At 36.6% G+C, this 40,963-nt stretch carries 35 protein-coding genes (1 of these 35 only partly in view); 3 read left to right on the forward strand and 32 right to left on the reverse strand.

Going from position 1 to position 40,963, the window contains the following annotated elements; all coding sequences use genetic code 11:
* The 4 genes from GCWU000282_RS06080 to GCWU000282_RS06095 form a co-directional block, all read right to left on the reverse strand.
* Positions 1-2,322, reverse strand: the 5' end (the start) of a protein-coding gene (locus tag GCWU000282_RS06080; protein ID WP_035039658.1) for a S8 family serine peptidase. The gene continues 2,391 nt to the left of window position 1, outside the view; the window shows 2,322 of its 4,713 coding nt (coding positions 1-2,322); the start codon lies at positions 2,320-2,322; its stop codon lies off the left edge, out of view.
* 198 nt (positions 2,323-2,520) lie between these two features.
* Positions 2,521-3,738, reverse strand: a complete 1,218-nt coding sequence (locus GCWU000282_RS06085; RefSeq protein ID WP_023354165.1) for a DUF819 family protein — start codon at positions 3,736-3,738, stop codon at positions 2,521-2,523.
* A gap of 262 nt (positions 3,739-4,000) precedes the next feature.
* The gene (locus GCWU000282_RS06090; protein WP_023354166.1) at positions 4,001-5,164 is read right to left on the reverse strand and encodes a class I SAM-dependent methyltransferase; all 1,164 of its coding nucleotides are present in this window, start codon (positions 5,162-5,164) and stop codon (positions 4,001-4,003) included.
* Between the two features lie 56 nt (positions 5,165-5,220).
* Complete coding sequence (locus tag GCWU000282_RS06095) at positions 5,221-5,688, reverse strand: suppressor of fused domain protein (RefSeq protein WP_035039659.1); 468 nt, start codon at positions 5,686-5,688, stop codon at positions 5,221-5,223.
* A 111-nt stretch (positions 5,689-5,799) separates the two neighbouring features.
* On the opposite strand from GCWU000282_RS06095, the gene GCWU000282_RS06100 reads away from it, so the two are divergent.
* Positions 5,800-6,495 (forward strand): class A sortase, encoded by a 696-nt coding sequence (locus GCWU000282_RS06100; protein ID WP_035039660.1) that lies wholly within the window; start codon positions 5,800-5,802, stop codon positions 6,493-6,495.
* Between the two features lie 127 nt (positions 6,496-6,622).
* The gene (locus GCWU000282_RS06105; protein ID WP_035039661.1) at positions 6,623-8,374 is read left to right on the forward strand and encodes a Na/Pi cotransporter family protein; all 1,752 of its coding nucleotides are present in this window, start codon (positions 6,623-6,625) and stop codon (positions 8,372-8,374) included.
* A 61-nt stretch (positions 8,375-8,435) separates the two neighbouring features.
* Here the strand turns inward: GCWU000282_RS06105 and GCWU000282_RS06110 are convergent, their stop codons facing one another.
* Together GCWU000282_RS06110 and GCWU000282_RS06115 are read right to left on the reverse strand one after the other, a co-directional pair.
* Entirely contained in the window at positions 8,436-11,864 is a 3,429-nt protein-coding gene (locus tag GCWU000282_RS06110) for an ABC transporter permease (RefSeq protein ID WP_023354170.1), read from the reverse strand.
* Between the two features lie 15 nt (positions 11,865-11,879).
* A complete protein-coding gene (locus GCWU000282_RS06115) occupies positions 11,880-12,584 on the reverse strand; it encodes an ABC transporter ATP-binding protein (RefSeq protein ID WP_035039848.1) in 705 nt (234 codons plus the stop codon).
* Between the two features lie 295 nt (positions 12,585-12,879).
* Between GCWU000282_RS06115 and GCWU000282_RS06120 the strand changes: the two genes are divergently transcribed.
* Positions 12,880-13,659 (forward strand): GTP pyrophosphokinase, encoded by a 780-nt coding sequence (locus GCWU000282_RS06120; RefSeq protein WP_023354172.1) that lies wholly within the window; start codon positions 12,880-12,882, stop codon positions 13,657-13,659.
* A gap of 209 nt (positions 13,660-13,868) precedes the next feature.
* Here GCWU000282_RS06120 and GCWU000282_RS06125 read toward each other — a convergent pair whose 3' ends face one another.
* The 26 genes from GCWU000282_RS06125 to GCWU000282_RS17510 all read right to left on the reverse strand — a co-directional run.
* Positions 13,869-15,053 carry an ABC transporter permease gene (locus GCWU000282_RS06125; protein WP_023354173.1) on the reverse strand — a complete coding sequence of 395 codons (1,185 nt, stop codon included), beginning with the start codon at positions 15,051-15,053 and terminating at the stop codon, positions 13,869-13,871.
* The gene (locus tag GCWU000282_RS06130; RefSeq protein ID WP_023354174.1) at positions 15,043-15,819 is read right to left on the reverse strand and encodes an ABC transporter ATP-binding protein; all 777 of its coding nucleotides are present in this window, start codon (positions 15,817-15,819) and stop codon (positions 15,043-15,045) included. The genes GCWU000282_RS06125 and GCWU000282_RS06130 overlap by 11 nt, the downstream gene beginning before the upstream one ends.
* A 60-nt stretch (positions 15,820-15,879) precedes the next feature.
* On the reverse strand, positions 15,880-17,682 hold the full coding sequence (locus GCWU000282_RS06135; RefSeq protein ID WP_023354175.1) for an ABC transporter ATP-binding protein: 1,803 nt from the start codon (positions 17,680-17,682) through the stop codon (positions 15,880-15,882).
* Positions 17,682-19,424: an ABC transporter ATP-binding protein gene (locus GCWU000282_RS06140; RefSeq protein WP_023354176.1), complete on the reverse strand. Its 1,743-nt coding sequence runs from the start codon at positions 19,422-19,424 to the stop codon at positions 17,682-17,684. Before GCWU000282_RS06140 ends, GCWU000282_RS06135 begins: the two co-directional genes overlap by 1 nt.
* 398 nt (positions 19,425-19,822) lie before the next feature.
* Entirely contained in the window at positions 19,823-21,103 is a 1,281-nt protein-coding gene (locus GCWU000282_RS06145; RefSeq protein WP_023354177.1) for an anti sigma factor C-terminal domain-containing protein, read from the reverse strand.
* On the reverse strand, positions 21,093-21,605 hold the full coding sequence (locus GCWU000282_RS06150) for an RNA polymerase sigma factor (RefSeq protein ID WP_035039662.1): 513 nt from the start codon (positions 21,603-21,605) through the stop codon (positions 21,093-21,095). Before GCWU000282_RS06150 ends, GCWU000282_RS06145 begins: the two co-directional genes overlap by 11 nt.
* Before the next feature lie 246 nt (positions 21,606-21,851).
* Positions 21,852-22,154 carry a type II toxin-antitoxin system RelE/ParE family toxin gene (locus GCWU000282_RS06155; RefSeq protein ID WP_023354179.1) on the reverse strand — a complete coding sequence of 101 codons (303 nt, stop codon included), beginning with the start codon at positions 22,152-22,154 and terminating at the stop codon, positions 21,852-21,854.
* Complete coding sequence (locus GCWU000282_RS06160) at positions 22,147-22,410, reverse strand: type II toxin-antitoxin system Phd/YefM family antitoxin (protein ID WP_023354180.1); 264 nt, start codon at positions 22,408-22,410, stop codon at positions 22,147-22,149. The genes GCWU000282_RS06155 and GCWU000282_RS06160 overlap by 8 nt, the downstream gene beginning before the upstream one ends.
* Before the next feature lie 81 nt (positions 22,411-22,491).
* A complete protein-coding gene (locus tag GCWU000282_RS06165; protein WP_023354181.1) occupies positions 22,492-23,337 on the reverse strand; it encodes a formate/nitrite transporter family protein in 846 nt (281 codons plus the stop codon).
* Positions 23,338-23,638: 301 nt separating this feature from the next.
* A complete protein-coding gene (locus tag GCWU000282_RS06170) occupies positions 23,639-24,820 on the reverse strand; it encodes a MalY/PatB family protein (protein ID WP_035039664.1) in 1,182 nt (393 codons plus the stop codon).
* Between the two features lies 1 nt (position 24,821).
* Positions 24,822-25,742 (reverse strand): DUF3737 family protein, encoded by a 921-nt coding sequence (locus tag GCWU000282_RS06175; protein ID WP_023354183.1) that lies wholly within the window; start codon positions 25,740-25,742, stop codon positions 24,822-24,824.
* A 266-nt stretch (positions 25,743-26,008) separates the two neighbouring features.
* Positions 26,009-26,914, reverse strand: a complete 906-nt coding sequence (locus GCWU000282_RS06180; protein WP_023354184.1) for a hypothetical protein — start codon at positions 26,912-26,914, stop codon at positions 26,009-26,011.
* Between the two features lie 101 nt (positions 26,915-27,015).
* Positions 27,016-27,966 carry a DUF5050 domain-containing protein gene (locus tag GCWU000282_RS06185; RefSeq protein ID WP_035039666.1) on the reverse strand — a complete coding sequence of 317 codons (951 nt, stop codon included), beginning with the start codon at positions 27,964-27,966 and terminating at the stop codon, positions 27,016-27,018.
* A gap of 210 nt (positions 27,967-28,176) precedes the next feature.
* Positions 28,177-29,292, reverse strand: coding sequence for a TolB-like translocation protein (locus tag GCWU000282_RS06190; protein ID WP_035039667.1), 1,116 nt, complete (start codon positions 29,290-29,292; stop codon positions 28,177-28,179).
* Between the two features lie 244 nt (positions 29,293-29,536).
* Positions 29,537-30,580 (reverse strand): hypothetical protein, encoded by a 1,044-nt coding sequence (locus tag GCWU000282_RS06195; RefSeq protein ID WP_023354187.1) that lies wholly within the window; start codon positions 30,578-30,580, stop codon positions 29,537-29,539.
* 376 nt (positions 30,581-30,956) lie between these two features.
* Complete coding sequence (locus GCWU000282_RS06205; RefSeq protein ID WP_023354190.1) at positions 30,957-31,841, reverse strand: D-psicose 3-epimerase; 885 nt, start codon at positions 31,839-31,841, stop codon at positions 30,957-30,959.
* A gap of 12 nt (positions 31,842-31,853) precedes the next feature.
* Complete coding sequence (locus GCWU000282_RS06210) at positions 31,854-32,852, reverse strand: ABC transporter permease (protein WP_023354191.1); 999 nt, start codon at positions 32,850-32,852, stop codon at positions 31,854-31,856.
* Positions 32,853-32,854: 2 nt separating this feature from the next.
* On the reverse strand, positions 32,855-33,865 hold the full coding sequence (locus GCWU000282_RS06215) for an ABC transporter permease (protein ID WP_023354192.1): 1,011 nt from the start codon (positions 33,863-33,865) through the stop codon (positions 32,855-32,857).
* Between the two features lie 10 nt (positions 33,866-33,875).
* Complete coding sequence (locus tag GCWU000282_RS06220) at positions 33,876-35,363, reverse strand: sugar ABC transporter ATP-binding protein (RefSeq protein WP_035039668.1); 1,488 nt, start codon at positions 35,361-35,363, stop codon at positions 33,876-33,878.
* Positions 35,364-35,529: 166 nt separating this feature from the next.
* A complete protein-coding gene (locus GCWU000282_RS06225; RefSeq protein WP_051384137.1) occupies positions 35,530-36,627 on the reverse strand; it encodes an autoinducer 2 ABC transporter substrate-binding protein in 1,098 nt (365 codons plus the stop codon).
* A 29-nt stretch (positions 36,628-36,656) separates the two neighbouring features.
* Positions 36,657-37,229: a 6-phospho-3-hexuloisomerase gene (gene hxlB, locus GCWU000282_RS06230; RefSeq protein WP_023354195.1), complete on the reverse strand. Its 573-nt coding sequence runs from the start codon at positions 37,227-37,229 to the stop codon at positions 36,657-36,659.
* Positions 37,230-37,242: 13 nt separating this feature from the next.
* Positions 37,243-37,704, reverse strand: coding sequence for an RpiB/LacA/LacB family sugar-phosphate isomerase (locus GCWU000282_RS06235; protein WP_051384138.1), 462 nt, complete (start codon positions 37,702-37,704; stop codon positions 37,243-37,245).
* A gap of 103 nt (positions 37,705-37,807) precedes the next feature.
* The gene (locus GCWU000282_RS06240) at positions 37,808-38,821 is read right to left on the reverse strand and encodes a LacI family DNA-binding transcriptional regulator (RefSeq protein ID WP_023354197.1); all 1,014 of its coding nucleotides are present in this window, start codon (positions 38,819-38,821) and stop codon (positions 37,808-37,810) included.
* A gap of 430 nt (positions 38,822-39,251) precedes the next feature.
* The gene (locus GCWU000282_RS06245; RefSeq protein ID WP_156913122.1) at positions 39,252-39,611 is read right to left on the reverse strand and encodes a hypothetical protein; all 360 of its coding nucleotides are present in this window, start codon (positions 39,609-39,611) and stop codon (positions 39,252-39,254) included.
* Positions 39,612-39,709: 98 nt separating this feature from the next.
* On the reverse strand, positions 39,710-40,567 hold the full coding sequence (locus GCWU000282_RS06250) for a LysR family transcriptional regulator (protein ID WP_023354199.1): 858 nt from the start codon (positions 40,565-40,567) through the stop codon (positions 39,710-39,712).
* Positions 40,568-40,803: 236 nt separating this feature from the next.
* Positions 40,804-40,963 (reverse strand): IS3 family transposase (locus GCWU000282_RS17510; protein ID WP_023354200.1); only part of this gene is annotated, 160 nt, incomplete at its 5' end.

The raw sequence follows: 40,963 nt of genomic DNA on the forward strand, positions 1-40,963 counted from the left end.
ACTTACTTTATTAAATTTAATCCTTACTTTTCCGGTTCCCGCAAAATTTTCTGCGCTAAGTCCTTCACTAGGAGGCAGGGGAACATCATTTGATAAGGCTTCAATTTTAAAATCGTCAATATAGTAACCTGCAGCGGCTCTCTCACTGTAGCCCGCCCACCTAAGCGCAAACATTACAACAATTTTTTTATTTTTGTATGGGGATAGGTCTATATAATGTTCCTTCCATTCGCGTTTACTGTATTTATTGATAAGTACAGGTGTTTTACCATATTTGATTTTATTAATAGAAGAATCGGTACTGTCAATTTCACCAATCCAAACCTCAGCACTATCTTCAAAACCACCCATATAATTGTCCAACTCAGACCAGTCTTTAAAACGCAAAACAGCATCTCTTGTCTCAGAACTAAGGTCAATTGGAGGACTGATTAATAAAGAATCTATCAGACCATTGTAGTTTCCGTTCAGTCTTGTACCAACTAATTTTGTTCCGCTTGCTGCTTTAGCAGGACCTACAGTCGGAGTACCTACTTCCCACATCGGAGTCTTTCCTCCAAATACAAAACCGTCTGCTCCGTTTTCAAAATCATTTGTATATCCGAGCTTAATACCTGATTCTACAGTTGCACTGATTGTATCTGTCTGATATTTATTACCTGAATAATCAACCGCCTCAATGTAGTAATTTGTATTGCCTACAGGCAAATCAGCAGGATGAAGGGTGACAGAATAAGTTCCGTTCTTTTTGTTTCCTGTATAAAGTTCCAATTCTTTAGTCTTAAATGGCTCTGAATCACTATTTTTATAATAAAGAGTTACACTTTTAACACCTACATTATCTGAAACTTTAGCTTCAAGTTCAAAATCATAGGCATTATAAAGCTTTTTGGGAGTAGTCGCTTCAATAACAGGAAGTTCATTATCAGTACCGGAAACCAATGTACGCCCCGTAAAAGTCGCAAACGAATTAACATCCTTTCCAAGTGCGGCTTCTACTGCCTTAAATACATTCAGCTTACCATAGCCGTAGCCCATATTCGGAGAGGAGATATAATTATCATCAGTAAGCGGAGTTGCCGTTGTTTTTAATATTTCTTCCACTTTATCTACCGATAAACTCTTATTTGCATCTAACATCAGAGCCACAGCTCCAGTCACATGTGGTGCCGCCATAGAAGTTCCGGTTTTTAAAACATAGCCCCCTTTAAAATCAGCAGAAAGAATGTTTACACCGGGTGCGGAAATTTCCGGTTTAATATTGCCTGTTAGTTTTGATGGTCCTCTCAGAGAAAATTTTGCTATCTTATCTTCCTTTGTTAAGGCTCCGACTGAAAAAGAATCCGGAAGGGAAGCAGGGCTTCCTATTGAGCCTTCACCTCCGGCATTAAAAGCACCTGTATTTCCTGCCGAAAAAACAGGAACTATCCCCGCTGCCTTCCATTTTTTAACAATATCTTCATAGAAGTTATCACCTTTGTTTCCGCCCCAGGAATTATTAACAACCTGAGGTCTTTTCTCCAAAATCCACTGCCCCGCCGCAAGCAATCCTTCATCACTTGCTTCTCCGGATTCGTTGAATACTCTCGCAACAATAAATTTTGCTTCTCTTGCAATTCCGATAGTTCTTCCTAAAATAGTTCCGGCAACATGAGTTCCATGCCCGGTGGAGTCCTTAGGCTCTGTATTTGAAGCCTCAACAAAGTCCTTGAAGCCATTATCAAGCATAGCACCTTGGAGTTCAGGGTGATTTGGATTGACGCCGGAGTCAATAATACCTACTACAATATCTTTGCCTGTCTTTGTTACACGGTCAGCCTGAATAGATTCAATATTCCATGGAATATGGTCAGAAGCTTCCAAAAGGCGGTTTTTTAGCTTCACCTTTTCTTCTTTATCTGAAACTATTGTATGATTGGAACGAATGCTGTAAACATCGCTGCGCCTTGCAATTTTATCAATAAGTTCCGCTTTTCCTTTAATATAAATACTATTAATAATGAAGAAAGAATTATACTCGGTAATTTCTCCTTCCTTCACTTTTCTTTCAATAAATGAAATAAGCTTTTCCTGGCTTTTTTCACTTGTATCCTTCAATGTATCTGCAACATCTTCAGGATTTACCCTGCTTAAATCTGCTTCCGCTTTTAAGGTTACAATGAATTCCACCTCTTTTGAAGCCGATACAGCTTTTAGAGTATTTTCTATTTTATCCATATAAGAAGAATCTGTTTTTGCAAAAAGATTCATAGGAAAAATAGAAATTACCATGAATAAAACAAGTAATAATGATAATGATTTGGCAATTTTTCTGTTTTTCATTTTGTCGCCTTCCTTTCTTCTCGTTAAAAACGCAAAAAACAGTCTAGCAAAATAAAATAATAATTGCAATATAATAGTTAGAAATATCTAACTTATTGATAAAAAAAGTCAATATTACTAAAATAGCGCCTGTATCAAATATACAAGCGCTAAATAAGTCAAATTGCTATTATAACCAAATTAACTCTATTCTTACTCTTAGTGCAGAGCAATTCCCGAAAGAATTCCCAGATAATTTCCAAGCACATATCCTAAGGTACCTACCAAAAGTCCCGGTACGATAAGTGCTCCCCAGCCTTTTGAAACAGCCATAGCTGCAGCTGTGGTAGGTCCGCCGATATTCGCATTGGAAGCTATAATAATCTCTTCAATAGAGAAATTGAATATCTTACCAAATATAAGTGATACAATCATATTAACTGCAACTATAATAAGTGCAAATACAAGAAGAAGAGGAGACTCCTTAATTATCATAGGTACGGAAGCAGGTGCTCCTATAACCGCAAAGAAAATGTAAATCAAGAAAGTTCCTATTTCCTGCGCGCCCTTTACAGATGACATCTGTTTAGGGAAAACAGTTGCAATTATCATTGTAAATGTAGTAATAAGCAGATATTTATTTCCAAAGAAACCACCGATAAACTTGCTTACAAAGTCAGCTCCGGAAAATGTCTCACTTATTTTACCTGCAAGCTTGGTTGATACTGTAACAACAATAAATGCTATAGCTATTGCAAATGCAATGTCCTTAAGGGAGATTTCCTTTGCTCCCCAATACTTAGCTGCCATAGTTTTATTTTTATCTTTGTCTGCCTCTGTCTGAGCCTTAAGAGCCTCTTCATAAGGCTGTCTGTAAAGCTTCTTGATAATAGCCATTGCAGGCAGAGAAATAAGTACGAATACATAAAGTACCATAAGAAGATTGTCAGCTACAAGCGCTGCTGATACAGTCTTAGCCGGTACTGTATACTGCTCTGACATCGCAATAAAGTTTACTGAACCTCCCGTGTAAGTACCTACGAACATAGGAACAATGTCATTGAGTGCGGGAATAGCTCCTTTAAGTGCAAAATAAGCTGTAAATCCACCGGCTAAAGTGCCCACACTGCTTAAAAGATAAATTATAAACATTCTTCCGGATTCTTTCCATATCTTTTTAATATTAGCATTAAAAAGAAGAAGTGGAACTGCAAGTGGAACAACATACCCCCAAACAGCATCATAAACCGGTGCATCTGTAGGTATTATGCTTAAATTTGCAAGTACAAGTGTAAAAGCAGTTGCAAGAATACACCCCGTTATCTTGCTTGCCCACGCATATTTCTGTTCCAGATAGATTGCAAGCGCAGCACTTGCCGCCAAGACTGTCCATAGCACCCAAGTATCATCTGCCGCAATCAAAGTTGATGTTGCCATAAAAATACCCTCCTTAAATAAATCTGTATTTTTTATACAAAAAAATTATATAACCAAGGTATTAATATGTCAATATTATATAATACATGTTACCCATCTTTAGAAAGTATTGGCAAAACACCCTGTGTTCTGATCGCGATTATTCGTTTTTTTCATACTTTTTATAGTCTGCTACTTTAAACTTTTAAATTAAACTTTGTGAATTTTATATAAATATTTTATTAATTTTTGTTTAAGATTAACAAAGGTTAAACCTAACTTATTATACAATCATCCTATAAAGTGCCTGACTAAGTCCATACTCCTCCATCATCCTGCAAACCTCATCCATTGCTTTCTCCTTTACTTCCTTCGCCTTATTAGGGTTCTTTACGGCTCTGATAAGTATATTCTTAGGTGTATGACTGAGGTCTACAAATTCAAGCAGATTTACATTGTAGCCCATATATTCTAGCAGATTCCCCCTTATTGCATCTGTTACAAGGGCCGAGAACCTCTCTTTTATAATTCCGTATCTGGTCATAAGTGAAAATTTTTCACTTTTCATCTGAGAATTTAACTCATGCTGACAGCAGGGTACTGAAAATATATAGTTTGCACCCCAGTTAACAGCATTGTATAGAGCAAAATCCGTAGCCATATCGCAGGCATGCAGGGTAATTACCATATCTACCTTAAATGGTGCATTATAGCCGTTTATATCACCAAGTTCAAAAGACAGATTTTCATATCCGTATTTTTCTGCTGCCTTATTACATTTTTTTATCACATCTTCCTTGAGGTCAAGCCCTATCATATTTACCTTTATCTTTTTGATTGCGGTAAGATAATAATACACTATGAAAGTAAGGTAGGACTTGCCGCAGCCGAAGTCGATTATATTCAAATGAGTTATGATTCTCTTTTTCAGCTCATCATCTATAATCTCTATAAAACGGTTTATCTGTTTGTACTTATCATACATTGAATTGACAATCTTACCCTCTTTGGTAAATATACCCATATCCACAAGTGGCTCGATTACACTTCCTTCTGCAAGTATGTAATTTTTCTTCCTGTTATTTGTCTTTACTTCTTCTGCCATCTTCATATTGTCAGCCTTTTTTACGTCAAACAATACTTTTCTTTTCCTGGTAAGCTTTATCTGAGCTTCACTTGATATCATCCAGGCATTTAACTGAAGAAAATTCTCATTAAGACAGGCTATGCAGACTCTTTCAAGTTCTTTTTCATCCACGTTTTTATGAAATACCTGTTTCTCTGTAAACTCAGCTATCTGATAGTATTTTTCCTTCTTTTCTATCTGAATTTTCTTTATTTCCTGTGTCTTGGTTACGGCATTGCTGATTATAATTTTAACGGGAGAAAGTCCCATCAGTTCTTTAACCGCCTCTTCTATGGTCATTTCTTTGTTTTTCATCATCATTTCCTCTCTGCTTTTATTTATCAGTCTTAGGTGCAGGCTGCACCTTAAATTTATTATCAGAAACTGTTTCTTCTGCCATCTATATCTGTGATTATATTGTACCTGTCTGTAGAAATAAGGTTCAGCTCTTCAGGAGTAAGATATTTAAACATATTTCTAAGCCTTCTCCAGCCCAGTCTTCTTGCAAAGCTTATTTCTTCTTTATAAAGCGGGATTAATTGCAGACTGTCTTTGTCCGAACCTTGCAACACCGGTTTAAATAAAATAAATCCCGTTAATTTTGTATCATAAGATAACGTTTCTCCACCTTCTTTTTCAAAAATTCCACCTTCTTCTGCTGTAATTTTCCCCAACTTAATGAACTCCTGAATTTCTTCAAGAAGTTTTACAGGCCAGTTCCACTCACTGCTTTTCAAAGAAGTTTCATCAAGCTTCCAATCAAGCGGCAGATTAATGACAAATTTCATCCCTTCAAATTTTTCTACCATTGTAGAATAACGCTCATGTTTTTCTATTTTAATCATAATTCCTGCTTTCATTTATCTAACTGACAAAACAAAAAATATATGCTATACTTTGTAGATGGGATAAATCCCTTCTTATAGAATTATAACATGTTAAAGGATAAAACCAATATGAAAATTTTAAGAAAAATCATTTTTCTGCTCCTTGTAATTTCGGGTGTAATACTGATTCTTCTTCCTACATACAGTAAAATTAAACTTAGGGACGAAGTACAGACTGCCGTAAAGGTAATCGAGGAAGTTACTCCGGAGGAGATCAAAGAAAATGAAGCGAAGGAACAGCCTGAGGAAATTTTTAATTTTGAACAGGTAGAGGAAATTTCTCCCACTGCTACCTTTTTAGACAACAGACCTATAGATAAATCCCTTCTCATAGGACAGCTGGTGATTCCTTCTCTTGAAATTAACCTCTGTATCTTCAAGGGTACAACAAACTATAATCTGCTCAGAGGTATCGGCACAATGAAGGCAGATGATAAAATGGGTGAAGGAAACTATACTCTTGCAGGACATAATAACGGAGATAAGAAACTTCTTTTCGGTTCGCTTATGGATATAAAGAAGGGGGCAATAGTCCGTATTACTGACAAAACCGATATTTATGAATATAAGATATATGATACCAAAGTAGTTGAGAGCACAGCTTTGGATCTGCTTGAAAATGCTGAGGCAGATAAGGTCGGAAAGCCTATTATTTCTCTTATGACTTGCGACAAGGGCACTTGGACAAGCAACCGTTTTTTTGCACTCGGAAAATATGTAAAAAAATACAAATATGATAAGGAAACTATGGAATCCAAAGAATAAATCATTAAGGCCGCCTATTGGTAAATATAAACGATTTTCCGATCAGGTGGTTTTTTTTATCTTTTCTAAACAGCTTGATTATGCTATAATTGAGGTGTTGCGTACAAATAATACCAAGGAGAGATTTATGAATATCTACTCAATAATTACGCTGTGCGGCGGGCTTGCTTTCTTCCTTTTCGGAATGCATGTTATGTCGGGAAGCCTTGAAAAAGTCGCAGGCGGCAAGTTAGAGGACATACTTAAGACACTTACCTCAAATCCGGGTAAAAGTCTGATGCTTGGCGCAGTAATCACCATTGCCATCCAGTCCTCCTCAGCACTTACCGTAATGCTCGTAGGTCTTGTTAACTCAGGAATCATGAGCCTTTCACAGACCGTAGGTGTAATCATGGGTTCCAATGTAGGAACTACCCTTACTGCCTGGATTTTAGGCTTAAATGGTCTTAAGACCGATAATATTTTCCTATCCATGTTAAAACCTGAAAATTTCTCCCCTATCATAGCCCTTATAGGCGTAATTATGATAATGGGCGCAAAGAGTGCCAAAAAAAGAGATGTCGGCACCATCATGGTAGGCTTTGCCATACTTATGTTCGGCATGGAGCTTATGAGTGACTCTGTTGCTCCACTTGCAGATATGCCTGAATTTACCAATATACTTACCGCATTTAAGAATCCCCTTCTCGGCGTACTTATCGGTACGGTATTTACCGGAATTATCCAGTCCTCAGCGGCTTCTGTGGGTGTGCTTCAGGCACTTTCGCTTACAGGCTCCATCACCTATGGAATGGCTATTCCTATTATAATGGGACAAAATATCGGTACCTGTGTGACTGCACTTTTATCTTCCATAGGGGTAAATAAAAACGCAAAAAAGGTATCTGTTATACATATCAGCTTCAATCTTATCGGAACCATCATCGGTCTCATAGTTTATTTTATAGCTAAAGACCTGATTAGATTTGACGGATTTGATAATTCTATCAGCTCATTTGCGGTAGCAGGTTTCCACTCGGTATTTAACATAGCTACAACTATTATCCTCATTCCTTTCTCGAAAAAGCTTGTTGACCTTGCAAACCTTGTCATTAAGGAAACAGGCAGTGAAGAAAAGACAGTACTGTTAGATGAAAGACTTCTTATCTCTCCAAGTATAGCCTTAGGTCAGTGTAAGATTAAAACCGTATATATGGCAGAGCAGGCAAGCAAGGCCTTTATCGACTCTATCAGCGATTTTGATAAATATGATGATGATAAAAAAGATAAAATAAAGACTGTAGAAAATGAGCTGGATGACCTTGAGGATGAACTTAATGCTTATCTGGTAAGAATATCCGGAACAGACGTAAGCGATGTTGACGGTAAGAAAATCAACGGTATGCTCCACAGCATAGTCGATATCGAGAGAATCAGTGATTATGCAATGAATATGATAATCCTTGCGGAAAATATGCATAAGATGAAAATTAACTTCTCCGATGCAGCAAAAAAAGAGATTGAAGTCCTTAACAGGGCAGTTTCAGAAATACTTGTAAATACCATTGACTGCTACACAGAGGAAAACATCGGGCTTGCGGCTACAGTGGAACCTCTTAAAAGCATTATAGATAAGCTGATACTTAAAATGAGAGACAGACACGTAGCAAGACTTCGCACCGGAGAATGTTCAGGCGAACTTGGTGTCGTTCTTACCGACTACATAAACTACTGCGACAGGGTTGCGGGACATTGCTCCAATATAGCCATCAATGTAATCCAGTCCGGCAATATGATATTCAGTGAGCATGATTATTTTAAAGAACTTTCTGAAAAAGAAAAAGACGAATACGAAAAGAACAGAAATATTTATAAAGAAAGATTCGCTCTCCCTGAGTAGTATACTATTTAACAGCAAACTGCCGTAAGCCTAAAGCTCAGACTTACAGCAGTTTTTATATTTATTCCACACTCTTAAGCGATGTAGTCATATCTATTTTTTTAAGCATAAAGTACATAGCCCAGTTTACTAGCACCGAGAAACCTACGGTTATCAAACTGCTCATAATGTAGCTTGTAAGGCTTATAGTTCTTCCAAACATCATAAGGTCTACCTCTACAGTAACAATTACATACTGATGAAGGATGGTTCCGAACACAAGACCCGCTATTATTCCAAAAAGTGTAAGCAGGATATTTTCCCTGTATACATACTGTGCTACCTCATTATCATAAAAGCCAAGCACCTTGAGGGTTGCAATCTCACGTTTCCGCTCCAATATATTGATACTGTTAAGGTTGTAAAGCACTACAAAGGCAAGTAGTCCTGCTGCCAATATAAGTACTAAAGTGACCAGATCCAGAACCTTTAACATCCTGTCTATATTCTCTTCAAGCTCATCTACAAACATCACTCCGGAACAGCCTGCATAAGACAAAAGTTTACTGCCCAAATCCTGCTCAGCCACCTTTTCTCTGTTAAACTTAAGGTATAGAGTGTTATATTCAGGCTCCTCTCCATATAGTTTCTTATAAAGCTCGGGTGAGAGAAAAAGGTAGTGCAATACATAGTTTTCTACTATCTTATCTATTTTAACAGATACCTGCTTCTTTCCGTCCCCGGTAATATTTACACTGTCTCCTTCTTTTACATCCAACATTTTCGCTGTCTTTTCCGAAATATAAGCCCCATCACCTGCCGGAAAAGCATACTCTGCTCCTGTAGTCCTTTTTTTAAGAGTCAGAAAATCTTTTATTTTCTTTGTATCCTCCGGTATGAAAAGATTGGTACTTCTTATATTCTCTCCATGAGTCAAATCAACTGCAAGGGATTTTATCCTGATAGTTTCATCCACTCCGGTGTAGTTTGCGGCAGCCTTTAATACTTCTTCTTTTTCAGTTTCATTTGATTTAGAATTAAGCGTCATACTTGCGTCATATGTAAATATCTTGATATACTGCTTTTTTGCTATCTCATTTATAGAGTCATTCAGGCCGAAACCCACAAGCAAAAGCCCCATGCAACCGCCTATGCCCACTACTGTCATTATCAGCCTTTTCTTGTATCTGGCAAGGTTTCTGACAGTAGCCTTCCCTGTAAAATTAAGTCTCTTCCAAATAAAGCCTGCCCTCTCTAAAAGCACTCTTCTGCCTGAGCTTGGCGGAAGAGGACGCATAAGTGAAGCCGGATTTTCAAGAAGCTGTGAAAGTGCTGAAAACAGAGTCGCCGCAACTGTACTTGCAGTCGCCGCCAGCAAGGCTAAGAAGGCCTGCTCATAATTTATAGGAGTCATACAGTAAGGCACTCCCGTAAATAGGGTACCATAGGATTTGATTATAAGCAGCGGTAAGAACCTCTCACCTATGGCTATTCCTATGATTCCTCCGCTAACCGTAGCAAGCAGTGCATAAGCCAGATACTTTCCGGAAATAGCAGAACTCCTGTATCCCAGTGCCTTAAGTATGCCCATGCTCATTCTGTTCTCATCTACCATCCTGGTCATTGCAGTAAGGCTTACAAGGGCTGCAACCAGGAAAAAGATTACAGGGAATACATTGCCCAGGCTGTCCATACGCTCTGCATTCTGCTTAAAGCTTACATATCCTTCCATCATATTTCTGTCAAGCACATAGAAATCCGGCTCTTTAATATCTGCTACATCTCTTTTTGCCTTGGTCAGTTTCTTTCTGCCTTTTTCAAGCTTCTTATTCGCCTTTGGAAGCTCTTTTTCGTATTTATTCTCAGCCTTTTCTAACTTTTCTTTGTTCTTTTCAAGTTTTTCTTTTGCTTTGGCAAGCTCAGCCTTACCATCTGAAAGTTCCTTTTCAGACTTTGTTAATTTATTCTCATTCTCCCATATTTCTTTTCTTCCGGATTCAAGTTCAGCCTTCTTGTCTTTAACTGTGACCTTGCCCTTTTCAAGTTCTTTCCTGCCACTTTCAAGTTTTTCCTTAGCTGCCTCAAGTTCTTTTTCATTCTTGGCAATCTCTGCCTTGCCCTCTTCAAGTTTAGCTTTACTCGCCTCAAGAGTTTTTTCAGTCTCACTGAGGGTGGTTTTTGCCTCATCAAGTTTAAGTTTGGCTGCATCAAGTGCGGCTTTTTCTCCCTCCAGCCTAGCCTTAGCCTCAGGCGGAGCCATCCCTGCCTGTTCTGCCAAATCAAGCTTAGCCTTGGCCTCAGTATAGCTGTTTAAGCCTTCTTCATAAGCTTCGAGATTTTTTTCGTACTCAGCCAAACCTTCATTGTACTTAGAAAGACCTGTTTTGTATTTATTTTCACCCTCATCCAGCTTGTTCTTTGCTTTGTTTAATTTGGCAAGTCCCGAATTATACTGTTTTTCTCCCTCTTTAAGTTCTTTTTCTTTATCCTTTAAGAGGTTTTCGGAAGATTCAAGCTTTTTCTCTCCGTCTTTTAACTTGCTTTTTGCCTTTATGAGCTCATTTCTACCGTCAGCCAGTTTGCTCTCTCCGTCTTTTATTTTCTTTTCTTCCTTGGCAAGCTTTTTTTCACCTGTCTTTATCTTTTTCTTTGAATTATCTATCTTTTTTTTAGCATCGCTTAGCTTTTTCTCACCATCTTCGAGTTTCGTTTCAGCTTCTTTAAGCTTCTTCTCCGCCTCAGCTTTTACTTCTTCATATCGTCTGCTGTTTACCTTGGCTTCAAGACCTTTGATATCATCCTTTACTACCTTAATCTTATCTTCATAAGCTTTAGAATAAGTAATCAAGCCTCTCACATCTTTTGCCGTAACATAAGCTTCCGTATAAATATCTGACTTAAAGTTCTCCTTTGGTATCATTAAAAATGCATCAACAGAGCCGTCTCCCACTGAACTTGTACCTCTAACCTTTTCCTGGTAGTAAGGCAGATGACAAAATCCGGTTATAGTATAGGTGACATTTTTAAGGTCAGAAGAAAGGTCAGAATCATCATCTGAGGAAACGGTTATCTTATCTCCTATTTTATAGTCCTCAAACCAAAATATCTGAGTATCCACCAGACATTCATCATTTTTTTCGGGCAGCCTTCCTTCTGTAATATAAGGCTTATTTATCTTCTCTGAAAAGCCTATGAGTTTAATTACTGCCTCAGCTTTTTGGGTACTCAGAACCACATCTTTAGTCTGTCCTCCCTCAACAAGCTCCACACCTTTTATTTTTCTTATGTCTGCCAAATCTTCATCGGTAAGCCCAAGTGTACTGAATATCTTAAAATCCATAAGACCGGTATCATCATAGAACTTATCTGCCGATATTCTCATATCACTGCCCGAAGAGCGAAGTCCTGCAAAAAACGCTGTTCCAAGCATTATGATAAAGAAAATGGAAATAAACCTCCCAAAATTACGTGCTATTTCTCTGAAAAAATCCACTGCCAGTTTGTTTTTCATATTATCACCACTATCTTACCACTCTATATCGCTTACTGACATAGGGTTCTCATTGATTTCTGCAGAACTTACCTTTCCGTTTTTAATATGAATTACCTTGTCTGCCATGGGAGTAAGGGCTGTATTGTGGGTAATTACAACTACCGTCATTCCCCTTTCCCTGCACATATCCTGTAAAAGCTTGAGTATCTCTTTGCCGGTAACATAATCAAGCGCCCCTGTCGGCTCATCACAAAGCAAAAGCTTCGGATTCTTGGCAAGTGCCCTTGCTATGGCTACTCTCTGTTGCTCTCCGCCTGAAAGTTCTGCAGGAAAGTTATTCATTCTATGTGCAAGCCCTACTTCTTCAAGCACGGTTTTGGCATCCATAGGTTCTTTACAAATTTGGAGCGCCAGCTCTACATTTTCAAGTGCGGTCAGATTTGCCATCAGATTATAGAACTGGAATACAAAGCCCACATCTTCACGTCTGTAAGAAATAAGTGCCTTAGGGCGAAGTTTGCTTATGTCAGTGTTGTCAACAACCACAGAGCCTGATGTAAGGGTGTCCATACCACCGAGTATGTTTAATACAGTGGTCTTTCCCGCTCCCGAAGGCCCGACTATAATCACAAACTGCCCCTTATCTATATCTAAGCTCACTCCGTCACAGGCATTTATAGAATTGTCTCCTACCTTATAAGTCTTTACCACATCTTTTAGCGAAATATAGCCGGGCATAATATCTCCTTTCTTACCGTTGCACTTTAATTTCTCTTCACTTAACTTTTCCCTTTGCATTATTTTCTCATTTAGCTTTTAAATAATATACTATTTTTTATATGTATAATGCAAGTGTCAAAATATGAACTTGACTATAAACTTTCATTCTTAAGTAATTCTTCTGTTATTAGTCACTAATTGTTCACTTTTTTTGTGTATAATAAACTTGTAATGTTTGATTATGTGCAGAATTATATATCATTTATTATAAACTGTTCCTTAACAAATAATTATCGGATTTGGAGATTGTTTTATGTTTAACGATTTAGAAATAGCTGAAAATAATGAACTTATGAATGTATTCAATAATCATGAAAAAGAAAAAATAGCAAAAGCAATCAACGGTCTCAGTACCCTTGATTTAAACAATATACCGAATGAAACCAAAGAAAAAATTATAGAACTGTTCAAAGAAAATACTCTTCCTATTGAGAGGCTTTTTGCCAATTACCGCTGTGCCATTATGGAGGTTGAAACCAAGTTTAAAGTGCTTAACGAGGAATTTTCCCTTATATATGACGGTAATCCTATAGAAAGCATAAAATCCCGTATTAAAAGCAATGAAAGTATTTTAAAAAAAATAATACGTAAAGATCTTCCTTTGGATTTGGAATCAATTGAAGAAAATCTTGAGGATATAGCCGGAGTAAGGGTTATCTGCTCATTTATTGATGATATTTACAAGCTTGCTGATTGCTTTTTACGTCAGGATGATGTTACCCTTATTAAAATGAAGGACTATATCAAGAATCCTAAACCTTCGGGCTACAGGAGTCTTCACCTTATAGTTGCCGTCCCTATCTTCCTTGAGAACGAGAAAAAGCTTATAAAGGTAGAGGTACAGTTTAGAACCATTGCTATGGACTTCTGGGCTTCTTTGGAGCATAAATTAAGATATAATAAAAAGATTCCGCCCGAAATGATGAATGCTCTTTCCAGAGAGCTGAATGAATGTGCCACCGAAAGTGCTGAACTTGATTACAGGATGCAGAATGTGAAAAATACCTTCCTTGGAAAAGGGAAAGATATTTAATTTTCATAGTTTCTTTCTCATAAAAACTTCTTTTCCGGTTATCGCTTACGGAAAGTAATTCACAGTAGTGAAACCGGGGGCTGCCGCAATAAGCAAAAGTATAACAAGATACAGTAAATTTATCATCAAATTATCAATGTATTTTGTGTATCTCATTCTTAATGCGACAGCCCCATGATTTCGCCAATTTCTACTTACTTATATATTACCTACTTAGAAAACATAACCTTCTCTGAGTCAAACATCCTGGTAAGTATCAGTACCAGAATTCCGGTAAATACAATATTTACTACAACTGAAATAAGCACATTCATACTTGAATAAGAAAACTTAAATATCTCATTCATACAAATTACACTGTTGTATAATGGTATGAAAAACATTGAAACAGGTGTTTCCACATTTCCCTTGCTAAACATAGGTAATAAACTGACTACCATAATTACTATCATAAGCGGAGAGATGATGGTAGCAGATTCCTTTACGCTTTTTGCAAAGGCTGAAAGTACCGATATAAGTGCAACCATAAGAATAGTGGTTGATATAATTATTACAAATAAAAGCCCAAAATCTTTGCCGCTGTAGAAGGCTGTATTTATATTACCACTACTCATTCCCTGATACATGGCAGGGAGCGACGCGAAGGTGCCGACAGAGCTTGATACGCCTGAAAGAAAGGCGATTATGCTAAGTGCAAATATCTTGCCGAGTGCAAGTGCCTGCCTGCTCATAGGGGTTACAAGAAGGGTTGCAATGGTTCCTCTTTCCTTTTCTCCCGCTATCGACTCCGGTGCAACCGCAACACAACCCGACCAGATAAATATCATAAGGAGCATAGGAAGCATACTTCCAAACATTTTACCTGTCATATCCTCCTTACCAGCAAGGTCATAGCTTATTTTTTCATCAGCATTTACATCAAATTTATTGCTTAGTTCAGTCTCATAATTACTAAGAACTTCGGTAAACATTGTATAAGCGGCACTTGATTCCGTTTTTCCCGAATTATAAAAAATTTCAACCTGAGGTGCCTTGCCTTCACCGGTCTTATATTCCTCTACCTCTTTATCAAAATTCTCAGGAAAATTAACCGCAAGGTCAATCTCTTTTTCAGAAACGAGTTTTTTCTCAGCTTCCAAATCACCATCCACAGGCTTTATCTCAAGCTTTTTCTTGTCAAGCTTTCCGGCTACGGATTCAGGCAGATTTTTCACATATACCTTTGCCACATAATCCTCTGCCACAGTAAACTGCAACTTCATCATATTTCCCATAAAGGTATACATGACAAATATCATAATACCCGGAAGCAGGAGGGTTGTAATCACAAGCCTTTTATCCTTAAAGAATCTTGCCATTTCTTTTCTGAATATAGTATAAATATTATTCTTCATTCCCTGCCACCTCCGAATAAATATCAAAGAACCTGTCCTCTAAGCTCTTTCCGGCTTTTATTTCATCCACAGCACCGTAAGCTGCTAACTTTCCTTCTATAATTATTGCTGCTCTGTCACAGATTTTTTCTATCAGGCTGAAAATATGTGAGGAAATAACTATAGTTTTTCCTTCCTCTTTTAATTCTATAAGGAAGTCCACAACTGTCTTTGCGGTAATTACATCAAGTCCGTTGGTCGGCTCATCAAAGATGATTATTTCAGGATTGTGAGCTATTGAAATAACAAGTGAAACCTTCTGCTTCATACCGGTTGAAAGGTCGCCCACTTTTACCTCTGCAAACTTGTCTATACCAAATTTTGCAAAAAGCCTGTTTTTGCGTTCTTCTCTTACCTTATCATCAACTCCATGTAAATCCGAGAAAAAATCAAAGAGGTAATTAGGTGTAAAGAAATCCTCCAGTTTAAGTTCACTTGTAAGAAAGCCTATAGTACCTCTTACTCCGAAAGGATTCTTCACTATGCTTTCACCGTTTAACACCGCATCTCCCGAATCAGGCTTTATGAGGGTTGCAAGCATCCTGAGCGTGGTGGTCTTACCGGCTCCGTTAGGTCCTAAAAGTCCGAATATCTCACCTTTTTGTACAGCAAAGGAAATATCGTTTACTGCTACCTTCACCTTTTCTTTTGTCTTTTCAATCTTTTGTTGTTTCGCTGACAACTTAAATGTCTTTTTAAGGTTTATTATCTTGATAATCTCTTCCATATATTCTCCTTTCTGATAACGTCAAATTTTACCACATAATCTCACACAATTTCAAGTCTTTTAATTCTCAAACTGGCTATTGTAAAGTTCAGCATAGAAACCGCCTTTTTCCATAAGTTCGCTGTGGCTTCCGCTCTCTATAATATCTCCGTCCTTCATTACAAGGATTAAATCCGCGTTTTTAATGGTTGAAAGCCTGTGCGCTATAATAAAGGAAGTTCTGCCTGCCATAAGCTTATCCATTGCCCTTTGTATTTCTTCCTCAGTTCTGGTATCTACAGAGCTTGTAGCCTCGTCAAGTATTAGCATAGGTGCATTTTCAACCATAGCTCTGGCTATCGTTAAGAGCTGCTTCTGACCGGCTGAAAGATTGGCATTTTCATTCAGTATGGTATCGTAGCCTTCAGGCAGAGTCTTTACATAATGATGAAGTCCCACAGCTTTGGCAGCCTTCTTTACCTCCTCATCAGTCGCCTCTGTCTTGGAATATTTAATATTATCTTTAATGCTTCCCTCAAAAATCCAGGTGTCCTGAAGTACCATACAGAAAAGTTCGTGTACTCCCGACCTCTTAAGTTCACTTATAGGTGTCCCGTCTATTATAATCTGACCTTCATTAAGCTCATAAAACTTCATAAGAAGATTGATAAGGGTTGTCTTACCTGCTCCTGTCGGACCTACTACGGCTATTTTCTCACCCGACTTCACATCAGCAGAAAAATTCTTTATTATTATTTTATCCGGATTGTAGCCAAATTTTACATTCTTAAAGCTTACATTTCCCTTTATATTTTCTATATGCTCTTTCTTGCCTTCTTCACCCTCCATCTCAGTCTCAGAGAGGAAGCCGAATACTCTCTCACTTGCTGCAGCCGTGGATTGAAGACTTGTGCCTGCCTGTGCAAACTGGGAAAGTGGCTGGGTAAAAAGTCTTATATACAGCATAAATGCTACTATATCTCCTATCTCTGCCATGTCTTTCATAGTTAGTACCGCACCTGCAACGCAGACTGCCACATAGCCAAGATTCCCCACAAAGCCCATCAGGGGCATCATCATACCTGATAAAAACTGACTCTTCCAGGCAGAGGTAAAAAGCTTTTCATTCATAAGGTCAAATTCCTGCTTAGTTTTAGCTTCATTATTAAATGCCTTAACTATCAGGTGTCCTGTGTAGGTTTCCTCAACATAACCATTGATTACACCCAGCTCATCCTGCTGCATAGCAAAGTATTTCTGGGATTTCCCCATAATTACCATCATAAAGACAAAACCTATAATAGTTGACAAGATGCCTACTACAGTCATAATCCAGTTAGTAATAAACATCATAAAAAGACTTCCGAAGAACATGGTTATTGCCCCCACAAGGCTTGCCATACTCTGGTTCATGGTCTGCCCTATCGAGTCAACATCATTGGTAATTCTTGAAAGAATATCTCCTATGCTGGTTTTATCAAAATAAGACAGTGGGAGTCTGTTTATCTTCCTTGAAATATCTGTTCTAAGGCTTTTGGAGGTCTTTTGAGTAACATCTGCCATTATTACTCCCTGTAAAAGATTCAGCACCGCTCCGGCTCCATACATTATCACAAGTGTAATCGCAATCTTTAAAACAGCCTCTTTATCTATCCCCGTCATTGCCCCTTCTGCTATAAGGGTAGTTATTTTCTTCATTTTGTCAGGACCGATTACATTTAGTACCGTACCTGCTGCCGAAAATACTGTTGCTGTTATTATTGCAGGCAGATAACCTCTGATATAAGCAAACAAGTTCTTAATTGCTCCCCCAAAATCCTTAGCCTTCTCACCTTTAGCCATTCCCGGGCCGGGTCCCGGACCTCTGTGTCTTCTCTCTGCCATTACAGTTCCTCCTCTGAAAGCTGTGACATAGCTATTTCCTTATATACAGGGCAGGTCTTAAGCAGTTCTTTATGTTTACCCTGTCCGACTATCTTTCCTTCCTCTAAAACTATAATTCTGTCAGCTTCCATTATTGTACCTATTCTCTGTGCAACTATAAGGCTGGTACTGCCCTTTACTCTTTCTTTTAACTCTCTTCTAAGTATCTTGTCTGTACGATAGTCAAGAGCCGAGAATGAGTCATCAAATATCAGTATTTCAGGCTTGTTGTAAATACTTCTGGCTATGGAAAGTCTTTGTTTCTGACCCCCCGAAACATTTACCGCTCCCTGTGAAATGGCTGATTTCTCCTTATTTTCAAGTTTCTCAACAAACTCCTTCGCCTGTGAGATTTCAAGGGCTTCGTTAAGTTTTTCACTATCGGAGTTATCTGAGCCGTAAGCAACATTTGATTCTACACTTCCGCTAAAAAGCAGAGCCTTTTGAGGTGCATAACCTATCTTCTTTCTGAGTTCAGAGAGCTTATACTCTTTAACATTTATACCGTCTACAAGTACTTCGCCTCCCGTAGCATCATAAAAACGCGGAATGAGGTTAATAAGAGTAGTCTTACCGCTTCCTGTAGCTCCGATAAAGGCAACCATTTCACCCTTATTCGCCTTAAAATTTATACCTGTTATCATATCATCTGCCGCATCAGGGTAGTGAAAGGATACATTCTTAAATTCTACTGTTCCGGTTTCTACAGGCTTTTTACTGCCTGCTCCATCTGTAATCCTATTCTCAGTATTTAAAACTTCATTTATTCTTTTACTTGAAACTATTGCCCTCGGAAGCAGGATGAATGTAAATGTCAGTATTATAAATGACATAATAACCTGCATTGCATAGGACGAAAATACTATCATATCGGAGAATAAGGAGATTTTCTCCTGAAGTGCAGCCTTGTCTATAAGATACACACCTATCCAATAGATTGACAATGTGAGTCCTGAGCTTATAAGTGTCATTGACGGTGACATTATCGCCATGACTTTCTGGGTAAAAAGGTTTACTGAGGTAAGTTCTTCATTTGCCTGCTCAAATTTGGCTTCCTGATAGCCTTCTGCATTATAGGCACGTACTACTCTTACACCGCTAAGGTTTTCTCTTGCTACCCTGTTTATATTGTCTGTAAGAGTCTGCATTTTCTGAAAGCCCGGTACTACAAGCACAAAGACTATTGCTATTAATACAAGCAGAAATGCTATAGCCACTCCCGTAGCTGCAGACCAGATAAGATTTTTATTTAGAATCTTGGTTATTGCCCATATAGCCAAAATAGGTGCTTTTACGCTTGCCTGCAAACCGATGGCGATTACCATCTGCACCTGGGATATATCATTGATTGAGCGTGTAATGAGGCTGGCAGTGGAGAATTTGCCCATTTCTTCCATTGAAAATGAGATTACCTTATCATAGACAGCATCTCTGAGCCTTTTTGAAAGGCCTGCTGCCACCCTTGCCACAAAATATCCTACTATAAATGCCGCTGCCATACTAAAAAGCGCGCAGGCAAGCATCTTTCCTCCGGCTATAACTACTTCGCTAAAAGCACTGTCCGGTGTCTGAATCAGCCTTGTAATCTCAGACATATAATCCGGAAGCCTTAAATCAAGCCACACCTGACAGACAATGAAACAAAGGCTTATAAAAATATACAACCGGTCTTTTTTCCTTAAATACCTGAATAATTTAATCATCTTGTCTCCTTTAGGTTGTGATTTTAATATTCATTCTGTTTTATAGATATTTTATTATTATACACCTTTGGGAAAATATGTCACGATTATTTTTCTTAATTGTTATGCTAAATCTTCATAGATTTTATCAATTTTTTACCTAGATTTTCTACAAATTAATTGACTATTATTGCTTCATATACAGTGACAACAATAGCCTATAAGCACGAAAAGCCCCTAAGGTCTGCCAACCTTAGGGGTTCTTTTGGTGCAAGCATTTATCAGAGTTTTTATACCATTATTCTACACTATTCTAAGCTTTTTTTCAAGTTATAAAATTAACCGTTTCAATTTATAAGTAATTCTTATAAGTTAGCCAAATTATTCACGAAACATCTTATAAAATACTGTAATATAAATTAATTTTCCTCTATACCGATTCCAAATACTCTTTCATCTTCTATAAGTTTTAGTAAGTCTTTCTTCTCTGCTTTTACAGCCATTCCATATACTTTTAAGCCATGTTCATTCACATAAGCTAAAGCCCTGTCAAGTTTCGTCTTTCTGTCCATATAACTGTCCATATAACTGTCCATCATATCTGTAAACGAGCTGTTATCTTTAAGATAATTAAGCAAACTTATATAGTGTTTCTTTGCATTTTCTTCGTTCTTAAGCTCTTTAAATGTTATTCCCTCACCTGTTCCTTCATATCCGAAAATATATGGATACTTAGCAGGGCTTTTTCCTCTTGTAGCTCCTATCCCTGTGTTCATTCCCATAATATCATTATTGCCGTCTCTGTCATTCACTATACCTACCCAACTATGTCCCAATTCATATTTTGCTTCAAAGTCTATTGCCTCTTTATAAGTAAGTATGTTATCAAAGGTGATATAAGCCCTATAAAGTCTTCCATCTGAAAGCCCTTTTATACTCTCTTTAGTGTCATCCCTGTCACCGCCAAAACTTGAGGCAAACCTAAGCTCACCTCCTTCTTCCTCAATACCCCGCCCTTCTGTTTTTAGATATTCTGTTTTAAGTCTTTCAAGCTGTTTGGTAAGGCTCTCATTGTAATTATTGCTGCCTGTCTGCCATTCAAACATATTGTCTGCTGTACGTTCTAAAGCCAGTGGATCATAAAATGTTATCCTGCCTTTTCTGATATTACCGGCATATTTTTTCCTGTTTTCCCCATACATCCGCATACTTGGATAGGTGTTAAAGCTATAGTTACCATAACCTTCTGAAACTACATCTACCGAATCAAGATAGTTAAACGGTGCAACCAATTCAGTATACACACTTAAATCCAATCCAAATCTTTCTCTGTATCCTCCTACTCCTTCCGGCTCACTATAATTCCCTGCCGCACTTGGATTATAGTAAAATAAATCTATAGCCTTAGGCATTATTGTCATCATAAGTACTATTACCACAAGCACCGCTGCCGTAACAGCCACTCCCATTTTAATAAATGCTTTTCTGATAGACTTTCTTATCAGTCTCATAAATTCGTTGTCTTTTTCTGATATATTTCCTTCTGATTCATCTTCCGGTATTTTTTCATTAATTTCCTCATCAGGATATAAATATTCGCTGATAGCCTCCTGTTTTTCTATATCTTCTTCTATTTTTTTTCTTTCTTCCTCAGAAAGTCTGCCACTCCTGTATAATTCTATCAATTCTTTATATTTCATATCCGTCCTCCTTTAAGTATAGTTTTAATTCCTTCTTCCCTCTAAATGCCAAAATTCTAACATTCTCTGTAGTTATACCTAAGAGTTTTGCTATATCTTTGCCCGATAGTCCTGAAAAATACTGTAATAAAAGTACTTCTTTCTTTTTGCCCTCAAGTTTATTTAAGGCTTTATAAAGTACATTATCTCTTTCATTTATAAGCAGTTTATTAAGCGGATTTTCTTCTGTTTCTTCATTTAGAGCTACTTTATTTTCAGCGTTATCAAGTCCCATAACAAGTCTTTTATCTTTTCTGTAAGTATTAAAATACAGGTTTCTTGCAACCTTATATAACCATGCTTTCACCCCTGTATCTGCCGTCTGTAATGAAAGCAAAGCCTTTACAAAGGTTTCCTGCATCAAATCCTCAGAGAGCTGTCTGTTATGGCTCAGTCCATAGAGATATAAATATATTTCCCTGCTGTATGCCCTGTAAAATCTCACTAAGACATCATTTTCCATAACTCGCCCCCTTTCTTTATTTTTCCGAAACTTTTTATTTCCAATTATACAACACTTGTGAAGGTAAAATGTTACAGTTTTTGTTTTTCCTATAGAAAAGTGTGTACTTGCACACACTTCGCTCGCGAGCGGTGCCGTAAGACAAGCTTCCCTGCCGCGAGCTGTACATCCCTCGGAGAGATTCTCATTTAATAAGAAATTTCTTATTAAATTAAAAAAGGACAGCCTTCCAGACTATCCTTGCACTTAAAAATTACTTGGTGTGTACCTTACTGTAACAATATGAACCTCTTGCTTTCTCTTAATAACACGATAAATAATTGTATAGTTTTTGTGAAACATCTGACGATATCCTTGATTAGCGTAAGCCCCTACACGCCTAATTGCTCCTCTCTCCGGCTGTTCTTCCAAACTAAATATAGCATTTTCCAATCCATCAATTATTTCCAAAGCTATTACCGGTTCTAAAAGTTCTTCAGCAATATAGGTAAAAATTTGTTCTAAATCCCTATAAGCACGAGAATATATTTTAATAGAATATTTATCCAAAATGTTTTCTCCTTAATGAACGGAGGGCTTCTCTCGCATCTATCAAAACACCATCTTCAGCAAATTCTCTTTCAGCCTCACTTATCGCCTTATCTACCTGTGATGTTTCCAACATTTCCTCATATGTTTCAATGCTCATAACCACTAAATCTCCATATCCATTCTTTGTTATAAAAAGCGGCTCATTCTTTGTATGACAAATTTCTGAAATTTCTGTGGTATTTCTCAAATCTGTAATTGGTCTTATTTGTGGCATATCTCTCTCCTTTCTGTATATTATTATAGCAGAATTATGTACAATATACAAGAGATACTTATAACACTGATTAAAGTGTATTTAACTTATCTCCTTCTTATGTGCCAAATACACCATAATTCCCATCACAATGGATCCGCCTACTATATTTCCGAGAGTTACCGGAAATTCATTCATTGTGAAAAAACTGCCCCAGTTAAGCTTTGCAAGCTGCTCTGTTGTAATGCCATACTCAGAAACAGCCTTTTCTACATATTTTTCATTACCAAGGGCAAGGATGCCTGCCGGTATATAATACATATTTGCCACACAATGCTCAAAACCGCTTACCACAAATGCCATTATAGGAAAGAAGCTTGCCCATACTTTACAGCCTGCAGACTTGGCTGAACCTGCCATAAGTACAGCCATACATACGAATACATTGCAAAGTATACCTGAGACAAAGGCTGTTTCAAAAGAAAGACTTACCTTACTAAGAGCCACTTTAATTGTAAATGCTCCAAGAAGTCCGTCTGTGAAATTAAACTGTCCGCTAAAATAAACCAGTACAGCCATTAAAACTCCACCTATAAGATTAAATACAAAAACTAAAGCTAATACCCTTATCATAGAAGAAACCCTGTATTTTCCACGCATAGCTCCAAAAACCATAAGGCAGTTGCCTGTGAACAGCTCTCCGCCAATAAGAACTATGGTTATAAAGCCCACCGGAAACACACAGCCCGCTACCAGTCTTGCTATACCTACATTAGATATATTGTGCATAGCCACACTGCTTGTCGAAGCTCCACAGGCTATGTAAATCCCGGCAAGTATACCAAGTATTAACATTTTATAAAACGGCATGCTTACTTTAGTTTCCCCCGCCTTGATTAAATTCTTTACTACCTGTGCAGGCGCATTAAAAAAACTTACTTCTCCCATTCTCCTATCCTTTTCCGTAATTTTATGTTTTTGACACTTGTATCATATTTTGTTAAAAAATTAACTATATCTATATTACTATAATATAGGAAAGTGTCAAGTAGATTATGATAATCTTTATAGGTAAACTCCAAAGTTTTTGTTATTATTTAATTTTTTAGAATTTGTATAATATCCTCCCAACGCAAAAAGTCCTTCGCCTTTTAGCGAAGGACTGAACTTTCAACCCAGCCACTTATATACCGCATATTGGTCAGCGGTAAACTTTCTATATATAGAATACCAATTATCCGGTTAAAAGTCAATGGCTGTCTTCCCACAGCCTTACTCCGGTTTTAAGCCTTTCAAGACCATACTTTAAATTCTTCTTGGTACAGGCTATATTCATTCTTATAAAGCCTTCTCCCACCTTGCCGTAAGCCCTTCCATCTGTCAGATAAAGCCCTGTAGTCAGTCTAAGATCTTTAGCAAAGCCTTTACCGGCATTTTTAAGCCCTCTCACATCTATCCAGAATAAATAAGTAGCTTCCTTTTCTATAACCTTGATTTCAGGAATTTCACCGGCTATAAAATCTAAAACCATCTTCCTGCTTTCATCTAAATATCCGTTGAGAGCATCAAGCCACTCTGCCCCCCTTGAATAAGCCGCTACTGCCGCCTCTATGGCAAAAGCATTTGGCTCAGCAACCTCATCGGTATTAAGCCCTCTATTAACCTTATTTCTAAGTATTTCATTCGGAACCGACACAGCCGCAGTATGAAGCCCCGCTATATTGAAGGATTTGCCCGGACTCATACAGGTTATGCTTATTTCTCTTGCTGTATCAGATACACTTGCAAATGGTACATATTTCTTTCCGTTAACTGTTAAATCACAGTGAACCTCATCAGATATTACTGTAACACCATACTTTTTACAAAGTTCCGCTACCCTTATTAATTCTTCTTTAGTCCAAATTCTTCCGCCCGGATTTTGCGGATTGCAAAGTATCATAAGAGTAGTCTGTTTGTCAGAAAGGTCTTTTTCAAGCTGTTCAAAGTCCATTTCATATCTGTTATTTTTAAGCACTAACGGACTTTCAAGAGCTACCCTTCCGTTATTAAGGATTGAGTTAAAAAATATATTATAAACCGGGGTTTGAATAAGCACTTTTTCAGCAGGTGTTGTAAACTTTCTCACAATGCTTGATATAGCAGGGACTACTCCTGTAGTAAAGATTAGCCAGTCTTTCTGCAGGGTAAAATTATGCCTGTGTTTCCACCAGCCTATATAAGCCTGATACCAATCATCAGTTATGCCGGAATATCCAAAAACACCATGTTTAAATCTGGTTTCCAATGCTTTTCTTATGACAGGTGCCGCTTCAAAATCCATATCCGCCACCCACATAGGAAGCTCATTTTCCTCTACCTTCCATTTCTCTGCATTGGTATTTCTGCGATTGATTTCTTTGTCAAAATTAAATGAGTGTTCAATATGCATATCAACTCCTCCTTCTAATTTCGGTTTCCCTTCCTTCACCTGACACCAGCTCAACCTCTGCAAGAGTTACAGGCTTTGGTGCTTCTCCTTCTACAATTATTTTTGTATCCTCAGGATTAATATTTTCATTATCCATAATGAGAGTACCTATTTCCTTAGCCTTTATAACTCCGCTCTTTGGATTAAATACACTGTCAATTTTACTGGTAACCTCTACATCCACAGTTGAAAATTCAAAGGCGAGCGCTGTATTTACAAGCTTACAGTTCTTCATCACAAGATTTTCTATATAGCAAAATCCCTGTAAACTCTCAACTGTACAATTGATAAGGGTTATATTCTTTGAATTCCATCCAAAATACTCTCCCACTATAAATGAGTCACAAATTATTACATTTTCTGTATTCCAAAAGCTGTCTTTTGAAAGCAGCTTGCAGTTATGGACTTCAATATTTTTCCCACCGTCAAAACAGTAGTCACCATATAAATTAAGCCCGTCAAGGTAGATATTTTCACTGTTTAATCCAAAATATGTCCCCTTTGCCACCACATTTTCAAGTCTTATATTCTTACACATCCACAGTGTCTCGCTTGCATTTGGCAGGGATACATTTTTAAGGTTAACTCCATCACACCTGCGAAACTCCTTAGGTGCTTCTATCATAGTATCTTCTATATTAATATTTTCACCATACCAAAGCCCTGACCTAGCCATTTCAAAAAAGGTGGAATCTTTTACATTTATATTCTTTGCATACCAGAATGGATACTTCCACTTGAACATTGTATTGACTGCATTTATATTTTCACCATGCTTAAGTGCAGACTCACCGTCTGCAAATATTGTGTCTTCTATCTCCAGCCCATTTGCCTGAAAAAGGGCACGTTCACCTGTCAAAACTTCATTTTCTATTCTTTCCATATTATCGCCTTTCCGATATTAATACAAATTATCTGATTTAAATACTAACATATAAGCCAACTTTTTGTATAGGGACTTACTCCCGATTTTTATTCTTTTAATACTTATACCATTATAATCCTACTTAGATAGTATGCAATAAAATTTTGAATAAGTAAATAGGGTTTGAAATATTTCAAGAAATTGTCACAATTACATAAGAGAAAGGACTTTCAAACAAAATATTTGAAAATCCTTCTGTTTTAGTCAAATATATTTTTCTCTGATTATTTAAGTTCATTGGTATAAACATTCTTTATTATCTCATAATGATCGTATGGTTCTCTCTGTCCGGTTGTCAGATTGATCATTCTCAGATAACCTGTAGCATCGAATGTATCACTTGAGCCCGCCTTTAGTGATACAAACCTATTAACAAATTCTATCGGCAAACCTGATGGGTCATAAAAAATCACATATAAATATCCCTTTGCAGGCACCTTCCCATCGTTCTTATATGTAACAGAAACGACCACCTTTTCATCAACCTGGGACTTAACCTCATCCTTGATTACAAATTTTTTATTAGCATTCGTGTACTTACGGTTTGGTGACCTGGAAAGACTTATCATCTTAATCTCACTTTGTGAGACATCAGGCTCAAATGCACTTGAACCAAAATAAATTTTCACATAACTTTTACTGTTCGGCATAAGAGCGGGCACTGTTATTTCTTCTGATGCATACTCTTTACCATCTGTTCCTTTTAAGGTATATCTGAATTTTCCTTCGTCAAATATAACCTTATTCTTATTAGTCACTTCTGCCAGAATTTCTCCGCTGCCTATTGTATATAATTTATACTCAAATTTTGATTTTTTAACCGTAATGTTAAAAACTGCTGTTCCTGATTGAGTCTTGGCAGTTATTCTGACTTTTCCGGCTTCCTTTGCCTTAAATACTACATACTTATCATCATTTTCTCTCTTAGTCGTTTCAACTACAGACTTTTTAGAATTTTTAACACTTTTAACCTTACTAAAGTTAGTATACTCATATGCCTCACCAACATACATCTCAATGTTATGCATTTTACTTCTTTTTGCAGCTCTTACCTGTAACGGTGATATTGCAGAAAATGCAACTATAAGGATTAAAAGCAGCGGAAACATATTTTTCATTACTTTTTTCATATATGACCTCCCTTGAGTTTTATTAACAGAGATAATTATATGATATTTCGTGCAGTGATTGCAAGCATAAAATCTAAATTTATTTAGATAATTAATGAAAACTAACCCGCTAATCCACCTTTCTTTAACAGTTTTTTATTCTTACCATTCAAATCCAACATATAGAGCTTAAATCCACTTACTTCATTTACTTGTACCAATATTTTTGAACCGCATACCCGAACTTTAAAAATTCCGTAAAAATCAAAGTTATCTACCGGTGTACATTTCAAAATTGTCTTATATTCCCATTTTCCGTCTTTATATTTACCTGCTCTAACCGCCTTATTGCTGAAAATGAATTTGGTCTTTGAAGCACTGTCATACATATATGAAAGTATGACATTTTTCTCACGCTTACCTGTTTTTAAGTTAAACCATTTAGTAATTTCCTTATCATTTACATAACGGGATTTAGCATAATATAAGGTCTTACCTGAGATCCCGAGCTTACTGTAATCACCCTTTTTAACCGGTTTTTTATTTTTCCCGTTCAAATCCATTTTGTATATACCTAATATATCACTCGGGCCATATTCCTTCTTCTTTTCAGCTATATAGTATATGGAATTCTCCAGCATTACAGCAGAATTTCCTACGGCAAGTTCCTCTACTTTCCCGTTCTTATTGACTTTATCTATTGAAGACCAGCTCGGCGAGGAGCCACACGTTCTTACTCCGATAAAATAATCTTTATATAGCTTTATACTGTCATAGCCATAGTACTGATACTCTTTATTTTTTATTACACCGACTTCCTTTCCGGTTTTAATATCTCTTTTAACAGTGTTGTATTTTGATTTTTTAAATTCTCCAAAATTAATACTGTAATAAATGCTCTTTCCATCAGTATCTGCTGCTACAGCATGCGGTCCGCTTTCTAAAACCTCAATTATTATTGCTCCATCTGCTGCCTTTGTAGCTGCTTTTACCCTTTCAGGCGATAAATAAAGTCCTGAAATTATCATTATCATTGTTAAACACAATGATGCTATTCTCTTATTTAACTTCATACTGTTCACTCCTATTTTTTCTATTTATCCAAAATTATTCACGAAACATCTTCGGAAACGCATAATCAAGCCGAAGGTTTGAAATTATGTGTTTTAGAAAATGTTTGGTAATATCCCCCATAGTCACAGACCGAAAACAGTTCACCCTACTACACTATGCAGAATAAGAGGTCTGTGACCTATGGCGTGAATATTTAGGTTTATTATCCTTTAATAACCCAAATACTTTTTTTCATACTTCCTATAAATTTCATAACTTATCTTTTTTTCGCTTTTCTTTTTTAAATCATATTGATAGCACTTAAACTTATGTTCACCATTATTATAAAAAATCTGGATATAAAACACCTCCCCTTTGGCAAGAACTGCATTTGCTGCCTTACCCTTGAAGATACTTTTTCCTGTTTCTGTCATCACATCAAACCTATAATTATCAACATCAAGGCGGAAAGTACAAGCTAAAATTTTATTTTTTTCTACCTGAATGTCACCTACAAAGTAATCAATGCCACTCTTTTTTACCTGCTTTGTGGACATATTATATACATATACCTTGTACATTGGTACAGTATTTTCAAATTCCGTCTTACCTATATACAAATACTTATCTGTTCCTCCCAACAACACATAGTTCTTAGCAGAAACCACCCTTGATACTTTCTTAGTTTCTAAGTCCATTTTGTAGATAACACCTTTACCGCCCTTATCTTTGGAATAATAAAGATATTTACCATTTGTCACTATACTTTCTGAAGTGATTTTCTTTACAAGACTAATACTTTTTCCGGTAGATTTAGAGTATTGTATTATATCACTTACACCTATGACTTCTGAATCATCATATTTTTTTGCGGTAAGTTTAAATACATTACCATCTATTTCTACCTTTTTCCTTGAAAGCATTGGCTGAGTTTTAGTATTTGTGCCTTCCGTTAAGTCTATTTTATTGTTAAAAAGGTCTTCACCCTTTCCGGTCTTACGAGATACATAATACCAGTCATAGGTTGTAGTATGTCCTTCTCCACCTCCGTCATTAACAATTTCATAGAGATGAATAGTTACCAAATCACCACGAGTATCTTCAATTTCTACTATCGGTGCCTTCTGATTATGGTTTTTATAGTAATAATCTGCAGCGAGTTTACATAGTTCTTCATCTGTATATTCTGTCTGAGTTTTTGCTATTACATTAGTACTTACAGCACTAAGCTTCACAATACTGTTCCCGGAGTAAGTCCCCGCCCACACTGTAGTCAAATTTTCTCTGCATACACCGGAGGCAGTTAATATACCGGCTAATAATAATGATACACATTTATGTTTCATTTGGATTCCCCCTTTCAGTTGTTTGTACATTCCCTCACATTTTTTCTTACTTGGATATTTAAAATTATAATTATTGTATATAGTAATGTCAACTGCTGTAACGAAATCTATTAATATAACCTGTTATATGGATTTATTTTCTATTAAAATTTACCAATTATAATATTTTAGCCAAATAAAAAAGACCGGAAATAAACATTTTAAATCAGTTTACTTACAGTCTTTTTTCTATATAATACCAAACTTACTTCTTAATAGTAATTTCTTTCTCATTGCTCCAATCAGAGTATGCCTTAATTTTATTTTTCTCCTTATACGCTCTGACACGGCAATAGTAAGTATATGTACCCCAAGTATTCAATCCCTTAAATGTAAAGGAAATCTTTTTTGCACCCTTTATCAGCTTTGACGTCACATTGCTATCAAAATCTCCTGAAGTAGAAATCTGAACCTCATAACCGTCAACTGACTTCCCTTTTTTCCAAGTAGCCTTTAATATTCCTCCCTTTAGATTTTTTACGGAAGTTAATTTTACTTTAGACGGACCACCTGCAAAAGATGTAGTGATTTGATAATTTCCTGTCTTCTCACCCGAACACATTAAAGAGTAATTTCCCTTAGGAATTTGAAATGTAAATGTCTTTGTTCCCTTTGAGATATCAGATACTTTATAGTTATAGTTTCCCTCATCATTAAGAAGGCTTATTCCCATTTCTTCCATTTTTGCTGTTAGTTTAAGGCTTAAAGTTCCTGTTTTATTTACCGAAAAACCATAATAATCTACGTCATCATTTCTGGCAAACTGCCCCTTAACAGTCTCTCCGAGGTTGATTGGAAATTTGTTAGTCAAATCATTATTGCGCTCATCCTGAGTTTCATTAAATGATTCTTCAGCTGGTGTAAATATCCATTTAAAATTACTTGCAGTATTATCCCAGTATGATTTGGCAACAATATAATATTCTCCGCCAATCAAGTCCATATCATAAGTATAAGTATTAGTAGCATCTCCGGACAAATCTTGTATTCTATTTTCAGAAGCATCATATATAGAAAAGTGAATATATCTTTCTGTCACCGAAGTGATTTGCGTAAGTTTGCCTGATGAAGGAAGTACCAGCTTATAGGTTACCTCCTTTTCTCCGTTATGTTCATAAATTGTATCAAACTGCCCTATGGTAAGATTCGTCCAGGCTTTTGCCTCTGTTGGCTTTAATACTCCCAAAATGGCTACAAATAATAGTGTAAAAACCAATCCCAAAGCACTTTTTCTTTTAATTTTACTCATGTCTTTCTTCCTCTCGTTTTTATTATTTTATATTCTTAGTCTTATATAATAAAAGACTTGAATACCATTATGATACCTTGCCGCAAGATCTTTTGCAAGTTTTATTTTGTCTTGATATGTAAAGTAAACGTGAATTGAAAATCTAACTTCCAGTTGAACGAGAAAGTTCAGTTTTTGTGGAAAAATGATAAACTTTTTCTTGCTTAAAAAACTGTTTTTGAAAGACCTTTTTAAAAAAAGCTTTCCGATTTTCCGAAAAGCCAATAATACATAATTTTTGAATCTCCTTCAAAATTCATTACACCAGTCATAAAACTAATCAATAACTTCCAAAAGGTAATTGAGTTATACATTTTTACAACGATACTTACTTCATCTAACCTAACATATATCGTTCAAATGCTAATGCTTCTTTTGCATCCCGATCAAGAGCCTCTTCACTAGCATCCGGAACAATATCCCGCCATACTTTAATATTCTGTCCTACCGTTCCTCCCTGCATTACAAACGGTTCCATTACCACCGCCTTGTCATAGTGAATCTCCCTTAGTGCTTCTCCGATTTCTCTCCAAGGCATTCTACCTTTGCCTGGCACCATACGATTACATTCTCCCGTGTGAAAATGTCCAAGTAATTCTCCTGCCATGCGAATTGCGGCTCCAATACTCTCCTCTTCAATATTCATGTGAAAAGTATCTAACATAACACTCACATTTGAGGCCTTCGGTTCTAACTGTCGTACACTCTTTACAAACTCCACACCCTCTTTTGCTGTATTCAAAACATGATTCTCAAATCGATTTAGGCACTCCAAGCCTAGTACTTCGATTCCACATTCCGATGCAATCCTTCCAAGCTTTGCAACTCCTTCAATACCACGTTCCCAGTCACCTTTCTTATCCACTGAACCTGAATAATCAATCGGCCAACATGAATACAACGCTCCCCCAATTAGCGTTGCACCAATTTGTTCCATCCTTTTAAACAGCTCTGTGTAAAATCCAATGGCGTGCTTTCGAACCTGCGGATCACTGCTTGCAATGTTATTCTCCCTTAATGGCCCATATCCTACGGTAAGTTTTATATTCTTCTCTTTGGCATGTTCTTTCAGTGCCTTTAATTCTGCAGCACTATATTCCGGAAGTGGACCAGCCGCAATCTCAAGAATATCATATCCCAGCTTTGCCACTTTGTCTATATAATAATGATAATCACCATTCCATTCATGTTCCCAGTATGCATAATAAATTCCATATTGCATTACTTATTCCTCCTATTTTACAGTAGCTTTTTTCGCTCTCTTTCTTGAAACACTGATATTAAATACAAGCACAGCAAACAGTGCAATTCCCCAAATCATATCTCTATAATAATTACTGATGGCTGGGAACTGATTCAAATAGGAAGATAACATCTGTAAAATAATAACTGAGAAAGCAATTCCCGGTATATTACCAAATCCTCCGTTTGGATTAATTCCGCCTAGCACAACAACTAATATAGTCTGCATTGTATAACTGGTTCCAAAATCTGCTTTTGCTGAATTTAATCGAGATAAACTAACTAATCCTGCTATTGCTGACAGAATTCCGGATACCATATAGCAATAAAGCGTTGTCATTTTTACATTAATTCCAGCAAATTTTGCTGACTTCGCATTTGTACCTACAAGATACACCTTATTTCCAAAGCTTGTCTTATTCATGAGCAAAGATAAAATTACTGTACAAACAATAAATAAAATGAAAGGAAAAGGAATTCCAAAAACCGTCATTGCTGACAGTATATTAAACTTTCCATTTGCCGATACAGTGCTTCCTCCTGAATTCACAATGGAAATTCCCAAAAACAGTTCATAACTTCCAAGGGTTGCCAGCATTGGCGGAATATTAAGAAAACTAATCAAAAATCCATTAAAGATTCCACAAGCTGTTCCAACCAACAATGCTACTACGCAAGCAAGCAAAATTCCCGCCACATCGTTTGTACCATTCTGAATAATAAGACCCGCACTAATACCACAAAGGTTTGCAATATATACTGTAGAAAGATCAATTCCTCCACTCAACATACAGATTCCCATCCCCAATGACATAAGACCATATTCTGTAAGCTGTTTTCCAATAGACTGCACATTTCCAACATTTAAAAACTGTGAGGATTTAGTCACTCCGGTAATAATGAGTAACACAATCAGAATTACAATCAATCTTCTTGAATTATCATCAAAAGGTAAGGTAATACTTTTATTTGCTTTCTTTATCACATTCATAATTACTTTACCTCCTTTTTCTTAACTGAAGTCTTTGATGCTCGAATTGCCTGCATTGCAGAAATCGCTGTGCCAACAATGATAATTGCTCCAATAAACACTTTTTCCCAATAAACTGAAATTCCAAGCAAAATCAAACTATTTGAAACCATTGTAAGAAGCAGTGTTCCAAGCAAACATCCACGTAAGGTTCCAATACCTCCTGTCATACGGGTACCACCAAGTATAACTGCAGCAATGACAAGCATTTCTTCTCCTGCATATTCATTTGGCAGATAGAAGTAAGCCATCATTGCATAACAAAGACCTGCAATTGCGGCAATTCCTCCATTTACAACGAACACAAGAAATCTTACCTTCCCAACATTGATACCAGCACGTTCTGCACTGATCTCATCACCACCAACTGCATATACACTTCTTCCTGCCATTGTATAATTTAAAACCAGGTAAGCAATCATATAAAGTAAAAGCATAATAATAAATACAAACGGAAGAGATGAACTTAGTCCTGATTCTGCATTGGTTACAGTAACAAGATTCAATTTACTCAGATTATATAGTGTTTTCGGAAGTTCTATTCTCCCTGCTTCAAATGTTCCAAATAATATACCACTACATACAGAAGATGTACCAAGTGTTACAATCAAACTATTGAACTTATATTTAACAATAAAAAAGCCGTTGATGCATCCAATCAAGCAGCCTACTGCAATTGAAATAATGAAAATAGTGATAGTATCTAAATTGTATGCATTTCCAAGATATACTGCAACATACGCAGATAGTGCTGCTATAAGCGGGAACGATACATCCGCACCTGTACTTACAAAACTGAGCAATGCACAAATTGCATAGATTCCCGGTATTATCATAGAACGAACCAAATCCATTAAGTTATTACTGGTAAAAAACTGACCAGAGCGTGCCTGAATAATCAATGCGAATACCACAATAATACAAAACACATAAAATTCTGTCTGCTTTACCATGCTTTTCATCTTTGATTTCATATTTTCACTCCTATATCGTAGCCTGATACAGATTCTCGTCTGTCAGATTTTCACCTTTAAATTCCTGCGTCATTTTTCCTGACTTCATAATCAATGCTCTATCACATAACGCTGTAATCTCTGCAATATCATCCGACACAACCAGCACTGCCATGCCCTGTTTTGCCAGTTCTCTTAGCAATTTATGAATATCATATTTTGCACCTATATCTACACCAACTGTCGGACCATTCAAAATAAGAATTTTGGGATTTGTTGCCAACCATCTTGCCAGCACAACTTTTTGCTGATTGCCTCCCGAAAGTGTTTGTACCGGAAGTGTATGGTCATTTGTTACAACCCCAATTTCCTCCACCCAGTGGGCAGACAAGTTCTTTAGTGAAGATTCCTTTACTATACCAAGTAATCCGGAAAGTTTCTTTAAACTTGTCACAGCAATATTTTTATAAATTGGTTGTGGAAGAAATAATCCTTCCGTCAAACGGTCCTCCGGCACTAAGGCTATACCATGCTTCTGTGCATCTGTGACATTTTTTAGCCTTACTTCTTCACCGGAGATTCGAATACTTCCTGAAGTTAATTTTGATATTCCAAATAATACAAGGCTTAACTCTGTACGTCCAGAACCCAATTGTCCTGCAATACCTAAAACCTCACCGGCATAAAGACAAAAATTCACATGTTCAAATCCTGCGGCAGATAAATCTGTCACCTCTAACACTTTTTCTGCCTTTGACAAATCTTTTGACTCTTTTATATGGGATGTATCAATGCTTCTTCCCGTCATATAGTATGTGAATTTTTCTTCTGTCATTTCACTTACTAGACATCTATGCACATTCTGACCATTACGCAGAATTGTAATACTATCTGATATTTCAAACACTTCATCTAATTTATGAGAAACAAATAAAATTGTAATCCCTTCCTTTTTCAATTCTTCAATGATACCAAATAATCGTGTAACTTCTTTTTTTGTAAGTGCTGTTGTTGGTTCGTCCATTATGATCAACTTTGCATTATGGAGCAATGCTCTTGAAATTGCAATTAGTTGTTTGTCTGCCACTGGTAATGTTTCAACTCTTGCGTCAAGATCCACATCAAAATTTATTTTTTTCACTGCCTCTTCGGCAATTCTTCTGAATTTTTGCTTATTCACAAGCTTTTTCTTTTCTGATAATATCTGGTTAAATGCTAGATTTTCCATTACCGTCAAATTAGGGAAAATAGAAAAATCCTGATATATAACCTGTATTCCGGCAGCAATTGCATCTGCTGTTGACATATTATTATATATTTTCCCATCAATTTCGATTGTCCCTTCATCAGGTCTATAGAACCCCGAAATCACTTTAATAATTGTGGACTTACCACAACCATTTTCACCTGCAAGACAATGTGTCTCACCCTTTTTTATAGTTAAGTCAACACCTTTTAATGCATGGACACCACCAAATGACTTCTTTATATTTTTTACGCACAGAATATTATCTGACATAATCCTCACTCTCTTTCTAAACATTATATTTTACAGAGAATCCGGATAAACTTATATGCATACGAAAATGATTATTTACAGCTATATTCTGTTTATCTGGATTTTCTGATTATAGTTGAGGTTTTTTCGTTTTGTAAGGGTTCAGAAAAATTTTACATATCGTTTATTAAAAATCATAATCATTAATATTATCTTTAGTTAAAATTAAGGGAGCGTTGCCTAATATGCAACGATTTGAACCTTTCTGAATTGTTACACTCTCATAACCTTTCTGTCCTAAATTAATGCCTTCTTTAATCTCTTCACCTGCCAAAATCATATATGCCAGATTGCACATTGCATAACCTGCCGCTGCCGGATCCCACAAACATACAGCACTAATGGTTCCACTATTTATATAATCTCTTGTTGCATTTGGTGTTCCTACGCCAACAATAGATACTTTATCCGTTAACCCTAACTCTTCCGTTGCTTGTGCCTCACCTAAGATATCAACAGAGGCCGCACCTGTAAATCCTTTAAGTTCCGGATTAGCTTTTAATAACTCTTTTGCCTTTTCATAAGCAGTATTCACCTTTTCCGCTGACTCGGCAGAAGGAACTGTATCATTGATTAAAGACATATTCTTATAGTTTTCTTTCTGATATGCATATTCCGCCTTAGAATACTCCATATGAGTGGTAGATGTCGTATAAGCAACCATCTGTGCATACTGCCCTGACTCGCCCATTGCCTTTGCAAGTTCCTGCATCATCGTGTTGCCAAAATCTTCTGCTGTAAAAGCCTCTACATCATATAAGGTATTTTTCAAGTCAGAAGCTTCATGGCTTACTACAACGATTCCTTTTTCCATTGCTTTCTGTAAAACAGATTCCAATGCACCCGGATCAATAGGAATAACACAAAGTGCATCTACACCTTGATTGACCATATCTTCAACTAGTTGAACCTGTGATGCTGCATCTGCGTTAGCAGGTCCTTTCTGAATAACATTTACTGTTTTTGCCTTACCAAATTCATCTACACCTACCTGCATGCGCTTAAACCAGTCAGAAGTTCCATCCTTAACAACAACTGCGATAGTCCAATCCGAAGGAGCTTTATTTGACTTATACTTCGTCTCATTTAACAAATCTTCTTTTACGGTTGCTTTACTGCTATTTATATTACTGCCATTTCCTGAACCAGTGTCTACTGCAGAGCACCCTGCCATATTAAACAAAATTGCAAATAATAATACCATCGCTAAAATTTTCTTGCTCATAAACATACCCTCCTTAGATTTTTTAGTTTTCATTCAATATTCCTGTGACGAGCTTCCATTTCTTCCTTAGAAATATCCATTTCTTCACTAAGCATCATTACAATCACATCGAAAAATATTAATAATACCTGTTCAAACTGATTTCCCATCATCTGTAATGTTGGTACATATTCATCTTCTGAATTATATACTGCCTTATATGCCGTTGCCGGAACTCTCACAACCTTATCAGCAATTTCTATAATATGACCTTTTGCTGATGGAGTGATTAATAATAATTTTGCTCCTGTTTTCTTTGCATTATCGCAAATAATATTCTCATGTGATACATTTGCACTTCCACAGACACAAATAAATAAATCATCAGTTCCCATAGATGGCGTAGTATCATCCCACAGCCAATGCGATTCTTTCCCTAAATGCATTAATCTCATTGCAAACTCTCTTGTAGAAAGACCTTCCCTCCCTGCTCCTAACAAAAAAATCCTTTTTGCTTTCTTAATCTCATCCAGTAATTCCCTTACATTTTCTTCACTCATTTTTGCAAAGACATCTGCTAACTCACTTAATACAATTGTAGATAACTCTTGAAAACGATCCATACTACATCACCTCCTAGTACCTTTTACAGTCAAGATGACTAAGAGCACGCATGCCATCCTCATGAGTTCCCGTATAGTCAGAGAATAACCATGCGTGAATCATTGCCAATGTAAAATCAATTCCTTTCTTTTCCATAAACCATGCTCCAGTGCACAATACATTCCCATTATTATCATTTTTACTAAGCACAGCCGGAAGTACATCATAACAAAGTACTGCTCGTATACCCGGTATCTTGTTGGCTGCCATTGCCATTCCCTGTCCTGTTCCACAAAGCAGTATTCCATAATCACATTCTTTTTTAATTACCTTATTAGATACGATTTCAGCAATCTCAGCATACTTACCGCCATCAGCCTCATTTTCTGATTCACAGCCAACATCTACAATGTCATATCCCTCACCTCTCATTCTCTCTAATAGCTTACGGTAAAACAAATATGCTGCCGGATCACATCCCATTGCTAATTTCATAGTTTCTACCATCCTTTCTTTAAGTTTAATGTAACCGCTTTCATTTGTTTGTAATGATTAAGTGATTGTGTCACTTACCTGAGAAACACAATCACTCATTTAACTAAAATGTCTGATGAACCAGTGGAGAACTTAATATCATATGTTGATATACCCCATCCGGTCGTTCAATTCGTCTCATCAACAACTCTGCAGCAGAACGCCCCAATTCATATGCATCACGCTGAATACAGTTATACGGTATCCCTAGAAAATTCATCATATCAATTTCATCTAAACCAATGTGAGTGTATAATGTCATATTTCCATTCGTATGTTCACAGACCGCCTGTATATATCCTTTACTCAACAGATTATTGCAAGTAATCACAGCTGTTGGTTGTTTTTTCTGTGCTATCATTTGTTTTGTTACTTGATAGCCTGATAACCTTGTGTAGGTGCCTTGATACACAAAATCTTCATCAAATGTTATATTGGCCTGTTCCAATCCATCTAAATATCCCTGAAAACGTTGTATAGAAAGTATACTCTCCTTTTCTCCAATAATGATGGCTATCTTACGATGCCCTGCATCCACCAAAGCCATTACTGCTTTTCTCACAGCACTTTGATCATCAAAATGAACTACATCACATTGAAGTCCTATATCCCGATCCATACAAACTACAGGGCAATCCAACCTATCGAGTTTACGTTGTAATTTGTCCAAAATACCAAGTCCGGCATAATTTACTGCCGGAATATATAACAATCCTTTAACTCTCTGCATTTTCATCATATCCAATGCTTTGTAGTCTGATTCCTGATCATTATCATTACTGGAATATAACAAAGACAAATTATTCTTATTTGTAATATCTTCCACCCCAGAAAACAACTCTCCAAAAAAAGTATTACTTATTTCCGGAACAATTACTCCAATTGTAGAAGAACTTTTCATAGAAAGATTTCTCGCTGCCTGAGAAGGAGAATAATGTAATTCCTTCATAATTTGAATAACCTTCTCCCTAGTATGTTTTTCTACAATGTCCGGTGTGTTCAATACTCTGGATACCGTGGCCTTAGAAACACCGGCCCGCTCTGCAATATCTGATATAGTGATATTGCTTTTAATCATCGTCACCCTCCTGTGTAACCGTTTTCATTAATCATGATTATATCTATTGGTACAATTATTGTCAATTATTTTTGATATTTTTGGCATTGTGAACAATTTACATTCTTTTTGCCCTTATTTTTATCGATTTTTTTAGCAATTTTTACCTAAAAATGTTTACCCCCTGCAAATTTCGTCCCATCAGCATGAACATTTTGGTTGAACCGGTGTGGGCAAGTTACTTCAAACAATCCCCTCTAACCAAGAAAACTCCGAAGATTCATGAACATTATGAAACCTTCTGGTATTCAAATCCAATGAAGCAAATTCGGGAAGCTGTGTTATAATGAATTCTTTTGCGTTATCAATAATGCGTAAAATAGGGTACTCTTGTAATGTTAATATTGACTACTACTTATTCAGCATTCCCATCATATCTAACAAAACGAATCTACAATTTGGGTAAAACTATTGTATGTTTTCTGTAAATAGCAGTACAGCAGCATTGGTCAGGTATAAGGCTCCGTTTATCTTTTTTCACAAATCCTCTTGTACGAAGCACCTGATAGTATCTATGGTTTAGGGGCCATTTTTTCTTATACCTTTTAATCAATTCCTCATCACGATCTTCGATTTCCTCATCCATATTACACTCGTCTTCGAAGTACCTAATACTTTTGCTATATTCAAGATTTCTAAGGTCTTTGCCTTTTAATCCCTTTGTTCTGTCACCAACCCATAAAAATGCAGAATCATTCTTTATGTGTATAACTTGGTCTGCAAAAATCTTTGGGTACGGATATAAAATCATTAATTTTGTCTTCTCCAATTCGGTTAATGCCTTCCAAGATTGTCTCCAGTGGGCTTCATTATATTCTATATTTATAGCCAATCAGTTATGAATCCTTTTTATTTTATAGTATTTTCATTTACTATATTAAACAGTTTTTCATACTTTTTCTTTTCGCTATCAAGGCACACAAGATAATAATCTGTATAACATTCCGGATCTGCAAGTTTCACATTGATTCTTCCCGGCATTGTTTCATTTCGGTTAATAAAATAGCTGGAAGTGAAGGTAGGATACTCTGAATGGGCAGCAATTTCAATAAAAGATGATTCTTCTATCTGTAGCAGATATTTACTGTTAGGAGTTTTTTCTCTATGCATGTCTGCCCAAAACCCTATCTGAGAAAGCAAAAGTATGGATAAGCCGTCTAAGTCCTTTAGGTATAACTGAGGATAGAATGCAAGCGGATTCCCCTGTGAAAATGACATATAAAGGCTTTCACTTCCGCATTTTTTACTAAATAACTTTTCATTCTCAGGCTCATAATGGGTTATCGCGAGCTGATAAATACCCTGAAGTAAATTATCTTCAAACTTCTCATCGCTTTTCATATCGGAAGAAATCGTCATACCACTGAAAATATTATTAATAAGCGGCATCATCACAAGCTGTGGCACAGGGGCGCAATAGCCTATTGAAATCGTATGCAGGCTTCGGTCATAGGCTTTTATTTTAGTTTCAAAATCTTCTGCCAAATTAAGAAGCTGATTAGCATATTCAGCGGCACGTACTCCTGTTGCAGTTAAAGAAAGATGATTCTTACCACGTATAAAAAGTTTAATACCAAGTTCATCCTCAAGCTGCTTCATAGATCTTGTAAGTGTAGGCTGTGATATAAGAAGAACTTCAGCAGCAGCACTTAATGTACCATATTCATAAAAAGTAGCAAGCTGTTTCAGTAAACGTAATTCTATCATTTTATCCTCCTATAACTATTCAAAAATGAATAGTAGCATCAGCTATTGATATTGTACATTAACTAGAAAACAATGTAAACTGATAATCGTAAAAGATAAAAAACAAATTTGAAAAGGAAAATGCCTATGATTATAAATAAACCAACCCATGCTTTTTTGAACTGCTTCCCGTCAAGTAGACAATTAAAAAAATAAAAATTTTCTGCCATCAGATAGTTTTAATCTGGTGGCAGTTTTTATGCTGCCGCCAGATATTGTTCGTGCTTCTCGAATGGAGTTAAAATTCCCAGTTTTCGTTGTAACCGTCTGGTGTTGTAGTATTCAATGTAATCCTCTATCATTTTCACAAGAGAATCTCTGACTGTAAACCGATTGCCATAATACCGCTCACGTTTC

Source organism: Catonella morbi ATCC 51271, assembly GCF_000160035.2.
Classification (GTDB): Bacteria; Bacillota; Clostridia; order Lachnospirales; family Lachnospiraceae; genus Catonella; species Catonella morbi.

Excerpts from the sequence above, each read along its gene's own strand:
- GCWU000282_RS06205 (WP_023354190.1), bottom strand. The coding sequence starts at position 31,841 with ATGCAATATGGAATTTATTATGCATACTGGGAACATGAATGGAATGGT.
- GCWU000282_RS06120 (WP_023354172.1), top strand. The coding sequence starts at position 12,880 with ATGTTTAACGATTTAGAAATAGCTGAAAATAATGAACTTATGAATGTA.
- GCWU000282_RS06175 (WP_023354183.1), bottom strand. The coding sequence starts at position 25,742 with ATGGAAAGAATAGAAAATGAAGTTTTGACAGGTGAACGTGCCCTTTTT.
- GCWU000282_RS06165 (WP_023354181.1), bottom strand. The coding sequence starts at position 23,337 with ATGGGAGAAGTAAGTTTTTTTAATGCGCCTGCACAGGTAGTAAAGAAT.
- GCWU000282_RS06160 (WP_023354180.1), bottom strand. The coding sequence starts at position 22,410 with ATGCCACAAATAAGACCAATTACAGATTTGAGAAATACCACAGAAATT.
- GCWU000282_RS06105 (WP_035039661.1), top strand. The coding sequence starts at position 6,623 with ATGAATATCTACTCAATAATTACGCTGTGCGGCGGGCTTGCTTTCTTC.
- GCWU000282_RS06250 (WP_023354199.1), bottom strand. The coding sequence starts at position 40,567 with ATGATAGAATTACGTTTACTGAAACAGCTTGCTACTTTTTATGAATAT.
- GCWU000282_RS06150 (WP_035039662.1), bottom strand. The coding sequence starts at position 21,605 with ATGGAAAATGATGTCTTAGTGAGATTTTACAGGGCATACAGCAGGGAA.
- GCWU000282_RS06125 (WP_023354173.1), bottom strand. The coding sequence starts at position 15,053 with ATGAAGAATAATATTTATACTATATTCAGAAAAGAAATGGCAAGATTC.
- GCWU000282_RS06180 (WP_023354184.1), bottom strand. The coding sequence starts at position 26,914 with ATGAAAAAAGTAATGAAAAATATGTTTCCGCTGCTTTTAATCCTTATA.
- GCWU000282_RS06115 (WP_035039848.1), bottom strand. The coding sequence starts at position 12,584 with ATGCCCGGCTATATTTCGCTAAAAGATGTGGTAAAGACTTATAAGGTA.
- hxlB (WP_023354195.1), bottom strand. The coding sequence starts at position 37,229 with ATGGATCGTTTTCAAGAGTTATCTACAATTGTATTAAGTGAGTTAGCA.
- GCWU000282_RS06195 (WP_023354187.1), bottom strand. The coding sequence starts at position 30,580 with ATGAGTAAAATTAAAAGAAAAAGTGCTTTGGGATTGGTTTTTACACTA.
- GCWU000282_RS06185 (WP_035039666.1), bottom strand. The coding sequence starts at position 27,966 with ATGAAGTTAAATAAGAGAATAGCATCATTGTGTTTAACAATGATAATG.
- GCWU000282_RS06100 (WP_035039660.1), top strand. The coding sequence starts at position 5,800 with ATGAAAATTTTAAGAAAAATCATTTTTCTGCTCCTTGTAATTTCGGGT.
- GCWU000282_RS06235 (WP_051384138.1), bottom strand. The coding sequence starts at position 37,704 with ATGAAATTAGCAATGGGATGTGATCCGGCAGCATATTTGTTTTACCGT.
- GCWU000282_RS06095 (WP_035039659.1), bottom strand. The coding sequence starts at position 5,688 with ATGATTAAAATAGAAAAACATGAGCGTTATTCTACAATGGTAGAAAAA.
- GCWU000282_RS06110 (WP_023354170.1), bottom strand. The coding sequence starts at position 11,864 with ATGAAAAACAAACTGGCAGTGGATTTTTTCAGAGAAATAGCACGTAAT.
- GCWU000282_RS06190 (WP_035039667.1), bottom strand. The coding sequence starts at position 29,292 with ATGAAACATAAATGTGTATCATTATTATTAGCCGGTATATTAACTGCC.
- GCWU000282_RS06135 (WP_023354175.1), bottom strand. The coding sequence starts at position 17,682 with ATGGCAGAGAGAAGACACAGAGGTCCGGGACCCGGCCCGGGAATGGCT.
- GCWU000282_RS06210 (WP_023354191.1), bottom strand. The coding sequence starts at position 32,852 with ATGAATGTGATAAAGAAAGCAAATAAAAGTATTACCTTACCTTTTGAT.
- GCWU000282_RS06170 (WP_035039664.1), bottom strand. The coding sequence starts at position 24,820 with ATGCATATTGAACACTCATTTAATTTTGACAAAGAAATCAATCGCAGA.
- GCWU000282_RS06215 (WP_023354192.1), bottom strand. The coding sequence starts at position 33,865 with ATGAAATCAAAGATGAAAAGCATGGTAAAGCAGACAGAATTTTATGTG.
- GCWU000282_RS06140 (WP_023354176.1), bottom strand. The coding sequence starts at position 19,424 with ATGATTAAATTATTCAGGTATTTAAGGAAAAAAGACCGGTTGTATATT.
- GCWU000282_RS06225 (WP_051384137.1), bottom strand. The coding sequence starts at position 36,627 with ATGAGCAAGAAAATTTTAGCGATGGTATTATTATTTGCAATTTTGTTT.
- GCWU000282_RS06220 (WP_035039668.1), bottom strand. The coding sequence starts at position 35,363 with ATGTCAGATAATATTCTGTGCGTAAAAAATATAAAGAAGTCATTTGGT.
- GCWU000282_RS06240 (WP_023354197.1), bottom strand. The coding sequence starts at position 38,821 with ATGATTAAAAGCAATATCACTATATCAGATATTGCAGAGCGGGCCGGT.
- GCWU000282_RS06085 (WP_023354165.1), bottom strand. The coding sequence starts at position 3,738 with ATGGCAACATCAACTTTGATTGCGGCAGATGATACTTGGGTGCTATGG.
- GCWU000282_RS06145 (WP_023354177.1), bottom strand. The coding sequence starts at position 21,103 with ATGAAATATAAAGAATTGATAGAATTATACAGGAGTGGCAGACTTTCT.
- GCWU000282_RS06090 (WP_023354166.1), bottom strand. The coding sequence starts at position 5,164 with ATGATGATGAAAAACAAAGAAATGACCATAGAAGAGGCGGTTAAAGAA.
- GCWU000282_RS06130 (WP_023354174.1), bottom strand. The coding sequence starts at position 15,819 with ATGGAAGAGATTATCAAGATAATAAACCTTAAAAAGACATTTAAGTTG.
- GCWU000282_RS06245 (WP_156913122.1), bottom strand. The coding sequence starts at position 39,611 with ATGATTTTATATCCGTACCCAAAGATTTTTGCAGACCAAGTTATACAC.